This is a genomic window from Sorangium sp. So ce887 (genome assembly GCF_051521455.1).
Taxonomy (GTDB): Bacteria; Myxococcota_A; Polyangia; order Polyangiales; family Polyangiaceae; genus Sorangium.
On sequence record NZ_CP150354.1, the window covers coordinates 692,060 to 749,730 of the forward strand.

General features: G+C 73.6%; 43 protein-coding genes (2 of these 43 running past the window's edge). 27 read left to right on the forward strand and 16 right to left on the reverse strand.

Annotation, left to right across the window (positions count from 1 at the left end):
- The 4 genes from WMF36_RS02710 to WMF36_RS02725 form a co-directional block, all read left to right on the forward strand.
- Positions 1–837 carry the 3' portion of a vWA domain-containing protein gene (locus WMF36_RS02710; protein WP_437578000.1) on the forward strand. It extends 729 nt beyond the left edge of the window, so the window shows 837 of its 1,566 coding nt (coding positions 730–1,566); its start codon lies beyond the left edge, outside the window; its stop codon occupies positions 835–837.
- Between the two features lie 292 nt (positions 838–1,129).
- Positions 1,130–1,954, forward strand: coding sequence for a hypothetical protein (locus WMF36_RS02715; RefSeq protein ID WP_437578001.1), 825 nt, complete (start codon positions 1,130–1,132; stop codon positions 1,952–1,954).
- Between the two features lie 12 nt (positions 1,955–1,966).
- Positions 1,967–2,866 carry a hypothetical protein gene (locus tag WMF36_RS02720; protein WP_437578002.1) on the forward strand — a complete coding sequence of 300 codons (900 nt, stop codon included), beginning with the start codon at positions 1,967–1,969 and terminating at the stop codon, positions 2,864–2,866.
- A 475-nt stretch (positions 2,867–3,341) separates the two neighbouring features.
- A complete protein-coding gene (locus tag WMF36_RS02725) occupies positions 3,342–4,049 on the forward strand; it encodes a YsnF/AvaK domain-containing protein (RefSeq protein WP_437578003.1) in 708 nt (235 codons plus the stop codon).
- 4 nt (positions 4,050–4,053) lie between these two features.
- On the opposite strand, the gene WMF36_RS02730 is transcribed toward WMF36_RS02725, so the two are convergent.
- Positions 4,054–5,523: a WD40/YVTN/BNR-like repeat-containing protein gene (locus tag WMF36_RS02730; protein WP_437578004.1), complete on the reverse strand. Its 1,470-nt coding sequence runs from the start codon at positions 5,521–5,523 to the stop codon at positions 4,054–4,056.
- A gap of 101 nt (positions 5,524–5,624) precedes the next feature.
- Here WMF36_RS02730 and WMF36_RS02735 point away from each other — a divergent pair, with 101 nt between their 5' ends.
- Together WMF36_RS02735 and WMF36_RS02740 are read left to right on the forward strand one after the other, a co-directional pair.
- Positions 5,625–8,315: a hypothetical protein gene (locus WMF36_RS02735; protein WP_437578005.1), complete on the forward strand. Its 2,691-nt coding sequence runs from the start codon at positions 5,625–5,627 to the stop codon at positions 8,313–8,315.
- Positions 8,316–8,362: 47 nt separating this feature from the next.
- Positions 8,363–9,109, forward strand: coding sequence for a hypothetical protein (locus WMF36_RS02740; protein ID WP_437578006.1), 747 nt, complete (start codon positions 8,363–8,365; stop codon positions 9,107–9,109).
- A 73-nt stretch (positions 9,110–9,182) separates the two neighbouring features.
- Here the strand turns inward: WMF36_RS02740 and WMF36_RS02745 are convergent, their stop codons facing one another.
- Positions 9,183–10,133, reverse strand: a complete 951-nt coding sequence (locus WMF36_RS02745; RefSeq protein WP_437578007.1) for a hypothetical protein — start codon at positions 10,131–10,133, stop codon at positions 9,183–9,185.
- Positions 10,134–10,516: 383 nt separating this feature from the next.
- Here WMF36_RS02745 and WMF36_RS02750 point away from each other — a divergent pair, with 383 nt between their 5' ends.
- Entirely contained in the window at positions 10,517–11,905 is a 1,389-nt protein-coding gene (locus tag WMF36_RS02750) for a hypothetical protein (RefSeq protein WP_437578008.1), read from the forward strand.
- Between the two features lie 51 nt (positions 11,906–11,956).
- On the opposite strand, the gene WMF36_RS02755 is transcribed toward WMF36_RS02750, so the two are convergent.
- On the reverse strand, positions 11,957–12,928 hold the full coding sequence (locus WMF36_RS02755; protein ID WP_437578009.1) for a tetratricopeptide repeat protein: 972 nt from the start codon (positions 12,926–12,928) through the stop codon (positions 11,957–11,959).
- 467 nt (positions 12,929–13,395) lie between these two features.
- Here WMF36_RS02755 and WMF36_RS02760 point away from each other — a divergent pair, with 467 nt between their 5' ends.
- Positions 13,396–15,078: a protein kinase domain-containing protein gene (locus WMF36_RS02760; protein ID WP_437578010.1), complete on the forward strand. Its 1,683-nt coding sequence runs from the start codon at positions 13,396–13,398 to the stop codon at positions 15,076–15,078.
- A 98-nt stretch (positions 15,079–15,176) separates the two neighbouring features.
- Positions 15,177–17,366 carry a bifunctional alpha,alpha-trehalose-phosphate synthase (UDP-forming)/trehalose-phosphatase gene (locus tag WMF36_RS02765; RefSeq protein WP_437578011.1) on the forward strand — a complete coding sequence of 730 codons (2,190 nt, stop codon included), beginning with the start codon at positions 15,177–15,179 and terminating at the stop codon, positions 17,364–17,366.
- Between the two features lie 16 nt (positions 17,367–17,382).
- Here the strand turns inward: WMF36_RS02765 and WMF36_RS02770 are convergent, their stop codons facing one another.
- Positions 17,383–19,083, reverse strand: coding sequence for a right-handed parallel beta-helix repeat-containing protein (locus tag WMF36_RS02770; RefSeq protein ID WP_437578012.1), 1,701 nt, complete (start codon positions 19,081–19,083; stop codon positions 17,383–17,385).
- Positions 19,084–19,573: 490 nt separating this feature from the next.
- Between WMF36_RS02770 and WMF36_RS02775 the strand changes: the two genes are divergently transcribed.
- Positions 19,574–20,191, forward strand: a complete 618-nt coding sequence (locus tag WMF36_RS02775) for a Maf family protein (RefSeq protein WP_437578013.1) — start codon at positions 19,574–19,576, stop codon at positions 20,189–20,191.
- Positions 20,192–20,228: 37 nt separating this feature from the next.
- On the opposite strand, the gene WMF36_RS02780 is transcribed toward WMF36_RS02775, so the two are convergent.
- Entirely contained in the window at positions 20,229–21,236 is a 1,008-nt protein-coding gene (locus WMF36_RS02780; protein WP_437578014.1) for a LacI family DNA-binding transcriptional regulator, read from the reverse strand.
- A gap of 370 nt (positions 21,237–21,606) precedes the next feature.
- Here WMF36_RS02780 and mgtE point away from each other — a divergent pair, with 370 nt between their 5' ends.
- Complete coding sequence (gene mgtE / locus WMF36_RS02785; RefSeq protein WP_437578015.1) at positions 21,607–22,941, forward strand: magnesium transporter; 1,335 nt, start codon at positions 21,607–21,609, stop codon at positions 22,939–22,941.
- A gap of 125 nt (positions 22,942–23,066) precedes the next feature.
- Here the strand turns inward: mgtE and WMF36_RS02790 are convergent, their stop codons facing one another.
- Positions 23,067–23,672 (reverse strand): hypothetical protein, encoded by a 606-nt coding sequence (locus WMF36_RS02790; RefSeq protein ID WP_437578016.1) that lies wholly within the window; start codon positions 23,670–23,672, stop codon positions 23,067–23,069.
- 281 nt (positions 23,673–23,953) lie between these two features.
- On the opposite strand from WMF36_RS02790, the gene WMF36_RS02795 reads away from it, so the two are divergent.
- The 3 genes from WMF36_RS02795 (at position 23,954) to purU (ending at position 26,086) form a co-directional block, all read left to right on the forward strand.
- On the forward strand, positions 23,954–24,250 hold the full coding sequence (locus tag WMF36_RS02795; RefSeq protein ID WP_437578017.1) for a hypothetical protein: 297 nt from the start codon (positions 23,954–23,956) through the stop codon (positions 24,248–24,250).
- A 122-nt stretch (positions 24,251–24,372) separates the two neighbouring features.
- The gene (locus tag WMF36_RS02800) at positions 24,373–25,110 is read left to right on the forward strand and encodes a histidine phosphatase family protein (RefSeq protein ID WP_437578018.1); all 738 of its coding nucleotides are present in this window, start codon (positions 24,373–24,375) and stop codon (positions 25,108–25,110) included.
- A gap of 82 nt (positions 25,111–25,192) precedes the next feature.
- Entirely contained in the window at positions 25,193–26,086 is an 894-nt protein-coding gene (purU, locus tag WMF36_RS02805) for a formyltetrahydrofolate deformylase (protein ID WP_437581844.1), read from the forward strand.
- A 376-nt stretch (positions 26,087–26,462) separates the two neighbouring features.
- Here the strand turns inward: purU and WMF36_RS02810 are convergent, their stop codons facing one another.
- From WMF36_RS02810 to WMF36_RS02820, 3 genes are all read right to left on the reverse strand, one after another.
- Positions 26,463–27,035 carry a hypothetical protein gene (locus WMF36_RS02810; protein WP_437578019.1) on the reverse strand — a complete coding sequence of 191 codons (573 nt, stop codon included), beginning with the start codon at positions 27,033–27,035 and terminating at the stop codon, positions 26,463–26,465.
- A gap of 426 nt (positions 27,036–27,461) precedes the next feature.
- A complete protein-coding gene (locus tag WMF36_RS02815; RefSeq protein ID WP_437578020.1) occupies positions 27,462–28,154 on the reverse strand; it encodes a glutathione S-transferase N-terminal domain-containing protein in 693 nt (230 codons plus the stop codon).
- Between the two features lie 159 nt (positions 28,155–28,313).
- A complete protein-coding gene (locus WMF36_RS02820; RefSeq protein WP_437578021.1) occupies positions 28,314–29,171 on the reverse strand; it encodes a homocysteine S-methyltransferase family protein in 858 nt (285 codons plus the stop codon).
- A 410-nt stretch (positions 29,172–29,581) separates the two neighbouring features.
- Between WMF36_RS02820 and WMF36_RS02825 the strand changes: the two genes are divergently transcribed.
- The 9 genes from WMF36_RS02825 (at position 29,582) to WMF36_RS02865 (ending at position 39,458) form a co-directional block, all read left to right on the forward strand.
- Positions 29,582–30,199, forward strand: coding sequence for a hypothetical protein (locus WMF36_RS02825; protein WP_437578022.1), 618 nt, complete (start codon positions 29,582–29,584; stop codon positions 30,197–30,199).
- A 117-nt stretch (positions 30,200–30,316) separates the two neighbouring features.
- The gene (locus WMF36_RS02830) at positions 30,317–31,852 is read left to right on the forward strand and encodes a S53 family peptidase (RefSeq protein ID WP_437578023.1); all 1,536 of its coding nucleotides are present in this window, start codon (positions 30,317–30,319) and stop codon (positions 31,850–31,852) included.
- 79 nt (positions 31,853–31,931) lie between these two features.
- Entirely contained in the window at positions 31,932–32,834 is a 903-nt protein-coding gene (locus WMF36_RS02835; RefSeq protein ID WP_437578024.1) for a hypothetical protein, read from the forward strand.
- Between the two features lie 177 nt (positions 32,835–33,011).
- The gene (locus WMF36_RS02840) at positions 33,012–34,589 is read left to right on the forward strand and encodes a L,D-transpeptidase (protein WP_437578025.1); all 1,578 of its coding nucleotides are present in this window, start codon (positions 33,012–33,014) and stop codon (positions 34,587–34,589) included.
- A 361-nt stretch (positions 34,590–34,950) separates the two neighbouring features.
- The gene (locus WMF36_RS02845; RefSeq protein ID WP_437578026.1) at positions 34,951–35,295 is read left to right on the forward strand and encodes a hypothetical protein; all 345 of its coding nucleotides are present in this window, start codon (positions 34,951–34,953) and stop codon (positions 35,293–35,295) included.
- Positions 35,285–36,760, forward strand: coding sequence for a TolC family protein (locus WMF36_RS02850; protein ID WP_437578028.1), 1,476 nt, complete (start codon positions 35,285–35,287; stop codon positions 36,758–36,760). Before WMF36_RS02845 ends, WMF36_RS02850 begins: the two co-directional genes overlap by 11 nt.
- A gap of 1 nt (position 36,761) precedes the next feature.
- On the forward strand, positions 36,762–38,120 hold the full coding sequence (locus WMF36_RS02855; RefSeq protein WP_437578029.1) for a multicopper oxidase family protein: 1,359 nt from the start codon (positions 36,762–36,764) through the stop codon (positions 38,118–38,120).
- Between the two features lie 170 nt (positions 38,121–38,290).
- Positions 38,291–38,686, forward strand: a complete 396-nt coding sequence (locus WMF36_RS02860) for a VOC family protein (protein ID WP_437578030.1) — start codon at positions 38,291–38,293, stop codon at positions 38,684–38,686.
- 175 nt (positions 38,687–38,861) lie between these two features.
- The gene (locus WMF36_RS02865) at positions 38,862–39,458 is read left to right on the forward strand and encodes a DUF2914 domain-containing protein (protein WP_437486237.1); all 597 of its coding nucleotides are present in this window, start codon (positions 38,862–38,864) and stop codon (positions 39,456–39,458) included.
- 304 nt (positions 39,459–39,762) lie between these two features.
- Here WMF36_RS02865 and WMF36_RS02870 read toward each other — a convergent pair whose 3' ends face one another.
- From WMF36_RS02870 to WMF36_RS02900, 7 genes are all read right to left on the reverse strand, one after another.
- Positions 39,763–41,100, reverse strand: coding sequence for a metallophosphoesterase (locus WMF36_RS02870; protein ID WP_437578031.1), 1,338 nt, complete (start codon positions 41,098–41,100; stop codon positions 39,763–39,765).
- Positions 41,101–41,186: 86 nt separating this feature from the next.
- Positions 41,187–43,286 (reverse strand): alpha/beta hydrolase, encoded by a 2,100-nt coding sequence (locus WMF36_RS02875; RefSeq protein WP_437578032.1) that lies wholly within the window; start codon positions 43,284–43,286, stop codon positions 41,187–41,189.
- Positions 43,287–43,324: 38 nt separating this feature from the next.
- Positions 43,325–44,365 carry a hypothetical protein gene (locus WMF36_RS02880; RefSeq protein ID WP_437578033.1) on the reverse strand — a complete coding sequence of 347 codons (1,041 nt, stop codon included), beginning with the start codon at positions 44,363–44,365 and terminating at the stop codon, positions 43,325–43,327.
- Entirely contained in the window at positions 44,358–45,587 is a 1,230-nt protein-coding gene (gene tyrS, locus WMF36_RS02885; RefSeq protein WP_437578034.1) for a tyrosine--tRNA ligase, read from the reverse strand. Before tyrS ends, WMF36_RS02880 begins: the two co-directional genes overlap by 8 nt.
- Positions 45,588–45,707: 120 nt before the next feature.
- Positions 45,708–46,052, reverse strand: a complete 345-nt coding sequence (locus WMF36_RS02890) for an HU family DNA-binding protein (protein ID WP_437578036.1) — start codon at positions 46,050–46,052, stop codon at positions 45,708–45,710.
- 134 nt (positions 46,053–46,186) lie between these two features.
- Positions 46,187–48,571, reverse strand: coding sequence for a hypothetical protein (locus tag WMF36_RS02895; RefSeq protein ID WP_437578037.1), 2,385 nt, complete (start codon positions 48,569–48,571; stop codon positions 46,187–46,189).
- Between the two features lies 1 nt (position 48,572).
- Positions 48,573–50,897 carry a hypothetical protein gene (locus tag WMF36_RS02900; RefSeq protein ID WP_437578038.1) on the reverse strand — a complete coding sequence of 775 codons (2,325 nt, stop codon included), beginning with the start codon at positions 50,895–50,897 and terminating at the stop codon, positions 48,573–48,575.
- Positions 50,898–51,140: 243 nt separating this feature from the next.
- Between WMF36_RS02900 and WMF36_RS02905 the strand changes: the two genes are divergently transcribed.
- The 4 genes from WMF36_RS02905 to WMF36_RS02920 form a co-directional block, all read left to right on the forward strand.
- Positions 51,141–53,525, forward strand: coding sequence for a thioredoxin domain-containing protein (locus WMF36_RS02905; RefSeq protein WP_437578039.1), 2,385 nt, complete (start codon positions 51,141–51,143; stop codon positions 53,523–53,525).
- A 482-nt stretch (positions 53,526–54,007) separates the two neighbouring features.
- Positions 54,008–55,846, forward strand: coding sequence for a GAF domain-containing protein (locus WMF36_RS02910; RefSeq protein ID WP_437578040.1), 1,839 nt, complete (start codon positions 54,008–54,010; stop codon positions 55,844–55,846).
- Positions 55,847–55,858: 12 nt separating this feature from the next.
- Entirely contained in the window at positions 55,859–57,541 is a 1,683-nt protein-coding gene (locus WMF36_RS02915; protein WP_437578042.1) for a sensor histidine kinase, read from the forward strand.
- On the forward strand, positions 57,538–57,671 hold the start of the coding sequence (locus WMF36_RS02920) for a TIGR02757 family protein (RefSeq protein ID WP_437578043.1). The gene runs 850 nt beyond the window's last position; 134 of the gene's 984 nt are visible here — the first part of the coding sequence; its start codon is at positions 57,538–57,540; its stop codon lies off the right edge, out of view. Before WMF36_RS02915 ends, WMF36_RS02920 begins: the two co-directional genes overlap by 4 nt.

A 57,671-nucleotide genomic window follows, 5' to 3' on the forward strand; every position in this document is an offset into this window, starting at 1 on the left:
TCTCCGGAGCGGCTCGTGTCGCTCGCGCGGGGGTACGCGGAGAAGGGGATCGGCGTCACGGCCGTCGGCGTCGGCGCGGAGTTCGACGTCGGCGCGATGCGCGGGATCAGCGAGGTCGGCGCGGGCAACTTCTACTTCCTCGAGGACCCGAAGGCGGTGGAGGAGGTCTTCACGGAGGAGGTGAAGACGTTCCTCGTGCCCCTGGCGCTCGACGTCGAGCTCGACGTCGCCGTGGGCGACGGCTACGTCGTGCGCGGCGCTTACGGCACGAACGGCTGGCAGGGCAGTGAGCGCGGCGGGGCCGTGCACATCCCGAGCCTCTTCCTCGCCGGCCGGACCAGCGCCTCGGAGCCCGTCGGCTCCGGCCGGCGCGGCGGCGGCGGCGCCATCGTGCTCGAGCTCGTGCCGAAGCCCGATCAGCAAGGCGTCGGCGATCCCCACGCCGTGGGCTCCCTCGCGCTGTCGTGGAAGCACCCGCTGACGGGCGAGACCCACGCGCAGCAGGTGGACATCGAGGCGCCGAGCACGCCCGACGCGCCGCCCGAGGGCGGCTATTTCTCCGGCGATACCGTCGAGAAGGGCTTCGTGATGCTGAACCTCTACGCCGGGTTCAGGCTCGCCGCCCAGCTCGCCGCCGACGCCGATCCCCGCACCGCGCGGCGCACGCTCGAGGCGCTGCGCCCGAACGTCGAGGCGTGGCTCGAGGAGCACCCGGACCCGGACGTCGAGGACGACCTGCGCTACGTCAACCTGTTCATCGAGAACCTCATCATGGCGGAAGCGGACGTGCAGCCCTACACGCCCGCGGAGCCGCCGAACCCCTGGCCCGCCGATTGAATCACGCGGTTCCCGCGAGGCCGCCGCGGCCGTGATCCGCCGCGGCGGCCAGCGCGCGCCGGGCGAGGCTGTCGCCCGGCATTCACATGGACCGTATCAACAGGCGTTCACAGGCGCGATCGGAGCGTGCCCGGAGTGTGATGAAACACTCCCCGCGCGCCGCGAACGGGCACCGCGCAAATAGCGCTTCCCTGGCGGTAATTGCGTTGTGTAGGATCCTGTGTTTGCGGCCGTTCGAGAAGGAGAATTCATCGTGCGAACATCCAGCGTTCTTGGGTTGGCGAGTATCATCGTGTGTCTGACGGCCGCTCTCCCCGCGAGCGCCGGCGTCGAGGAATGCGGCAACATTCGCTTCGACGAGCTGTCGAACTGTGAACTGCGCGTCACGGCCGAGTGCTCGGCGGGCTGCAGCGAGCTCGGGATCTACAAGACGGCGTGCGCCACGAGGCTCGTGCCGGTCTGCAAGACGGAGTGCTCGCTCTCGGCGGAGGCGGAATGCACGGACAGCTGCACCACGCAGTGCAGTGATGGCTGCAAGAGGGGCCTCAACGTCATCTGCTCCCACAACTGCTTCGTCGAGTGCACCGCCACGCGGGACGCCGAGTGCTCCGTCAACGCCGACGTCGACGCCGCGCAGTGCGCCGCGACGTGGGACGCGAACTGCGACAGCGAGTGCGACGCCCAGTGCGTGACGGTGGATGGCGACTGCTATCAGCACTGTATCGAGTGCTGCGGGGGCTCGTGCACGGCCGACGCGAACATGGACTGCCAGACCACCTGCCAGGACAAGGAATTCGAGGACTGCGAGCACGAATTCCGCGCAAATTGCGATGCTTCCTGCAACGGGGACGGCGCGCTCTTCTGTGATGGGAAGTACGTCATCTCCGGATCGCAGGTCCCGGCGTGCGTGAACGCGTTGCTCGCGCAGGGTGTCTCCGTGGAGGCCGAGGCGGAGGTCACCATCGGTACAGACGGCGTGAGCGGCGATCTGTCCGCCGGCATGTGCGCCGCGAGCCCGGGGAGCAAGGCCTCCTTCGCCGCGCCGTTCGCCGCGCTCGCCGCGGCGGCAGGCTGGCTCGCGCGGCGGCGCAAGCGGTCCTCGCACGTGTCGCGCTGATCGCAGGTGATCGTGCGGCCGACCCCCGAGGCGCTGCTCGCGCTGCTCGCCCTCTGCGCCTCAGGCTGCGGGGGCGAGGACGCCGACGCGCTCGTGGTGGTCGGCCTGACGACGGATCTGGCGCTCGGCTTCGACGTCGATCAGATCGAGAGCACCACGAAGGTGGATGGCGTCATCACGCGCGCCGAGCGTCTCTCGTACCGGGGGGGCGATCTGTCGCTCCCTGCGGAGCTCCTGCTCGATCCGGCGCACGACGGCGCAGCGGTCGAGGTGTCCTTCGCGGCGTTCCGCGACGGCGAGGCCTCGCCCCTCGTGACGCGGACGGCCGCGACCCGCGCGGTCGGCGGGCGGAGGCTGCTCCTGCCTGTCTCGCTCGACGAGGCGTGCTCCGCGATCGCGTGCCCGGCCGGCGCGACCTGCGCGGCGGGGGCGTGCGTCGAGCCCTTCATCGCCCCGTCGGCGCTCGACGACCACGATCCGAGGTGGATCGCGTCGGCACCCGATGCGTGCAAGACGCCCTCCTCGGGCGACCCGGAGGTCGTGATCGGGCAGGGGGAGAGCGCGTTCGCCCCCCTCGACGAGGGCGAGGTGGTGCCGATCGAGGCCGGCCCTCAAGGAGGTCACCACGTGTGGCTCGCGCTGCGCGTGACCGGCCTCCGGCAGATGGGCTCGCGCCTGAGGGTAGGGGGCTACTTCCGCGAGCTCGAGTTCGAGCTGCGTCCCTTCACCGCGCAGGTCACGCTGCACAGAGCAGCGGGAGACCTCTGCGAGATCTACGGCATACGCTTCCAGGTGGATCGAGGCCTCATGGTCGATGCCGTCCGGGGCCGAGCGCTCGACGTCGAGATCGCCCTGGAGGACCCGAACGGCGACCTCGCGACCGCTGCGCGGCGGGTCGTCATCGCTCCCTGACACCTCTTCGAGCGACGGAGCCCCGGGACCGAACGTCGGGCCGAGCCTCGTCGAGCTCTCGGTGAAGCACGGCCCGACGGGCAGAGGGCGCACCGCCGTACCGGCCGCGCGCCCGAGCCGGCCGCGCAGGCACGCTGGCTGGAGCAGCGGATCGAGCATCGCGCCGCTGTAACCGCGACGCACGGGGCCGAACGGGCGCGGCGGCGCGCTTTCGGCAAAACGGGCGCGGCGGCGCGCTTTCGGCAAAGTCGGTGTCCGGAGCAACGGCGACGTCAGAAGGACCGACGTTCGGATTGCATGACGATTGCATGGCGGGGAGGGACACCGGAGGGGGCCGCGACCCGAGACGAGGCGAGAGAGAGCTTGCCACGAGATCGGTTGGCCGAGAGAGCGCAGCACAGCGGGGGCCGAGCGGCCCGTGCCGCCGGCGCCCCTCGCGATGCAGGGCCGGAGGATTCCGGGCTGGGGGTAGATCATGGTGAAGCAACAGGAGATCACGCGTGGAATGGTCGTCCGGAGCTCGGACGGCGAGAAGCTGGGCAAGGTGACGCGGCTCGACGTGGACACGTTCGAGATCGAAAAGGGCTTCTTCTTCCCGACGGAGTACGCCGTGCATTACGACGAGGTGGCCGGCATCCGGGACGGGGAGATCCTCCTGACCCACGCCCGCGACCAGCTCGTCGGGGGCCGCGACCCGGGGCGCGGGGCCGAGGGGATCTCGGCGGGCGGCGAGATCCGCGTGCCGCTCGTGGAGGAGGAGATCACGGCCGGGAAGACAGTGGAGGAGGTCGGTCGGGTCCAGGTCACGAAAGAGGTCGTGACCGAGGAGAAGCAGGTCTCCGTGCCCGTGGCGCGCGAGGTCGTGCGCGTCGAGCGCGTCCCCGCGAGCGGAGAGCGTCCGGTCGCGTCCGGCACGACGGTCGAAGAGGGGTCGATCAGCATCCCCGTCCGCGAGGAGCAGGTGGAGATCTCGAAGCGGCCCGTGGTGAAGGAAGAGCTCCGGATCAGCAAGGACGTCGTTCAGGAGGAGGCGCAGGCGCGGGCGACGGTCCGCCGCGAGGAGGCCGAGGTCCGGACCGAAGGGCAGGTGCGGCGCGAGGACACGCTGGACGAGACACCGGCCACCCTGCCCGAGCAGATGCCGCCGGAGCGGGCCACCGGGACGGGCGGCAGGCGGCGCTGAGCGCTCACGCTCTCATCGCGCCGTCGCGCCGCAGCCGCCGCGCCGACGCGGCCGCCGCCATGCACGCGGCGGCGAGGGCGCCGGCCCAGCCCCCGCCCGCGCTGCCGGTGTGGCAGCCGCAGCCTCCGTCGCCCGGCCGCGCCCCGCCGGCGGGCAGCGCCCCGCCGCCCGGCGCATCGGCCGCTCCGCCCGTGCCCCCGGCGCTCGCCGCGCCTCCGCCGCCGCTCGCGGCCGTCGCTCCGCCGACGCCGGTCGCGCCGGTCGCGCCGGCGCTCGTTCCGCTGCCGGCCGCGGGGGAGCCGGCGTCCGGCGTGCAGTCGCGGTGGCCCGTCATCAGCGCGACGCGCGGCCAGTCCGTCGGGCAGAGCGCCCCGACCGCCGTGGTCGCCGCGCAGCCGAGCGGGCCACGGATGCACGCCTGCCGGAGCAGCGGCTCGAACGTCGCGCCGCCGTCGAGCGAGCGGCCGATCGTGAAGTCGTCCAGGAACTCGCTCGCGCACGCGTAGAGGCCCGCCTCCGTCCAGACGAAGCAGCGCGGCGCGACGCTCGAGACGCGCTCGAAGGCGAGCGTCGACGAGGGCGCGCGGAAGACGCCGTCGATGTCGCTGCCCACCGCCACCGTCGCGCCGTCCGGCGAGATCGCGAACGCGCGCACGAAGCCCTGCGTCTCGAACACCGGCTCGAACGCCGCCCCGCCGTCCGTCGAGACGAACAGGCGCCCCGGCGCGCTCGCGACCCGCACGTACAGCACGTCGGCGTCGAGCGGATCGACCCCCGCGATGTAGGGCTCGCGCGACGTCGTGCTCCCCGGCACCACCGCGGTCTCCCACGTCGCTCCGCCGTCGGCCGAGCGCGCGATCACCCCCTGGACCGGGCCGCTTCCGGTCGCGAGGCCGCTCACGTAGACCCGCTGCGGATCCGAGGGCGCGACGTCGACCGTCCGCGCCTGGAAGCCCGCCGGGAGCGGCGTCCCCGCGCTGGCCCAGCTCGCGCCGCCGTCGCGCGACGCCCAGAGGCCGTGCCGGGTCCCCGCGGCCACCGCGACGACGTGCGACGGGTCGCCCTGCCGCACCGAGAGATCGAGCACCGCCTTCCCCGCGAGCTCCGCGGCGCGCGCCCAGGCGCAGCCGCCCTCGGCGCCGATCGCGATCCCGTCGCTCAGCGCGGCGAGCACCCTGCCGCCCTCCGCCGCCGCGATGGGCGGAGCCACGCCGCCCGTGTCGTCGTACCCGACGGCGCCCTCGCAGATCCAGCGCCAGCTCGCGCCCCCGTCCCGCGTGGCCAGCAGGCCGTACGTCATCCGGGCCACGGCGCGCGCCGGGTCTTCCGGGTCGAACACGATCTGGTCCGCCGAGGGAAAGACGCCGTTCGCAGCGGCAGGGGAGGGCGCCGCCGCGAGCGCCGCGGCGACGAGCGCCGCGGCGCGCACCGGGCGAGATCGCGGCCTCACGACACGCAGGGAAGACGATCGCATCCAGGATCCATCGTAACCGCGCGTGCGCGCGCGCACGCCAAGAACCACCCACGCGCATTCGGCGCCCCGCTACACTCGCCGCAATGCCGGAGCGCATCGTCGTGTCCTTTCGAGGTACTGCGGCCCTCTCGCAGCCGGACAGCACGGACGCGGTCGTGCCGTGGCCCGGCCGCCGCGGCGCCACGCGCGCGCCGGGGCCGCCGTCGCGCCACCGGGGCGCGCCGCGCGATCCTCGCCGCGAGGCGCGCGGCGAGGAGAGCTACCTCGCGCGGGCGCTCGCGCTGAAGAAGCGCGCCGAGGCGCTCGGCGCCACCCTGTGCGCCTGGAGCGCGCAGACCTTCTCCTTCGAGTTCACCCCCGAGGACATCGAGGAGTCCGTGCTGCTCGCCGCGCTCGCCGCGGAGGACGCGTCCGTGCACCCCGACGCGCGCTTCGCGGTCGGCATCGCGCAGGGGGAGATGACCTACGTCGGCGAGGCGGGGCGCTTCACCGCGCTCTCGTGGGGGCAGCCGCTGCTCGTCGCCGTCATGCTCGCCCGCATCGCCCTCCCGGGCGACGTGCTCCTCGATCCCGCGCTCCAGGCCGTGCTCTCGGGCGAGCTCATGACCCTCGGCATCCACCGCGGCGTCGACGGCGCGCGCCGGGTGCGCGGCCTGCGCCTCGACGCGCAGCAGCCGCTGCGCCGGCAGGTCGCCGAGAGCGTGGCGCGCCTCTGCAAGCCGCCGCTGAGCGGCCGCGACGGCGAGCTCGCCGCGCTCGCCGTGCCCCCCGGCTCCCTCGCGATCGTCCGCGCCGAGCCCGGCGCCGGCGGCTCGCGGCTGCTCCTGGAGCTGCTCAGGGCCCTCGCCCCGTCGCGGAGCCTCTTCGTCGCGCCGATCGGGGCCTCGCGCGAGCCGTTCGGCGCGCTCCGGCGCGCCCTCGCGCGCGCGGCGCCCCGCACCGAGAAGGGCCGCGCGCCGGCGCTCCCGGATCGCCTGACGCCCGCGCTCGCGCGGCTCATCGCCGGCGAGGGCGTCGAGCCGTGGATCGCCGCCGAGGTGATCGCCGCGTGGCTCGCCCCGGAAGGCGCCCGCTCCGGCCTGATCGCCGTCGACGACGCCGTCGAGGTCGACGCCGCGAGCCTCGAGGCGATCGCGATCGCGCTGGAGATGGGCGGCCTGCGCGCCGTCGTCCGGCTCGGGCGCGCGGAGCCGCTCCCCGCGCCCCTCACCGCGCTCACCCCCGCCGCGACGGTCGCGCTGGGGCCGCTCTCCGCCGTGGGCGCCCAGGACCTCGTCCGCCGCTTCCTCGACGGCTGCATCGACGAGGCGGGCGCGCGCCGGTGGGCGGCGCGCGCGCCGCCCTTCCCGCTGGCCCTGCGCGAGCTGATCTGCGAGGCGCTGGAGAGCGGCGCGCTGCGCTGGATCGGCAGGAGCGTCGCGCCGCGCCGGCGCAGCGCCGGGCGGGGCAGGCCCGCGCGCACCATGACCGGCGCCGAGCTCGCGGCGCCGCCCGCGTCCCGCGCGATCGAGGGCCGCCTGCGCCTGCTCGCGATCGGCCATCGCACGGTCCTCACCGCGCTCGCGACGCTCGGCGGCGACGCGTCCGAGTCGGCGATCGAGGCGCTGTGCGACGGCACCGGCGCCCCGAAGGTCACCGCGGTCCAGGCGGCGCTGCTCGGCGCCGGCTGGGCCTTCCGCCCGGAGCCGGGCTGGCTGAAGCTCTCCTCGCGCACGCTGCGCGACGCCCTGCTCGCGGCCGTCCCGCCGGGCGAGCGCTCCGCGTGGCACCTCGCCGCGGCGCGCGTGGTCGAGGATCACGCCGGCGTGCTCGGCCTCGCCGACGCCGCGTTTCACGCCGCGAAGGCGGGCGACCGGAGCTCCGCGGCCGATCTCGCCGGGCGCGCCGCGCGCGCCGCCGGCGACGCGCTGCTCGAGTCGTCGGCCGCCGAGCTGCTCGCGTTCGCCGACGAGCAGGAGACCGCGAGGGAGCACCGGCTGGACGGGGCTCCGGACAGCACCTCGAGCCAGCCGCCGACCTACCGCACGCCCATCGAGGTGGTCGGCGACGCGCCGGATCCGCAGCGCGCGACGGCCGCCTCGGAGCCCGCCGGCGCCGACGCGCTCCGCGCGGCGGCGGACAGCTCCGCGCGCCGGCGGGGCTCCACGATGCCGGCCGAGAGCGGCGGCGCGCGCGCCGGCGGGCTCCGCGCGTCGCGGCCGGGCGGCGCAGCGCCGGCGTTCCCGGACGAGACGCCCGCGGACTTCCCCGACGTGCCCTCCCTGGACGAGGACTTCCCGCTCGACGACGCCTCGGGGGATCCGCTCGCGAAGACCTCGGAGTCGCCCGTCCTGTCGATGAACGACATCGCGGTCCGCCTCGCCGAGCTGGCCAAGCAGGCGCTGGTCCAGGGCGATGTCCGCACGCTGGAGCGGCTCGTGGGCGAGCTCCGCCGCACCGGCGAGCACCAGGCGCTGGCGGAGCGCATGAGCGGCCTGATCTCGCTCGGGCGCGGCGCCAAGGAGGAGGTGCTCCGGCGCTTCCGGATCGCGGCGGAGGCCGACGCGTCGCCCTCGCATCGGGCGCGGGCGCTGCTCGCCTACGGGGTCGCGCTGGCCGCCACGGGCCGCACGGAGGGCGCCTTGCTCGAGGCGCTGAGCGCCCTCGCGCGCGCTCGCGAGGCCGAGGATCGCCACGGCGAGCAGGCGTGCGCGCAGTTCCTGGCGCGGCTCGCGGCCGCGAGCGGGCACGAGGAGGCGGCCCGCACCTGGGCGCAGGTGGCGCGCCTCGCCGGCGCGGCGCCCCGTTCCTGACAGCGCATCGATTGACAGCGTCGTCGCGGCTGTCCATACCCGCGGCCATGTCGTCCCGAGAGCCCTCCGGCGAGCCCGCTCCCGCGCCGGCAGCGCGCGAGGAGCGCGCCGCGCCGGCAGCGCGCGACGGCCGCTCCGCGCGCTCCGGCGTCAGCGCGCGCTGGATCGCCGCGCTCCTCGCGCTAGCGCTCTCGCTCGGCGCCATCGCCGGCGTCGCGTACCAGCGCCACGCCGCGGTGCACCTGCGCGATCTCCCGAAGGTCCCGCGCTGTGTCCGGGGGGCGCGGGTCGCGCTGCGCAGGCCGGTCGCGGTGTCCGGCACGGAGCCCCGTCAGACGGCGTCGGGCGAGACGGTCTACCTCACGCTCGGGGAAGACCTTGCCGTCGCCTGCGCCCTGCAGTTCGACGAGGCGCTCGCGCGCCACCTCGCCGGAGCGCTGGCCGAGCAGGCGCCGGCGCAGCGCGCCGCCCGGCTGCTCGAGCTCGTGCGCGACCGCGTGCCGGCGGATCCGGCCCACGATCGCTCGGCCTCCGCGGCCTACATGATGGCCTCGGCGGCCCTGCGCGGCCTGCCCGACGACGCGCCCGAGGTCCGCGCCGCCGCGGAGGCGCTCGAGCAGCGCCACGCCTGCCGCTTCGCCACGCGGCGCCGCTGCCCGACGCGCCCCCCGTTGCCGGTGCTCGTGTGGCTCGCCGGCGTCCCCGCGGCGCTGAGCCTGCTCGGGCTGCTCGGGATCGGCCTTACCGCGAGCGCTGCGCGCTACCGGCGCTGGACCGAGCGACGGGGCCGCTGATCGCATCGCGCGCGGTGCCGCCGCGCGCCCGCGCGCCTCAGCATCGCGCGGTGCCGCCGCGCGCCCGCGCGCCTCAGTCGATCGCCTCGACGCGGAAGCTCGACTGCACCAGGCGGTGGGGGCTCGCGCCGATGTCGGAGACGTCGAACCCGAAGCCCGCGCCCTGATGGTGGATCCCGCCCGACGCGGCGCCGCTCGGCATCTTCACCGACGAGCTCACCGTGACGTAGACCTTCGCGCCCTTGGCGAACCCGGCGGTCATCGCGAGCACGCGCCCGGCGAGCTGCGCCGCCGCCTCGCGCGCCACCCGCGCCCAGAGCGCGGCGGCTCCGGCCGTCGACGACAGCGCGCGCACCCCGAGCACCGCGCCGGCGCCGCTCAGCTGCACCTCGAACACCGCGCGCGCCGTCGCGGGCGTCTCGGCTGCGCGCACCGCGTCCGCCACCACGGACGCGACCGTCCCGGCGGCGGGAAGATCCAGCCCCAGCGTCTTGTCCCGATCGCGCATCACGTCGCGCAGCACCTCGCCGGCCCTGTCCATCGAGACCTCGCGCGGCGCGGTCGGCGCGGTCGGCGCCGGCGGCGGAGGCGCGCGGTCGGGCAGCACGCCGGGCAGCTGCCACACCGGCACGCCGCCGAGCCCTGCCACGCCCGGCGGTCCCTCGGCGCTCGGCGGCCCGCCGTACTCGGCCGCCGGCGCCGGGGGCGCGACCGGCCCGTCCCGCGGCTCGACCGGAGCCTCCGGCGGCGCCGGCGCCTCCAGCGCGCGCCGCTCCCGGCGCGCCGTCCGTCCGAGGACCGGCTCCACCTCCTCGCGCGGCCGCGCCCCGTCCGGAGCGCGCGGCTCGTCCCGCTGCGGAACGAGCGGCGCGACGGGCTGCACCTCGATCTCCACCTCGCGGTACGCGCCGCTCGAGCGGGCCATGAGCGCCGGCGCCGTGCTGCCAGCGATCCGCGAGAGCCACGGGATGGCAGCGTGGAGCAGCGTCGCTGCGAGCAGGAAGCGGGCCTCACGGGGGAACAAGCGCGGAGCACCTTGCTGGGTGGGGGAGAGCGGTGCAAGTGCGCGTTGCATCGCCGCCGTGCTCTGTTCAGCGCGCGCACCTCACCCGCGCCGCCGCGAGCACTTCCCTCTCGCCCCCCCGCTTCGCCGCCCGACGGGCTCACCCACGCGTGTTCCAGCAGGACACACAGTATTACCGTCACGTTCAAATATGCGCGTACGGCACGGTTGCCGCTTGAGCTTCGTGCCGTGCTGGTCGATCCTCCCGCTGCCACGGCGCCTTCCGGGCTCATGGCAGGAGCAGAAACGCAGCGCGGCGCCGCATGTGCAACGCGCTCACCGAAACGAAGCAGCGCCTGGCAGCGAAGGCCGAGCGCTGCGTCCCCGTTGAGGAGGCGCATCGAATGAAGGGAAACGTGCGCGCTGACAGGTCGCCTGTGGATCTGTCGCTGACGCCCACGCCGCCGCCCGTCACCGTGGTCCAGGGTTCCCCGGATCGCGGTCTTCCCCTCGACCCGCCGCCCGGTTCGCTGGAGCAAGGGTCTCTCTTCGATCCGCCGCCCCTCGGCGCGGCGCCCGGTCCGCTCGAGCAGGGGCTCGCTCCCGGCCTCGGCGATCCGGCGCTGCAGGGGGCGCCGCTGCACCTGGCCGGGGTCGGGCCGTACGGCTCCCGGTCTGCTCCCTCAGCGGACGAGCGCCGCGCCCGCACGTGGACCGCCCTCGGGGCGTTCGTCCTGGCCGCGGCGACCGTGATCGCCGTCGTCGTCCTGGCCGCCCGCGGGATCGCCGCGCGGATGCCGGTCAACGACGAGGCCTTCCGCGCCATGACGCCCGTCAGCCGCGCGCTGCTCCTCGCGTCGCGCTCCGCGCGCGAGGGAGCCGCGGCGAAGGTGCTCGTCGCGCCCGAGGTGTTCGCGCGCTGGCAAGGGGCGACGCCGCCGCCCGAGATCCGGCACGACGGGTACGCGTCGATCCGCGGCGGCGTGCTCTTCACGCCCGAGACGTTCACGCCCACCGGCTCGAGCTACGATCTCGTTGTCCACTTCCACGGCAGCACCCAGCTCGTCCGCGAGAGCGCCGAGGTCGCCGGGCTCAACGCCGCGGTCGCCGTCATCAACCTGGGCATCGGCTCGGGGGCCTACGAGGACCAGTACGCGCAGCCGGGCATGTACGAGAGCCTGCTCGCGGACATCGACCGGGCGCTCGCGCAGCGCGGGCTGCCGACCCCGCGGCTCCGCCGCGTCGCGCTCTCCTCGTGGAGCGCGGGCTACGGCGCGATCGCGAAGATCCTCGAGCTCCGCCGCGGCATCGAGCGGCTCGACGCGGTCCTCGTCACGGACGGCATCCACTGCGGCTTCGTCCCCGGGCACCCGAGCGGGCTCAACCACCTGCAGCTCGCGTCGTTCGCGCGCGCGGCGCAGCTCGCCGCCTCGGGTCAGATGCTGTTCACGATCACGCACTCGGAGATCGACCCGATCGCGTACGCCAGCTCCAGCGCGACGGCCGACTACCTGCTCGGCGCAGCGGCCGGGCACCCCGTCGAGCGGGCGCCTGCGCTGGGCGCCCCCCCGCACCTGCGGCTGCGCGCGGCCGAGGGCGCTGTCTCGAGGAAGCTCGAGAAGCAGCTGGTCCCGACCACCGAGGCGAGCGTGGGCGAGCTCCGCGTCCGCGGGTTCCGGGGCAACACGCCGGAGCACCACATGGCGCACCTGCTCCAGATGGCCTCGACCGTCCTCCCCGAGCTCGTCGACCGCTGGCGCGAGGGCGGGGATCGCCCGCCGTCCGAGCGCTGAGCGCCCGCCGGGCGGGTGGGGCCCGCCGCCCGCCGCCCGTGGAGCGGCGCGTCAGCTCCGGCTCCGCGCCTCGTCCATCCAGGCTGTGATCGCCGCGGCCACCGGGTGATCCGACCCGAGCTCCGCCGCGGCCAGCGCGAACGCCCGTTCGTAGAGCGGCAGCGCCGCGGAGAGCCGCCCCGCGGCGTGGTGGACCTGCGCGAGCCGGACCAGGGTCGGCCGGAGCGACGGGTGGGTGGCCCCGACGAGCGCCTCCCGCGCGGCGAGCGCGCGCTCGTACAGCCCCGCCGCCTCGGCCGCGTCCCCGAGCGCCTCCCGCGCGACCGCCAGGTTGTGGAGGATCGACGCGAGCAGCGCCCCCTCCACGGACGGGTCCGCCTCGGCGATCGCCAGCGCCCTCCGGAGCATCGCCTCCCGCTCGGCCACCGGGCGGTCCTCCTCGAGAAACGTGGCCGCGTTGTAAAGCGCCTCCGCCACGAGCGGATGGCGGGCGGAGGTCGCCCCCTCGCGCAGCGCGATCGCCCGCTGGAAGAGCGGCGCCGCCTCGGCGCGCGCCCCCCTCCGGCCGAGCAGCAGGCCGAGCCGGTTCAGCAGCGCGGACAGCTCGACCGGATCGGGCTCGCGCATCCGGTCGTAGCCCGCGAGCATCCGGCGGAACAGCGCCTCGACGTCCTCGGCCGCCCCCCGGCGCTCCAGGATCGCGGCGAGCTGCTCGAGCAGCCTCGGCAGCGGGGGGTCCGTGCCCGCCCCCGCCGCCTCGGCGATGGCGATCGCCCTCGCCGAGCTCGCGCGCGCCTCGTCCAGCCGCCCTTGCGCGAGCTGCGCCGAGCTCAGCGCGTACAGGGGCCCCGTCAGCTCGGCGTCCCCGGGGCCGAAGATCTCCTCGGCGACGGCGATCGCCCGCGCGCAGGTCGCCTCCGCCTCGGCGTGGCGGGAGCCGGCCAGCTCGGACGCCGCCTCGTCGAGTAGGCGCCGGTACTCTCTCCCCCTCCACCAGCGCCGCAGGGCGCGATCGGGTCGCATCCTCCTCTACTACCTCGTCCCCGCCCGCCAGGGCGAGAGGGCCGGCGGGGACGTCCGGCGCCCGCGGCGGCGAGGCGAGGCAAGGACGATCGGAAGAGCATCGCGCGGGCGCGGAGCGGTGTAATCTCCTGGCAGGATCTCGTGGTGCGAAGGTCGGATGCGGACGCTCGATGCCAGCAACTGGCGGTTCCCGTCGATCGGGGCTATGGCGCTCGACGCATGGTGCAGCGCCCCCCGCACGGCCTCCGGCAGGGCTCCCGGAAGGGCCTCCGACAGGGGACCATCGGCCTCGCGAACGGGGCGATCGAGGAAAGGTCGCCAAGGACTTTTCTTCCGTTTAGACTGCCCCGACGGCCCCACGCACCGAAGCTCCCCACGATCATGAGGTCAAAGCTCACGCATCGCGAGGCATCGACACCGAGGGGAGGGCTCGCCCGCGCCCGCACGGGGAAGGCGACGGAGTTCATATGAGTGCCAACGAAAACGTCATCGATGAAGTAGCGCGCAGCGAGCCGATCGATCCGTTGCTCGGGAAGGTGCTCAACAGCAAGTTCAAGATCCTGTCCATGCTCGCGACCGGCGGCATGGGCACGATCTATCGCGGCGAGCAGCTCCCGCTCGGGCGCGCGGTGGCGATCAAGGTCCTGATCCCGAACCAGGCCTCGCGGCAGCTCGACCCGAACTTCCACAAGCGCTTCTTCCTCGAAGCGAGCATCCTCGCGCGCCTCCAGCACCCGAACATCGTCACCGTCTTCGACTACGGCCGCATCGAGGCCGACGATCAAGACCGGTTCTTCATGGCGATGGAGTTCCTCGAGGGCGAGACGCTCTTCCGGCGCGTGCGCCGGCAGGGGCGCCTCCCGCCGCCCGAGGCCATGCGCATCGCCCGGCAGATCGCGCGCGGGCTGCGCGAGGCGCACAAGCACGGCGTCGTCCACCGCGACCTCAAGCCGTCGAACGTCATGCTCGTCCACAACGAGGACTCGGAGGAGGCGGTCAAGATCCTCGACTTCGGCCTGGTGAAGCAGCTCGGCGACGACTCGGAGGAGCTCACGCAGCAGGGCGCGTTCCTCGGCTCGCCCCGGTTCATGTCGCCCGAGCAGATCTCGCACGGCAAGGTCGATCTCAGGACCGACATCTACTCGCTGGGCGTGATCCTCTACCAGATGCTCTGCGGGAAGGTCCCGTTCGAGTCCGAGAAGTCGATCCAGATCCTGATGGCGCACCTCCAGCAGCCGGTGCCGCGCATGAAGGATCGGAACCCGGACGTCGACATCCCCGAGCCGCTCGAGGCGCTCGTGATGCGCTGCCTCGCGAAGGATCCGGACGGACGGCCCGCGACGATGGACGCCCTCATCCAGGGCCTCGGCGAGTGCGCCCGCGGCATGGGCGTGACGACCGCCTTCGGCGGCACGCAGATCACGTCGTTCGAGTCGCTGCCCGGCGTGCAGATCTCGTCGCGTTCGTCCACGGTGCAGGCGCTCAAGGAGGCGGTGACGCTCCCGGCGCCGTCGACGGACGACGAGGCGAGCGGCCGCACCTCCGGCGTCGGGACGGGGGTCGCAGCGGCGACCGCGGCGGACGCGTCGAAGGGCGCGGCGGGCGCGCAGGACGCGCGACCCGCCGGGCGCAAGGCGGTGATCCTCGCCGCCATCGGCGCCGTCATCGTGGCGGCGGTCGCGTTCGTGCTGACCCGCAACCCCGCGTCGAGCGAGGCGACGACCGTGCCCCCGCCCGCGGCTGGCCCCGCGCCGACCAGCGCGCCCAGCGACCCGAAGGGCGCGGCCTCGTTCATGCTCATCATCGAGTCGATCCCGCCGGGCGCCGAGATCCTCGAGGACGGGAAGTCGCTCGGGTACACGCCGCTGCAGCTCTCGATCGAGAACGAGCAGGTGCGCGCGGCGCCGCGCCGGCTGACGGTGCAGAAGGAAGGCTTCCAGCCCTACTCCATCATCCAGGGGCCGTCGGAGATGTCCGTGCAGACCGTCGCGAGGCTCGCGCAGGCGGAGGCACCGGCGAAGGAGGATCCGCCTTCCAGCTCGCCCAGCCGGAGGACCTGGGGCCGGCCCGCTCGCGTGGTCCCGCCTCCGCCCGCGACGAAGCCCCCCGCCCCAGAGAACACCGCGCCCCCGATCCGGATCGACCGGTAACGTTCAGGATGCGCCTGACGAGCCGCTCGGCTCGTTCCTGATTTTGCCGCGCCGCGTGGGCGTGGTGCATGCGCCATGCGCTAGCTTCTTCGCCGCGCATGTCCCGCCTGCTCATCGTCTCGAACCGCCTCCCCGTGACCGTCCACGTCGATGAGGGCGACGTCTCCGTCGTCCCGTCGGCGGGCGGGCTGGTCACCGCGCTCCGGGGCCCTCACGAGCGCCACGGCGGCCTCTGGCTGGGCTGGCCGGGCGACGTCTCGCGCCTCGGCGCGGAGCAGCGCCAGGCGCTCGAGGAGCAGCTCGAGCAGCTCGGCGCCGTCCCGGTGCACCTCACCCCGGACGAGGTGAGCCGTTATTACGACGGCTTCTCGAACGGCGTCCTCTGGCCGCTGTTCCACTACCTGACCGAGAAGGTGCACCTCGACGCCCGGCGCGACTGGGAGAGCTACAGCGAGGTGAACGAGCGCTTCACCGAGGCGATCGTCGCCCGGTACAGGCCGGGCGATCGGGTCTGGGTCCACGACTACCAGCTCATGCTCGTGCCGGCGATGCTGCGCCGGCGCATCCCGGACGCGCGGATCGGCTTCTTCCTGCACATCCCGTTTCCGGCGGCCGAGATCTTCCGGAGCCTGCCGTGGCGGGAGCAGGTGCTGCGCGGCATGCTCGGCGCCGACGTCGTCGGGTTTCACACGACGTCCTATCGGTACCACTTCGTCTACTCCGCCGCGCGCGTGCTCGGCCTCGAGCCCGACCTCGAGACGCTCGCGTACGAGGGGCGGAAGGTGCGGCTCGGCGCCTATCCGGTCAGCATCGACGTCGACGAGTTCACGCGGCTCGCCCGGGACGAGGAGGTGCGCGCCGAGGCGCGGCGCATCCGCGAGCGCGCCCAGGGACGGAAGATCGTGCTCGGCATCGACCGGCTCGACTACACGAAGGGGATCCCGCGGCGCCTGCTCGCCATCGAGCGCTTCCTGGAGAGCGAGCCCGAGCTCCGGAGCCGGGTCCGGTTCGTCCAGCTCGCGGTGCCGACGCGCGAGAAGGTGGACGCCTACGCCGACTTCCGGCGCGTCGTGAACGAGCTCGTCGGTCGCATCAACGGCAGCTACGCGACGCTCGACGACGTCCCGATCCACTTCCTGCACCGGTCGATGCCCATGTCCGAGGTCGTCGCGCTCTACCTCGCCGCCGACGTGATGATGGTGACGCCGCTGCGCGACGGGATGAACCTGGTCTGCAAGGAGTACGTGGCCTCGCGGATCGACGACACCGGCGCCCTGGTGCTGAGCGAGTTCGCGGGCGCGGCCGCCGAGCTGATCGAGGCGCTCCCGGTCAACCCGTACGACATCGACTCGGTGGCCGCCACGATCAAGCGGGCGCTCGTCATGCCGCCGTCCGAGCAGCGCGTCCGGATGCAGGCGCTCCGGCGCCGCGTCATCACGCACGACGTGCACCGCTGGTCGCACGGCTTCCTGAACGATCTCGAGCGCGCGCGCAGCGCGGCGCCCGAGGTGGGGGCGGTCCGGCGGCGCGCCGACGCGCCGCAGCTCAACACGATCGCGAGCGCGCGCAGCGCGCCGTCGCTCGTCGTGATGCTCGACTACGACGGCACGCTCGTCCCGCTCGCGGCGATGCCCGAGCTCGCGCCGCCGGACGAGGAGCTCATCGCCGACCTGCGCGCGCTCGCGGCGCGCCCGCGGACGCAGGTGCACGTGGTGAGCGGCCGGCCGCGCGAGGACCTCGAGCGGTGGCTGGGCGAGCTGCCCATCAGCCTGCACGCGGAGCACGGGTTCTTCTCCCGCGCCGGCCCCGGCGAGCCCTGGGTCGCGCTCCGCGAGGCGTCGCTCGACTGGAAGCCGCGGGTCCGCGACATCCTCCAGGGCTTCGTCGACCGCACGGCGGGCAGCTTCATCGAGGAGAAGGTGGTGTCGATCGCGTGGCACTACCGGTCTGCCGACCCGGAGCTCGCCAGCCACATGGCCCGCGAGGTGCCGGCGAAGCTCGACGAGGTGCTGCGCGAGCGCGATCTCGAGCTGATCCCCGGCCGGAAGGTGCTGGAGGTGCGGCTGCGGGGCGTCAACAAGGGGGTGATCGTGCCGCGGGTGCTGGCGACGGTGACGCCCGAAGCGATGGTGGTCGCGCTCGGCGACGACAGGACGGACGAGGATCTGTTCGCGGCGCTCCCCCCCACGGCCCTCACCGTCCACGTGGGCGGCGGGGCGAGCACCGCGGCGTTTCAGCTGCCCGATCCGGCCGCGGCGCGGCGCTTCTTGCGCGCGCTCATCGCGTGAGCGCCCGCGCTGCGGCTCACGCCCTGGAGCGGCGGCCGCGGCGCCGGAGGGCGGCCCCGAGGAGCGCCGTCATCCCCGCGAGGGCCGCGCTCGATCCGGCGAGCGGGCCACCCGCGAGCGCCCCGGCGGCGCTGCACGAGCCGGCGTGGCCGGCGCAGCGGGCATCGGTGCCCTCTGCGGCCTCGTCTCCGGCCGCGGCGCAGTCGGCGGCGTCCGCGCCGGCGGCGGTGTCGCCGTCCGCGCCGGCGGCGGTGTCGCCGTCCGCATCGACGGCGGTGTCGCCGTCCGCGCCGACGGCGGTGTCGCCGTCGCTGGTGGCGGCGTCGCTGTCGCTTCCGGCAGCGGCCCCGTCGCTCCCGGCGGCGTCTTCATCGCTTCCGGCGGCTCTCATGGCGTTCGCGGTGTACGAGAGGCCGGCTCCGAACTCGTAGGCCCCGATGTCGATCGCGCCTGTGGTCGGCCGCTGCGGCGCTCCGCTGGCCGCGCGCACGCTCTTCGCGGGCGTGAACCGCGGTGCGGCGAGCGGGCTCGGGAACGGGTGGCCGGACGGGCTCGGCGTCCACCGGGCGCCGGCGTCGATGAGCGGGCTGCCCGCCGACGGGCGGAGGTCCATCGAGCCGACATCGGCGAACCCGGGATCGGCGCCCTGCAGCGTGCCAGTCCACGCCGCGGGGATGGCCGAAGAGCCGGTTGGAACCCAGTTGTTCGCGCCCGCGAGCAGCGCCGCTCCCGTCACCCAGCTCGCCGACCTGTCGACGTAGACCTCCACGCCGCCGCCGCCGAGCCGGTAGAACACGTTGTTGCTCATCTCGACGCTCTCGATGCCGTCGAACATCCGGATCGCCGGCCTCGACCCGGGGGCGAGCAGGAACGTGTTGTTGACGAACCGGAAGCGGCCGAACGTCTGCCCGGTGCCGTCGCCCCCGACGCGCGCGGCGAAGTGCTGGCCGGTCTGGCGGAAGACATTGCCGACCACGTCGGAGTCCTCGCGCGCGAGCCCCTCGTCCTGGCCGTCCGGCCCGATGAGCTCGATCTCGTGGTACTTCGCGCCCTCGATCCAGTTGTAATAGATCTCGTTCCGCTCCGCGCGGCTCTTCACGTTGTTGCCGCCGTTGCTGTCGTGGACATAGCAATGCCGCATGCGGAACACCGAACCGAGGCGCGTCTCCTCGTCGGTCGCGATGTAGATGGGGTGCCTGGTGTCGCCCGAGCCGCAGGCGTAGACCTCGACGTACTCCAGCGTGAACGAGCCCGACTCGGAGTCGGCGCCCAGGATGCCGTGCCCTGGGCAATCGTGCACCACCGCGTCGCGGATGGTGACGTCATGCGCGCGGTTGAACACGCAGCGGTTCGCGCCCCGGGTGATCTCGAAGCCCTCGAAGGTGTAATGATTGCCACCGAAGACCACCGTGTTCGTCCCTCCGGACAGCACAGGACGGCGGCCGTTCACGCGGACGCCGCGGATGGTGATCTTCTGCGCTTCGGTGCCGGATTTTTTGAAGATCAGATCCCCTGGATAGGTGGCGTCGCCCTGGACCTCGACCACATCTCCGGCAGCCAGGCGAGGGGCGACCTCGGCGAGGCTCGAATACGGCTTGCCTCGGCCCACCTCGTACGTCGCTGCGCTCGCCGGCGAGGCCGCGAGCAGCACGGAGAGCCCGATGCCCGGCGCGACGAGAGAGAGCGTGACGAGGTGCCTTGTGTTGAGTTGCTGCATCGCCCCAATCTCGCGTGCTGAGGAGTCCTGTTGCAAGCTGCTTTTTAATGAAATGCATGATGGGTAATTCAGGCGACACCTGACGGCGTGTAATACGTACCTTTCCTTCGGGGTTCTCCGGGGTTATGCCGATTGCTGACTCTCCGCATCGTCGAGCGGGATCGAGGGAATGAATGTAGGAGCCGAATCCGTGCGAAGGGAATCAGGGAGATTCGAGCGGTGTCCGGTCGCGTCTGGCACAGGAATTGATATGAAATATAAATCCAATAAAATTAAATAAATATGCCAATGCGCCAAGGATGCCAGGAGAACAAGAAGATCTGAGGTGAGGAAATCGATCGATGGGCACAAGAGGGTCCCGATCTCTCCTCTTGGCGTTCTTTGCGTCTTGGCGGTTTTTCTCTCCCTCTCTCTCGTCTGCCGGCGCGCGCGCGCCGGGGGGAGGTGGTCCCCCTCGGCACCGGCGTCGTTCCGTGCCATGGATCCGGCCATGTCCCGGATTGTCCTCGCCTCCACGTCTCCCTTCCGGAGGGCGCTCCTCGACCGCCTCGGGCTCGCGTACGAGGCCGTCACGCCGGCGTTCGACGAGATCGCGCCCGAGGGGCTGTCGCCCGTCGCCTGCGCCCGCCTCTTCGCGGAGGGCAAGGCGCTGAGCCTCGGGCGCGCGCGCGACGACGCCCTGATCATCGGCGCCGATCAGGCGCTCGATCTCGACGGCGAGCTCCTGCGCAAGCCGGCGTCGCTCGACGAGGCGGCGGACCAGCTCGGGCGGCTCGCCGGGCGCGTCCACGCGCTCCACACCGCGGTCGCGGTGCACGCGCCCCCGGGGCTGCCGCTCGCGCCGGGTGAGCCGCGGACGCTGGCCGAGACCGTCACGGTGGAGCTCCGCGTCCGGCCGCTCGCGCGCGCGCAGATCCGGCGCTACGTCGAGCTGGATCGGCCGATCGGCAGCGCGGGAGGGTACCTCTTCGAGAAGCACGGACCGTGGCTGTTCGACGACGTGCGCCACGCCGACGAGACGGCCATCGTGGGGCTGCCGCTCGTCCCGCTCTGCCGCCTCCTGCGCCGCTTCGGGGTCGATCCGCTCGGCGTGCCCGCGCGCGCGTGAGCCCCGTCAGCCCGAGCGGCCGCAGGACCGACGCGCGTCAGCCCGAGCAGCCGCAGGAGCGGCGGACGATGAGCTCGACAGGGAGCCGCGCCTGCGGCTCCGTGGCGACGCCCTGGATCCGCCGCACGAGCTCCAGGACGGCGAGGCGCCCGACGAGCTCCGTCGGCGGGCGGACGGTGGTGAGCGCCGGATCGAGGTGCCGCGCGGGCCCGATGTCGTCGAACCCCACCACCGACACATCGGCGGGGACGCGCCGCCCCTCGCTCCGCAGCGCATCCATCGCGCCGATCGAGGCGGCGTCGCACCAGCCGACGACCGCGTCGAACGCCGCCTGGTCGCGGAGCAGCGCGATCGTCGAGGCGCGCGCCTCCTCCGCGCCGAGCCCGCCGCGGCAGAGGCGCGGATCGAACGGGAGGCCATGGCGCAGGAGCGCGCCCCGGTAAGCCTCCTCGCGCCGCGCCGCGTCCTCGTTCCCCGCGGGGCCCCGCAGGAACGCGATGCGATGCCGGCCGTGCACCTGGACCAGATGAGCGATCGCCTCCCGCACGCCCGCCTCGTTGTCGATGACGATGCTGGGCAAGGAGAGGCCCGGCGGCGACGATCGATAGACGAGGAGCGCCGGGAACCCCTCGGCCGCGATCCGCCTCAGGCTCGCCTCCCCCATCGCGGCGCCGAAGATCAGGACACCATCGGTGTTGTGCCGGCCGAGCATCCGGTGCAGCGAGCTCTCCGATCGCAATGCAATCAAGAGATCATACCCCTCCTCCGTGGCCGCGCTCGCGACGACCTGCAGGAAGCTCGACATGAAATCGGTGCCGACCGTGGGCAGGAGAAAGCCGAGGGACCCAGTCCGGCCCTGCGCGAGGCTCCTCGCGGCAGCGTTCGCCACGTAGCCGAGATCGCGTATCGCAGCGAGCACCCGCTCGCGGGTCTTCGCGCTGCACTTGCCCCTGTCGTTCAGGACCCTGCTGACCGTCGCCGGAGACACCCCGGCGTGCCGGGCCACCTCCTCCATGCGTACCGACGGCCGAACGCCGGAGCTCATTGTGACCGCCTGAGGCGAAGATTTCATGTTGGCAAACAAGGCAAAGGAAAGCGCTTGCATCCTAGGAGGCATGGCGGGTTCCTGTCAAACCGTACTCCGCACACCGGCACAGTTTGACTCTCAAGGAAAAATTCCAAGGCACCAGCGCGCGCTGCGGCTGACCGACCGCCCCAGGCGCAGCGCTGGCGGCCGGCGCAGGCGGGCGGCTCGCGGCGCCGCGGGCGCGCCGGGGCTTCCGGGGAGCGCGGCCGTGGCGCGCCCTTTGCTAACCGTCGGTCGAGGGCCAAGCCTGCCGCTGGGCCCCTCCGACTGAGCACCTTCTGCCGGGCGACGCCGACGGGGCGGGCCAGGCGCTCGACGAGGTGAGGCCATGATGGAACGCCCGCCCTTCAAGGCGGCCGAGACGCTCACGGCCGCCGAGCTGTCCATGTCGTGGCCCGCCCTGGAGAACGAGGAGCGGGTGCAGGCCTATCGCCGCCTGCGGCGCGAGGAGGCGGAGGATTTCTTCCAGGGCCTCTCCACCGCCGACCAGGCCGCGCTCCTCGCCGCCCTCGCGAAGGGCGAGCGCAGGCTGTGGCTCCGCCTGCTCGCGCCCGACGACGTGGCGGACATCCTCCTCGAGGTGTCCCCGGCTGAGCAGGAAGAGCTCCTCTCGCTGCTCGACGAGCCGACACGGCGTGAAGTGAGCGCGCTCCTCGCCTACGCGGAGGACGAGGCCGGCGGGCTCATGAGCCCGTGGTTCGCGCGCGTGCGGCCGGAGGCGACGGTCGACGAGGCGATCAACTACCTCAAGCGACAGGCCAGAGATCACCTGGAGACCGTTTACTACGGTTATGTGCTCGACGCCGAGCAGCGGCTGCGCGGCGTGGTGTCGCTGCGACAGCTCATGATCTCGCCCGGCTACCGGCGCGTCAGCGACATCATGAAGACCGACGTCGTGTCGGTCAACGAGGACGCCGACCAGGAGGCGGTCGCGCGGCGCTTCGCGGAGCACGATCTCGTGGCGATACCCGTCGTCGACGGCGAGGGCCGCATGAAGGGGATCGTCACCGCCGACGACATCGTGGACGTCGTGGAAGAGGAGGCGACCGAGGACATCCAGAAGCTCGGCGGCATGCAGGCGCTCGACGCGCCGTACCTCCGGACGCCGCTCTTCAGGATGCTCGGCAAGCGCGCGGGCTGGCTCTCCGCGCTGTTCGTGGGCGAGCTCCTCACCGCCACCGCGATGGGGCACTACGAGGACGAGATCGCCCGCGCCGTGGTGCTGGCCCTCTTCGTGCCGCTCATCATCTCGAGCGGCGGCAACTCCGGATCTCAGGCGACGACGCTGGTCATCCGGGCGATGGCGCTCGGCGAGATCCGGCTCGGCGATTTCTTCCGCGTCAGCCGCCGGGAGCTCGCTTCGGGCCTCGCGCTCGGCGGGATCCTCGGCACGATCGGCTTCGTGCGCGTCATCGCCTGGGAGCATCTCTTCGGCGCCTACGGCCGGCACCACGTGCTGCTCGGGCTGACCGTCGCGATCAGCCTGGTCGGCGTCGTGACGTGGGGCACCCTGGCGGGCGCGCTCCTGCCGTTCGTGCTCCGGGCGCTCCGCTTCGACCCGGCGAGCGCCTCGGCCCCGTTCGTCGCGACCCTCGTCGACGTCTCCGGCCTCGTGATCTACTTCAGCATGGCCGAGCTCCTGCTCCGCGGGGTCCTCCTGTGAAGCGGGCGAGCGCCCGCCGCGGCGCCGATGCGCGGCGGTGATCGCGGCGCCGCGCCGGCGCGGCCGCTCGCGCCTGGGGGCGCCCGGGGGAGGGGAGGGCGCGAGCTGCGGGGTGCGCTCGCGCGCTACGGGTTGACGCGCGACTCGAGGTAGCGGGCCGCATAGGCGCCGATCGCGCGCGCGTCCTCGCGCCAGCGGCCGCCGATCGACAGCTTGTCCGCGTCGGCAGCGCTCAGGCTCGTGTTCGGGATGGGCGACGCCGTGCGGCTCGAGAGCTGGACCTCATCGAGCACCTTGCCGTCCGGCGTCGTGAGCCGGAGGGTCATCCTGATCTGGCTCGGGGCCGAGGAGACGACCGCGTAGAAGCCGGGGTTCATGTAGCCGACATAGGGCCTGATCACGAACTGCGCCGACGTCGTGCCGGTGGTCGGCGCGACCTCGATGCCCTCCTCCTTGGCGCGTTCGACCAGCGCCTTCGTGAACTCCTCGTTGACCGACTCCTTGTCCGCCATGTGGCGCTGGTAGTCGTCCCCGTCCTTGCTGGCGAGGTACCGGTCCTCGGCCTTGTCGATGATCTGGAGGCCCACGTAGTCGATGGGCATCAGGGCGAAATAGCGCTGGCCCACGAACGGATCGGGGCTCGCCTGGGTCACGACGCGCCAGCTCGGCGCGCACCCGGCGAGGGCCGCGAAGCCGAGCAGCGCGGCCGCGATGAAGCTGCGACGGTGCATAGGGGCCCGCCTTGTAGGCCATGTCCGAGCGCGCTGGCAAGCGCGGCCCCGCTCCCCGCACGCCGGCGGCGCGGCCCGGCCGGTGGCGCGCCGCGGCCGGCGCCTCCTCCGGCCCGGACGGGGCAGCTCCCTCGCTCGGGCGCGCGCGAGGCCCCGGACCGCGCGCCCATGTGCAATGGGCGGACATGATCCGAGCTGGCCTGTTGAATGCATCTTGATGCGACCGATGCAATCGCTACCTCGTACGAGGAGGCATTTCCATCGACGTTGGAGGTGAGCTCATGGTCTCGAATTTCATAGCAGGCCTCTTCGGCCTCTGGCCCATCGTGGTATTCCCGGCGTTCGGCGTCGACCCGCCTGAGGACGCGGGCGACAGCGGCTCGCAGGAGGTCGGCGCGCCCGAGCCGGGGAGCCCCGGCGAGAGCGCTCCGCGGTACGTCTATTCGATCTCCTGCATCGAGGGCAGGACGGGAAAGAAGACCTTCGGCACGGTCGACGATTTCTGCAGCGCCCTGCGCGACGAGCAGGTCTGCTCCGAGAGCGCGGCCCTCTTCGCGCTCCTCCACGGATGTCCCTGAGCGTTCGCGCGTTCGCGGCACAAACGCTTGACATCCGAGGGGGGCCTTGCTCTTCCTAGCGGGCGCGGACCCCCCGCGCGGCCCTCCCCCCCGCCAGGTCGCGCGCCTCGGAGGCTCAGAACGTGACGAACCTCTATCTCATCCGGCACGGAGAAGCGCTCGTCAACGTGAACCATATCGTGGGCGGGATGCGCGGGGACACCGGGCTGACGTCGCTCGGGGTCCTCCAGGCGGAGCGGCTGCGCGATCGCCTGGCCGCGACGCGCGAGATCACCGCCGATGTCGTGATCGCGAGCTCCTATCGCCGGGCGCAGCAGACCGCCGAGATCATCGCCCCCGCCCTGGGGCAGCCCCTCACGCTCGACGACGATGTCCAGGAGCTCCGCCCCGGCGAGGCGGACGGGATGCCGGTCGGAGAGGCGATGGTGCGCTATGCGATCGATTTCGAGCGCGAGCCGTACCGCCCGGCGAGCCCCGGCGGGGAGAGCTGGGCTCAGTTCATGCTGCGGGTCTCTGTCGCCCTCGATCGCATCACCCGCGAGCACGAAGGGCGGACGATCGTCGTCGTCACGCATGGCGGCTTCATCGACGTCGCGTTCCTCCATTTCTTCAAGATGAACGCGCTCGCGTTTCCGGTGGCGCACTTCGCCACCCGCCACACCTCGCTCACCCACTGGCAGCGCCGGCGGCGCTGGGGTCGAGCCGAGGCGTGGCACCTCGTCTATTACAACGACAGCGCTCACCTGCGCGACGTCGAGCGCACCGTGCGCATCCCCTGGGCGGAGCTCTCCACGCTGGCGCCCAGGATGGCGGAGGATCCGTCTGGGCCGCCGTCCTCGGAGAGCGGCGAAGGGCGCTAGCGCTCGCCGCGCGCGCCTCCTCGACCCCTCCGCGCCCCTCGGCTTGCGCCGCTGCCTCGGGGCGAGCTACATGACCCGCATGATGGGTCCTGTCCACGCAACCTTCCTCATCGCCGCTCCCGACCAGCCCGGTCTCGTCGCGCGACTCGCGGGGTTCTTCTACAACATCGGCCTGAACATCATCGACGCGAGCAATCACACGGATGCGTTCATGGACGAGGGACCGCGCTTCTTCATGCGCCTCGTCGTCGATCTGTCCGGCCTCTCCTCGCCGGCGGCGGTCACCGCCCTGGGCGGCTCGGCCACCCGCAGCGCGATCGAGGCCGCCTTTCGCGAGCTCGCCACGGCGCTCTCGGCGCGCTGGTCGGTCGATTACACCGATCACATCCCGAAGATGGCGGTCCTGGTCACCAAGGATCCTGCGTGTCTTTACGATCTCGTGCTCCGGCAGCGCGCGGGCGAGCTCCGCTGCGAGATCCCGCTCGTCATCTCCAATCACCCCACGCTCGAGGCGGTGGCCGAGAGCTTCAGGATCCCTTTCTTCTGCCTCCCGATCACGCAGGAGACCAAGCGCGAGCAGGAGCGCCAGGTGCTCCACCTGCTGAAGAGGCACCATGTCGACCTCGTCGTGCTCGCGCGGTACATGCAAATCCTGTCCGAGCAGATGCTCGATGAGGGGCCGCCCGTCATCAACATCCACCACGGGTTCTTGCCCGCGTTCCAGGGCGCGAAGCCCTATCATCAGGCGTACGCGCGCGGCGTGAAGCTCATCGGCGCGACGGCGCACTACGCCACCCGCGACCTGGACCAGGGGCCGATCATCGAGCAGGACGTCGCGCGCGTGAATCACCAGCTGGGCCCAGAGGAGATGACGCGGGTGGGGCGCGACGTGGAGCGACTCGTCCTCTCTCGCGCCGTCCGGGCGCACCTGGAGCGGCGGGTCATCGTCGAGGGCCGCCGGACCGTCGTTTTCTGACAGCCGAGGCGCGGTGGCTCCGAGGGCGGGATCCATCCTGAATGCGGGCCCCGGTGGGGGGCTCGGACGAGAAGAGGTTGAACCGCCAGGGCTGGAGAATCCCCTCATTTTGTGCCCGTATAGAGCGAGAAATTGAACAGGGAGGCGGGGAGGTGGGGAGTTTCTTTCCGAGATTTTACTCCCCGCCTCCCCGCCTCCCTGTGAATTTTCCGAAAAATTTGAGGGGATCCCTCAGCCGCCAGGGCACAAGGGTCGCCAGAAGAGAGGTTCGTCTCCGGGTTGTGCTGGCGCCCTGGCGGTCTTCTTCTCCGGATCGTCGCACGAGGCGCGGTCGATCATGGCCCTCGTGAGCGGGCGGAGAGCTCGCGCGGGGAGGTCAGGGATTGCGCTGCTGGCCAGACCAGGTCGTCTGGCCCGTGGCGCCGGGCCCGTAGCCCGATTGCTGGCCGACGCCCGACGGGCCATAAGCGCCCGATTGACCGACGGCCGACTGGCCGAGGGCGGCGCTCTGGCCGATGGCCGACTGGCCATAGCCGGCCTGGCCCTGCAGCGCCTGGCCGGATTGATGGCCGCCGTAGCCGAACCCAGCCTTGGACGGGATCTGGCCCTTGCCGGGGATCATCACGCCCTTGCCCGGACCGAAATCACCCTTGCCGGGGAGCACGCCCTGGCCCGGACCGAAATCACCCTTGCCGGGGAACATCACGCCCTGGCTCGGGACGAGTCCAACCTGGCTGGGGCCGAGCTCGGACTTCCCAGGCACGAGCTGGGCCGTGCCCATCCCCACGTATCCGCCCCTCGCCCCCTCGAGCGCCTGATCGGCCGACGCGATCGACGCGTCATCGAGCTCGATCGACTCGATATCGGCCTCGTCCGTGTTCGCCGCGCAACCGGCGGACAGAGCCGCAAAAAGAATTGCAGGCACCAGCATCTTGCTATGCATTGACATGGTCGGTTCCCCCCGATGTCCGCGAGGGCCCAGGAGGCCCAGACATCTCGGCTCACCGCAGAGCAGAGTGTGTGCCTGGCAGACGTGTGCAGACGTTTCCGCTCCCGGCATGCTTGACGTTCGCGCGGCGGCGGATGCAGCGCGCTCGAGCGATGGGCGCCCCGGTCCAGCCAGGGCGCACCGCGGATCCGAGGTACCGGGCGAAGCCTCGCCCGCAGGGCGCGCCGGCAGGGCGACCCCCCTGCGCGGGACACGCCGCGTCGAACCGCGTGTGCATCGCCGGGGCGCCGGAACGGGACGGTTCGTCCGAAGCCGACCCATCCGCCCCGGTCGCAGCCCTGTCAGCGAAGCGCCGCGCGCCCACGACGCACGAGCGCGCCGCCGCGGGGCGCCGAGGCGCGCCTCATGCGCCCCCGGACGGACGGTTCACGCCTGGGGCTTCTTCCCGAACAGCCAGCGCTTCGCCTCGTCGTCGACCGGCTGGCTCTGGTTCCGCAGCTCGCTTCCGGCCGCGAGCCCTCGCTCGACGGCAGCCCGCGCGCGCACCGCGTCGATCCACCGCTTGAAATTCGGGAGCTCGTCGGCCGAGAGCCCGAATCGGTCGAACAGAATCGCCCAGGGGAAGCTCGCGATGTCGGCGATCGAGTACTCGCCCGCCAGGTAGGGCCGGTCCGCGAGCCGCTTATCCATCACGCCGTAGAGCCGGCGAACCTCGTTCGTGTAGCGCTCGATCGCATACGGGATCTTCTCCGGCGCGTACTGGCCGAAGTGCCCCGCCTGGCCGCTCATCGGGCCGAGGCCGCCCATTTGCCACATGAGCCACTGGGCCACCTCGTAACGGCCGCGCAGGTCCGAGGGCATGAGCTGGCCCGTCTTCTCCGCGAGATAGAGCAGGATCGCGCCCGACTCGAACACGGAGATCGGCGCCCCGCCGCCCGGCGGATCGTGATCGACGATCGCGGGCATCCGGTTGTTGGGGCTGATCGCGAGGAACTCCGGCTTGAACTGCTCGCCCCGCCCGATGTTGACCGGGATGAGCTTGTACGGGAGTCCCGTCTCCTCGAGCATTATGCTGATCTTCCAGCCGTTCGGGGTGGGCCAGTAATAGAGATCGATCATCGTGCGCTCCGTCTCCGTGGTGTGTCGCCGATCGCGACGGCGTGCTGTCTCAGGATCTGGATCGTCTGCAGGGCGCCGCGTCGCAGCGCGCCGGCGTCACCCTGCGCCTCGGGCATCGGTGGCACGTCGACCCCGGGGGAGCAACCGGGGATCGGCGCGTCAGCGCGGCGACCCCGCCGGGCGGCGCGTCGCTCCGTCGACGAGCGCGCGCAGCGCCGCGACGTGCGCGGGCCCGGTCCCGCAGCACCCGCCCACGATCGTGGCGCCCGCCTCGGTCCAGCCGCGCGCGAGCTCCGCGTAGCGCGCGGCCGCCGAGCGGCCCTGCCCCTCGCGCCAGCCGAGCCCCTCGGTCGCCGCGCCGGCGTTCGCGTAGGCCCCGAACGGAACGCCGCACGCCGCGAGCCGCTCGACGTGCGCGAGCGTCCGGGTCGCGGGGGTGCAGTTGACCAGCACGGCCCGCGCGCCGCGGGCGGCCGCCTCCCGCGCGGCGACGCCGATGTCCTCGGGCGACAGGAGATCCGCGTCCGGACCCGCCGTGAACGACACCCACGCTTCGATGCCCGTGGCGACCGCCTCCTCGAGCGCCACGAGCGCCTCGCCGACGTGCGGGAACGTCTCGCAGAGGAGGACGTCGACGCCCGCCGCCGCGAGCGCCTCGGCGAGCTCGCGGTGCTCCTGCCGCGCGGCGGCCGGGCTGAGGTCCGGCCGATAGCAGTCCTCGAGCGGCGCGATGCTCCCGGCGACCCGGTGCCGCGGGTCCACCTCGCGCACGGCCTCGCGCGCGAGTGAGACCGCCCGCGCCAGGAGCTCGGCCCACGCGGCGCCCGCCTGCCTCCGCTTCGTGCGGAACGTGTTCGCCGTGTGCACCGTGGCCCCCGCGCGCGCGTAGTCCCGGTGGATCGCGCGCACGACGTCGCAGCCGCGCGCGTCGAGCAGGGCCGCGGCGCTCCAGAGCGGCGCCGGCGTCTCGACCCCCCTCGCGGCGAGCTCGGTCCCGAGCGGGCCGTCAAGCACCACGAGTTCGGCCTCAGCCGTTGCGACGACTGGCCTGAACGGCTCTCCGGACCCGTCCACCATGTAGGCTCCGGTATGTCCGTGACCGGCGCTCAAGGCAACCCCCGATTCCTGCCGTGGACCCGCTGTACTGTTGCAGGTATGCGGGACCCGCACAGCGCACCGTCCCGACCACTATGCCGCAGGAAGAACGATGGAATTCTCTTTCACCCCGGGAATTTACTTGCCAGGTATGGGGGGGCTGCGGCACCGTTTGAAATGAAATCATCTTCCCCTCATTCCACTCAACTCGCGGGAGTCGTGGCGTCCAACAAGCAGCCATCGCTTGAAGGACCGACAGGGGTGGAGCTCCCTCTGGCCAGCCCGAGGCCAGGTGACCTCCGTCAGTGAGCCAAACGAAAGGAATGCCCATCATGATTCGTCAGCCCATCCGTTCTTCCAAGTCGCTCGTTCTCAGTGTTGCGCTCGGCGTCATCACGGCGGCCGGGTTCACCGGATGCATCGCGTCGGACGAGCCGATCGTCGATGACGCGGTAGAGCACGAGCGGATCACGCAGGCCGAGCTGTCCGCCCTCCCGGCGGGGGAGTTCCTGCGCCTCGACATGAACCCGAAGACGGTCTACGCCCTCGACTACTCGGCGTCGCCGATCGACTACGCGCGCATCAAGCTCTCCGCCAGCGATGGCAAGGAGATCCTGCTCGCGGAGCAGATGGCCGCGGTGCAGAACGCCGACTACGGCGATTACCCGCCGCCCGTCCTGACGGAGGCTTCGGATCAGAGGTTCAGCATCTCCTCGGACGCGGCCTCCTTCGGCAAGCTGTCGGACACCGAGCTCGACCAGCTGAAGACCGACGGGTTCTTCTACTCGGAGAAGCCCGTGACGTCCCCGAACGCGGGCCCGCAGAGCACCGACCCCGAGTGCATCCACGCGTATTGCGAGGTCTGTGTCGACAACAACACCGGCGGGTGGCCCGAGACCTGGCTGCCCGGTTCGTACACCTGCTACCTCATCGAGCACGTGTGGTGCTGAACCTCGCCTGACGATCTCCACCCCCTCGCCGGCGAGGCCTCGTTGATGCGTCCGCTCTCGGTTTGGTGCGTTGCGTCGCTCGCCCTCGCGGCCGCGGGGTGCGGAGACGATGGACCGGTGCTCCCGAGCGGCCTCCCGCGGCCGCTCGCGGGGGTCTACCTCGACTTCGGCCCGGCGCCGGAGGAGGAGCGCTTCCGCGCGCTGATCGGGTTCCCGACCCGGGACGTCCCCGGGCTCGAGAGCGCGATCGAGGACATGTACGATCCCGGGAAGCCGGAGACGTTCCGGAAGTACATGTCGGTCGACACCTGGATGGAGCGTTACGCCCCGTCCGAGAGCGATATCGCGGCCGTCGAGGCCTGGCTCACCCAGCACAGGATGGAGATCCGGCGCCGGTCGAAGAACCGGCTCCTGCTCGAGTTCGCGGGCACGGTCGAGCAGTTCAACACCGCCTTCGACACCGAGCTCCGCGACTTCGAGCGCGAGAACCCCTCGAAGGGCGGCAATCCGCTCCGCACGTTCGGCGCGCTGGAGCCGCTCAGGCCGCCGCAGAACATCATCGACCTCACGTCGGGCGTCATCGCGGTCGACGTCCCGGCGGACACCGAGCCGCTCCCCGGCGAGGGGGGCTCGATCGAGACGGAGCTCCCGGAGGAGCTGGCGCAGGGGCTCGCGCCGGCGCAGATCGCGCGCGCCTATGCGGTCGACAGGCTCCACGACGGCGGGCACCGCGGGCAGGGCGTGAAGCTCGGCGTCGTGGTCGGGGCGACGTTCAAGACCAGGGATCTCCAGTCTTTCTGGCGATCGTTCGGCGTGATGCCGCGCGACAACCCGGAGGTCGTGGTCACGGCGGATCCGATCTCGACCCGCTACCTCGAGACGACGCTGGACATTCAGTGGTCGGGCGTGATGGCGCCCGACGCGGAGCTCATCGCGTACGAGGGGCCGGACGCGCGCACCCTCTCCATCCTCTATGCGTGGAACGAGGCGATCGCGGCCGGCGAGGTGTCGGTGCTCTCGACGTCGTTCGCGCACCGCGAGGAGACGGAGGCGCAGCCGATCCGGGAGCAGTACCACGAGGCGTCGCGGATGGGCGCGGCGCTCGGGATGACGATCGTCGTCGCGAGCGGCGACTCGAGCCGGCCGGACGTGCCGTCGTCGAGCCCGTACGTGACGTGCGTCGGCGGGACGATGCTCGAGTTCGGCGACGACGGCGAGGTCGCGCGCGAGGTGGCGTGGAGCGGCTCGGGGTCGGGGCGATCGCGCGCCTTCAAGACCCCGTGGTGGCAGGAGGGCGTCGTCCTGGACGCGCAGGGGCAGCGCGCCGTCTCCGACGTCGCGCTGAACGCCTCGTCGGACTCCACGTACTGGCTCTACTACCTGGGCGAGTGGGAGCGGCGCAGCGGCACGTCGTTCGCAGCCCCTGTGTTCGCCGGCCTGATGGCGTCGGTGAACAGCCAGAGGATCGCGCAGGGCAAGCCCGTCGTGGGCTGGCTGAACCGGGCGCTCTACACCGACGCGAAGGTGCAGGCGGCCTTCCGCGACATCACGGCGGGCAAGACCCCCGAGGGGTTCAGCGCGGGGCCCGGCTGGGACTATCCGACCGGCTGGGGCGCTCCGCTCGCGGACAAGCTCGCCGAGGCGCTGCCGTAGGCCGCGGCATCCCCTCGAGCACGCCCGGCCAGCTCGCAGCCCGTCGTGTCCGGAGCGCCGATGCGTCATCCTGGGCTGGATGACGCTCCCCGCCGCCCTGCTCTCCCGCCCGCTCGCATGCCTCGCGCTCCTCGCGGCGGCGGTCCTCGGCTGCGACCGCGCGGGCCGCGCCGCCGGGCCGGCGCCCGCGCCGCCCAGCGCCGCGCAGGCCCCGGCGCCCGAGGGCGCGGCGGTGGCCGCGGACGGCGGGGCGACGCCGGCGGAGCAGGCCGCGGACACCGCGGCTCCTGCTGCGGGGATCGCGCCGCTGCGCGCGGACGCGCCGTTCGTGGAGCTTTCGGTCGACGGGTTCCCGAGCGCTGTGGTGTCGGTGCCGATCGGCGCCACGGCGCGGCGCCCGGTGCTCATCGCCTCGCACGGCAACTACGACCGGCCCGAGTGGCAGTGCCAGGTGTGGCGCGACATCGCGGGAGGCGACGCCTTCATCCTGTGCCCGCGCGGCGTCGCGCGGTCCGACTCGCCGTCGGCGAGCGACGTCCGCTACACGTACGAGAGCAACGCCCGCCTGGAGCAGGAGATCGACGCGGGGCTCGCGGCGCTGCGGGCGCGCTTTCCCGAGTACGTGGACCCCGGCGCGGTGCTCTACACCGGCTTCTCGCTGGGCGCGATCATGGGCTCCGCGATCGCCGCGCGCCGGCCGACGCTCTTCCCGCGCCTCGTGCTGGTCGAGGGCGGACACGACAAGTGGACCCAGGCGACGGCCCGGGCGTTCGCGGACGGCGGCGGGCAGCGCGTCCTCTTCGTCTGCGCGCAGGCCGGGTGCGGCGCCGCGGCGAAGGCGGCGGCCGCGCGCCTCGAGAAGGCGGGCGTGCTCACGCGCGTGGTGCGCAGCAAGGAGGCCGGCCACCGGTACGACGGGCCGGTCGCCGAGGAGACCCGGCGCGCGCTCGCCTGGGCGCTCGAGGGCGACACGCGCTGGTGAGCGGCGCGCACCCGCTGCGGATACGGGCCCATTTCGGCGTTTTCGGTGCTCGGCGCACTGGAGTGCGCCTGCGCGCCGAAAACGCCGATCTGGACCCGTCTCCTGTGCGGGTGCGCGCCGCTCGGCGGCGGTCGGTCTGGTCGGCGGGCGGGCTCTGGGATAGACGGGGACGCCTTGATGACGGCTTGCTCTTTTCCGGAAGCGCGCGCGTGGCGGCGCGGAGGCCTGGGTCGGTCGCTTCGCGCCGCAGCGCTCGCGGCGTCGGGGCTCGCGGCGGCCTGCGGCCCGGGGGAGGAGCCGCCGGGGAGGTCGGCGGCCGCGCAGCCGGCTGCCATCGAGCAGCCGCCGGCCGGCGCGGGGCCGGGCGAGGTGCGCGCCGCGCTCGACGCGGGCGCCGGCGGCGAGGACGAGCCCGCGGCGACCCGGGAGGCGTTGCGGCCCGGGCGCGGCGACAGGCTCGCGAGCATCGCGATGCGCACGTTCGTGTACGCCGCGCCCGAGCGCCGCGCCGCCAAGCTGGGCTACCTGCGGGCCGGCACGGTCGTCGAGCGCGCCGCGGCGCCGTCGGGCGACGCGGGGTGCCCCGGCGGGTGGTACGCCGTGCACCCCCGCGGCTTCGTGTGCGTCGGCAAAGGCGCCTCGCTCGATCTGGACAACGAGATCGTCGCCGCCACGCCGGCCGGCCCGCGCCGGGGGCAGCCGTATCCCTACCGCTACGTCGTCTCGCGGAAGCCGCCGCCGCACCTCTATGTCCACCTGCCGAGCGAGGCGGAGCAGCGGCGCGCCGAGGGGCGCTCGCGCAGCCAGGGCACGCCGGCGTGGTCCCGCCGCGACGAGGCGCTCCTCGGCGAGCCGGAGCCGCTCACGCCCTTCTTCGCGACCCGCCGCGACCTGCCGAAGCCGTTTGGCGCCGCCGAGAAGGTCCGCTTCCCCGCGCACCGCGGGCGCGCGCGGGCCGACTCGGCCTTCGGCCTGATCTCGACGTTCGACTGGACCGGGCGGCGCTTCGGCCTGACGACCGAGCTCGATCTCATCCCGGTCGACCGCACCTCGGCCGTCGTCCCCACGGCGATGCGCGGCGTGGAGGTGAAGACCGAGGGGACCCCCGCGTTCGTCATGCACCACGGGGTCCGCACGCTGAAGCCGGACGCCTCGGGCGAGCTCAGGCCGGACGGGTGGGCGCCGTACCGCTCGGGCTGGGTGCTCACCGGCAAGACGGCCGCCGGCGGCGCCTACGCCGAGACCGACGCGGGCGCGTGGATCGCCGCGTCCGCGCTGCGGGTCGCGCGGCTGGGCCGCGACTTCTGGGGGCACGCGAAGCGCGGCCGGAGGTGGATCGATATCTCGATCGAGCTCCAGACGCTGGTCGCCTACGAGGGCGAGCGCCCCGTCTTCGCGACCCTCGTCTCGACGGGCAAGGGCGAGCTCGGCGATCCGGCGACCACGAGCGCCACCGTGCAAGGCACGTTCTTCATCCGCGAGAAGCACGTGACCGCGACGATGGACGGCGACGATCTCAGCGAGACGTCCGTCGACCTGCGCGACGTGCCCTATGTCCAGTACTTCCACAACAGCTATGCGCTGCACGGCGCCTACTGGCACGACGCGTTCGGCAAGGTGCGGAGCAGCGGCTGCGTGAACCTCGCGCCCACCGACGCCGCGTGGCTGTTCGAGTGGACCCATCCCCCCGTCCCCGAGGGCTGGCACGCCGCGTTCAACGACAAGGGCGGGACGCTCGTGTACATCCACGCTTGACCAGCCCGCTTGCTCACGGAGACGCGCTCGCCAGCGCACCTCGAGACGGCAGCGCCAGGCGGCGACCGACTCCGCGGTAGCCGGCAAGCCGACCGGCGAGCTGATCCAATCCTTTCGCGGGGCGGCGCGCGAGGTCGTGTAATACCGCCGGACCGCGCGCGTCGGCCATGCGCAACCCGGAACGGAAGGTGTCCGAGGGGCGTCACGCGTCTCTCCGTCGTCTCTGGTCCATTGGCCGCCTCGCTCGTCGCCCCCTCGCTGCTCGCCTCATCGAGCTCGAACGCGGCATGAACCTGCTGCGGGGCGTGATCGTCGTCGAACCCCGCAAGTGATCGCACTCGCCCCTGCTGGAGCGGCTTCCATGAAACCACCTCACCTCGCCGGACCGAACGCCCTGCTGATGCTCGTCGCTGCGCTCGCCGGCTGCGCGCCGCGCAGCCTTCCCGCGAGCTTCCCCGCGTCGTCTGCCGCCTCGCCGCAAGCCGGGGAGGCTCCCTCGCCGCGGATCGGCGTCGCCCTCTCGGAGGACCCACCTCTGCCCGGAGAGCCCACCGCAGGCTGGGTCGGGCTCGATCCGGCGCCGGCGCCCGGCGGCGGCGCCGATCCTCACAAGCATCACCACCATCACCACGGCGCCGCGCCGGCCCAGCCGCCGCCGAGCGGCGACGCACCTCCCAGGCCGAAGGAGCCTGCCCATGCGCACTGAACCCCGTCGATCGCGCGCGCTCGCCGCGCGCCTCACGCCGCTCGCGGCGGGCCTCGCGCTCCTCTCCGCGGCCGGCTGCGCCGCCCCCTCGTCGACCGCCGACATCGCGCGGATCCGCGATCTCTCCGGCGTGGAGCTCCCGACGGGCGCGACATCGGATGCGGTCGACCCGGAGCCGGCCGCCGACGCGCGCGCCCTCGGCCAGGCGCCGCGACGGCCGCTCACCGCGGACGCCGCGGTGCGCCTCGCGCTGGCCAACAACCGCGCGCTGCGCGCCGCGCTCAAGGAGGTCGGCGTCGCCCGGGGCAACCTCGAGCAGGCGGGCGCGCTGCCGAACCCGGAGATCGAGATCGAGGTGACGCCGCGGCAGGAGGGGCTCGACCACACGCGCGTCGAGCTCGCGGTCGAGATCGACGTGACCTCGGCGCTCCTGTCGCCGCTCCGCGCGCGGGCGGCGCGCTCGGACCACGAGGCGGCGCGCTACCGCGCGGCCGGCGCCGTCGTCGAGCTCGGCTACCAGGTGCGCGCCGCGTTCTACGCCGCGCAGGCGGCCGAGCAGCGCCTCGGCATCGCGAACCGCGCGCTCGACGCGTTCGCCGCCGCCCGCGACGCCGCCCGCGCCCTCTTCGCGGCGGGCAACGTCCCGGAGCTCGACGTGGCGACCCAGGAGGCCGGCTACGAGGAGGCGCGCATCACGGCCGCGCAGCTCGAGCTGGAGCTGCTCACGCGGCGCGAGCGGCTCCACCGGCTGCTCGGCCTCTCCGGCGCGGCGACCACCTGGACGATCGCCGGCGCGATCCCGGGGGCGCCCGAGGCGCTCGCGACGCCGCCGCGCGCCGAGACGCAGGCCCTGCGGGCGAGCCTCGAGCTCGCGGAGCTGCGCAGCCGGATCGAGGCGGCGGCCGGCCGGGCCGGCGCCCTGCGCGCCGAGGGCTGGGTGCCGGACATGTCGCTCGGCGTGCACGGCGAGCGGGAATTCGGCGCGCGCGACGAGGCGCACGACCCCCCGTGGGTCCTCGGCGCCGGGCTCCGCCTCTCGCTCCCGCTCCTCGATCGGCGGAGCGGCGCCGCGGCCGCGCAGACGGCGGAGTTCGACAGCCTGCTCGAGCGCTACCACGGGCGCGCCGTCGACGTCCGCTCGGCGGCCCGCGAGGCGCGCAACCGGCTCATGTCCGCGCACGCGCGGGCGCGGCATTACGAGCGCGTCCTCCTGCCCGCGCGCAGGCGGGTCGTGGAGCAGACATTGCTGCAGTACAACGCGATGCAGGTCGGCGTCTTCCAGCTGCTCTCGGCGCGCCGCGCGCAGCTCGACGCCGAGCTCGCGGCGGTCGAGGCGCTGCGCGAGCACTGGACGGCGAAGGCTGCGTTCGATGCGCTCCTGGCGGGGCGCCGCGTCGAGGCGGCGGGGGCGGAGGCGCCCGCCGCGATGCCGGGGGCCACGGGCTCCGGCGAAGGAGGGCACTGACATGGACCGACGTTCTTTCATTCACGCAGGCGGCCTGGCCGCCGGCGCCGCCTTGCTCACGCGGGGGCTCGCGCACGCGCAAGAGCGCCCGGACGCGCCGCCCGGCGCGGGCGCCGCGACGCCGCCCGGCGCGGGCGCCGCGACGCCGCCGCCTCGCCGGGTCGCGGCGCCCGGGGGGCAGCCCGCCGTGGTGACGCCGAACGGCAGCACGCTCCCGCTGCGCGTGGTGGACGGCGTGAAGGTCGGCCACCTCGTCGCGGGTCCCCTCGAGCACGAGTTCGCCCCCGGCCTGAAGAGCGAGGTGTGGGGCTACAACGGCAGCACGCCCGGCCCGACCATCGAGGCGGTCGAGGGCGATCGCCTGCGCATCTACGTGACGAACGCGCTGCCCGAGGCCACCACCGTCCACTGGCACGGGCTCGTGCTACCGAATGGCATGGATGGAGTCGCCGGGCTCAACCAGCGCCCGATCCCGCCCGGCGAGACGTATGTTTACGAGTTCGTCGTGCGGTATCCGGGGACGTACATGTATCACTCGCATTTCGACGAGATGACCCAGATCGCGCTGGGCGCGGTGGGGATGTTCGTCGTGCACCCGAAGAGGCCCCGCGGCCCGCGCGTGGACAGGGATTTCGTGCTGATGGCGCACGAGTGGAAGATCAACGCGGGGGCGCGCCGGCCCGACCCGAACGCGATGAGCGACTTCAACGTCCTCACGTTCAACGGCAAGGCGTTCCCCGCGACGGCGCCGCTCCTCGTCGGCCGCGGCGAGCGCGTGCGCATCCGCCTCGGCAACCTCGGCCCGATGGATCACCACCCGATCCACCTGCACGGCCTGTCGTTCCAGGTCACGGCGACCGACGGCGGGTATGTCCCCGAGTCCGCCCAGTACCCGGAGACCACGGTCCTCGTCGCGGTCGGCAGCACGCGGGTCATCGAGTTCGTCCCCGAGGAGCCGGGCGACTGGGCGGTGCACTGCCACATGACCCATCACACGATGATGCAGATGGGCCACGGCCTGCCGAACATGGTCGGCGCCGACACCCGCGCGCTCGATCGCCGGATGAGCCGCGTGATGCCCGACTACATGACGATGGGGACCACGGGGATGGGCGGCATGGGCGAGATGCCCATGCCGGTGCCCGCGAACAGCCTGCCGATGCGCGGCGGGGCCGGGCCGTTCTCGTACATCGACATGGGCGGGATGTTCACGATCCTCAAGGTCCGCGACGCGCCGGACAGGGCGGACCCTTCCGGCTGGTACGCGCACCCGGCCGGCACCGTGGCGGGGCCGGCGACCGCCGAGCGGATGCGCGCGGACGGGATCGACCCGGCTCCGGGAGGCAAGCCGGGCGGGTGAGTCTCTCGAGGTGGCCGGCGGCACAGGGCCGGTGCTTCCTTCCCGTATCAAATCAAGAGGTTCGAAGATCGGGTTGACGGTGCTTCTGTTTGCCTCATAGCGTGAGCCGGCCAGCGCGGCCCGCGGGGGTCGAGCGCTGGTCGGGCGGCGGCGCGGGGGTGGAGCACAGGATGAGTGGATTCGGCCACATCCGTCACGGTATCGGGGCTGTCAGGCCCTACGTGTTCGGCCATCTCGATCTCACGGATTTCGTCAAGCGGGCCTTCGGCGCCGTGGAGCTCGAGCGGCAGCAGATGGGGCCTGACTCCTTTCATGTCGAGCTCCAGATCGACGACTCGGTCGTGGTGCTGGAGACGGGCGAGCCGCGCCCCGCGAACGCCACCGTGGCCTCGATCTACGTCTACGTCGACGACGTCGACGCCGCGTACGCCCGCGCCCTCCAGTTCGGCGCGGTCTCGATCGCGGCGCCCGAGGACAAGCCGTACGACGAGCGCGCCGCGGGCGTGAAGGACTCGTTCGGCAACATCTGGTGGATCTCCACGTACAAGCGCAGCGGCGGCTCGTAGCGGGTCATCGCGCCGGCGGCGCGGGCCTGGCCGTCGCGCCGGGCACACAGGGCGCGGCCCTGCGACCACAGGCGCGCGAAAAATCCTCAATGATTTCGCTGACTCAGAAGCGGTCCGCGCCTTGCTGACTCCAGCGGTGAGACGGGGACGCCCCGGAACACGGAGGAGTGCTTCGATGACGACGACGATGGCTCGACGGTGGATGTTTCTGGCGCTCTGCGCGGCTTCGCTCGCTGGCTGCGGTGAGCGCCACGACGCGCGGCCTCCGGCGGCGGCCGCCGCCGCGAGCCCCGCGGCGACGCAGTGCCCCGAGCCGGCGGTCGCCGTGGCGGCACCGCCCGCGAGCCCGCCGGCTGCGGCGGTGACGGCGCCGGACGCGAGCGTCGCGGTGGGCAAGGCGGGCAAGGCGGGCAGCGAGAAGGGGAGGGGCGCGGCGGAGCTGAAGGTGAAGCGGCTGGTGCTCGCGGAGGGCGTGAAGGACCGCGAGCCGGTGGCGCCGGGGACGATGTTCCGCGCGCCGGAGACGGAGCGGCTCTATGCGTTCCTGGAGATCGAGAATCCGGGCGACGTGGAGGGCGAGGTGACGGTGGCGTTCGTGCCGCCGGGCGGCGGGGCGCCGGTCGGGAACGTGACGCTCGGGGTCGGGCCGTCGCCGCGGTGGCGGACGTGGGCCTTCACGCGCGGGGCGCGCACGGTGGGGGAGTGGACGGCGATCGTGCGGTCGGAGACGGGCGAGGAGCTCGCGCGCGCGCCGTTCGAGGTGACGCTGTAGCCCGGGGCGGCCCAGGCGTGCTCTTCGCGCGTCTGGGCGCGGCCGGCGGCGCCTCGCCCGTCGCGCCCTGTTCGAAGACGTCCTGGTACACCCGGTCGACGTCGAGCGTGCAGCCGAGCGACGAGAGCTCGGCGCGCTCGCCCGGCCCGTGGATCCGGAGCAGCCAGCTCCCGTCCTCCTGCCGCGTGAACACCTCGATCCGCGGCGCCTTCTGCGATTGGTCCTGCGGCGAGAGACCGGTGCGCACCGCGGCTCGTGCCATGGTCCACAGTTTCGCCCAGGAGACGGAGCGCGTCCACGCGCGTCAGGCGGACACGAGCTCGACGAGCGTGATCTCCGGCGGGCAGTTGATGCGGACCGGCAGCCAGCCGCCGGCGCCGGCGTTGACGTGGAGGCGCCGGCCGCGGTGCTCGTAGAGCCCGTTGTGATAGAGCCCGGCGGGCAGCATCGGCGTGAGGGCGTAATCGCCGATCCGGCCCAGCGAGATCTGCCCGCCGTGCGTGTGGCCGGAGAGCATCAGATCGAAGGGCAGCTCGCGGGCGGCGCGGAAGGTGCCCGGGTGGTGGCTGAGCAGGACGCGCGGCGCGCCGTCGTCCCGCATCTGTCCGAGCGCGCGGGCCAGCCCGTCGGCCGTGGGGCGCCGGGCGGGCTCTCCCGGGCGCGCGCGGCTGGGATAGTCGATGGCGCTCATCCACAGGCGATCGCCGCCGAGGCGGACCTCCCGCGCTTCGTCGACGAGCACCTGGGCGCCCGCTTCCTCGATCCCCTTCACGATCGTCGGGATGCTGGCCGACCGCGCGGCGATGTACTCGTGGTTGCCCATGCAGAAGAAGAGCTGTCCCCGGGCGGGGCGCAGGCCCCGGAGCAGCCGCGCGGACAGCTCGAGCTGGGAGACGTGGTGATCGAGCAGGTCGCCGGTGATCACGTGGATGTCGGCGCGGAGGGCGTTCATGGCGTCGCGGAGCTCGTCGAGGCGTTCCGCGTCCATGAAGCTGCCGACGTGCACATCGCTGAGCTGCGCGAGGGTGACGCCGTGCAGGCTCGTCAGCTCGCGCCGCACGGGCAGCGCGACCCTCACCACGACCGGACGCTGCCGCGAGGCGAGCACGCCGCCCATCGACACAGCGACCGCCGCCGCGGGCAGCGCCCAGGTCGCGCCCACGAGGAGCCGGCGGCGGGGCTCGTCGACGATTTCCGGCTCGGTCTTGACGTCCTCTGGAGCGCTGGCGGGCTGGGAGGCTGAGCCCGCCTGAGCGCCTGCACCCGATCGCGCGTTCGTGTCGACCTCGGCGACCGTGACAGCCCCGGCGCTCGGCGCGGGCCGGCCCCGGCGAAGCGCCCCGAAGGCCACGCGCGCAATCGCGGCGATCCCGAGGAGCAGCCCATAGAGGAGCAGGGCCACCTGAGCGCCCAGGGCGATCAGCGACACCGGCTCGGGCAGGTGGCGCTGGAGCGCTCGCAGCCCCGACCAGCTCGCCACGGCCATGAGCACCGCCGGATGCGCCACCAGCAGCAGCCCCGCGGCGCACAGCCCGTTGATCAGCGCTCCGTGCCGCGGGAACGCCGCGCGGAGCCGCCGCCAGACGATCAGGCCGAGGAGCGCGTTGACGAGCGTGACGACGAGGCCGCCGAGCTGGAACACGCGATCGAAAGTAGCATCGCGCGGCTCGTTCGTCCGGCCGCCGGCGCCGGACGGCCGCGCGCCGCGTCGGCGAGGCGCGGCCAGCCCTAGAGTCCAGCGCCGCCGCCTGGCATCTCCGCGGTCACCGGGATCTCCCTCGCTTCGAGCCCCTCGAGCGACTCCTTGCCCGAGAGCGCGCCGAGGCACCTGCGCGCGTGCCGGAGGTAGCCGTTGAAGAACGCGGCGACGTAGCCCGTCGCGATGGCCTGCTGCTCGCGGCGCGAGAGCTCGGCAGGGCCGTCGACCGGCTCGGCGAGGCCGAGCGACGTCGTGTAGCCGAAGTGGCTCGCGCCGGGCAGGGTCACGAGGTGCTTCGGCGCGCGCGCGCGGTCGTAGAGCGTCGCCGGGACGGAGGCGGCGATCGGGTCCGCGGTGCCGTGAACGAGGAGCACCGGTCGAGGCGCGAGCCCGTCGATGGGCGGGGCTCGATCGAGCTCGCCCGCCGGCGCGAGGAGCGCGAGGGCGCGGACGTGGAACGGGCAAGCGGCGTCGAGCGTCAGAGCGAGGGCGGCCTGCGCGCCGAGCCCGTGGCCGAGGAGGCCGACATGATCGAAGTCGGCCAGGAGCGGGCCCCGCGAGCCGGCCCTGAGATGCGAGAGCGCGTCCCGGAGGACCGCGGCGCGGCGCAGCGGCGCGTCGTCCGGGGTGAGCCACGAGAGATCGGGCGCGATGACGGCGAAGCCCCAGCGCGCGAGGTGCGCCATGACACTGGCGAGCTGGCGGTAATCCTGGTCGGTACCGGCAGGCGACCCCGAGGTGACCGCGCTCGTGGGGAGGCGGCGCTCGTGGGCGATCGCGATGACCGGGAACGGGCCTCCCGGCGAGAGCGGCGCCTCCTCGCCGTCCGCCGACGCGGGGTAGTAGAGCAGCGCGGCGCCCCGCGCGGGACAGCGGTAAATGGCGCCCTGGAACGGCCAGGTGTCGGGGTAGCAGGCGTCCGCCGACAGCGAGAGCTCGTCGATGCGCCGGAACCCAGCCCGGTGCGGTCCTGCGCGGAGCTGCGGCGCAGCGCTTGTCGGGCGCGGCGCGGGCGGCGTCGTGGGCTCGGGCGGCTGCGGCGTCGTGGATGCAGGCGGCATCGTGGATGCAGGCGGCATCGTGGATGCAGGCGGCGTCGTGGATGCAGGCGGCGCCGTGGATGCAGGCGGCGCCGTGGATGCAGGCGGGTGCGGCGTCGCCGGCGAGGGAGCCTCCGCCGGGGAAGGGGACCCGCCGCGGGGCACCTCGCGCTGCGACCAGAGCTCGCCGTCGCGCACCAGGTGGACGATTCGCCCTTCGGCGCGCACGGCGAGCTCGATCCGCCCGAGCGGACGGCTCTCGATGACGGACACCGCCTCACACCGGCCCAGATCGGTGGCGAACACCGCCGGCCCGCGGAAGCGCGCGCCGCGGCCTCCGTCGCCGCGACACCACCGCGCGAGCCCCACGCCCGCGAGCGGCGAGAACAGCTCGATCGTGCCCTCTCCGCCGGACGTGCCCCGGAAGAGCGCCGGCGTCCCCCGGATCCCGGAGACCACCTCCTCCGGGCCCTGCCACGCAGCCCCGGCCCCGGGAGAGCGCCGGAACATCAGCAGCCGATCCCCGATGCGCGCGACCACCTCGATGTCGCCCGGCACCCCGGGCGCGCCGGCTCCGCGCTGGATCATCGCGACCGCATCGAACCGCCCGAGCTCCGCGCCGAAGATCGCCGGGCCGCGCCAGCCGAGCTCCGCGGTGTCGTTGTCGCGGTGGTAGTGCGCGATCCCGCCGCTCGCGTGAGGCACCACGAGCTCGAAGTTGCCCCTGCCCCCGAAGCCGCCCTGGATCAGGGCGGGGTCGCCGGCCGCGCCCTCCGCGAAGAAGCGCGGCTCGCTCCACGAGGGCTCGCTCCACGAGGGCTCGCGCGCGCACCAGAGCGCGGCCAGCCGATCCCCGGCGCGCACCACCGCCTCGAGGTGGCCCGGATCGCCGAAGTTGCTCTGGATGAGCGCCACCGCGCCGACCGGGCCGAGATCTCCGGCGAACGTCGCCGCGTGGCGCCACGGCCCGGCGGCCTCCTCGCGGCGGTGGTGCTCGACGCCGAACGGCGCCCCGGCGGCGGGCAGGACGAGCTCGAGCGTGCCGCGCGAGGCGCATTGCAGGAAGAAGCCGCTGGTCGTGGTGGGCATGGCGCTGATGAGATTTTACCGGCGAGGCGCCGTCGCGCCTACCGCAGCATCTCGTCGACCCGCTCCCCGGTCGCCGCGGCGAGCCCCCGGGCGAGCGCGCGCGGGTTCAGCTCGACCGCGATGGCCACCGCGTCCGGCGCGTGCGTGGCGAGCGGCGGCTCCACCGGCGCGTCGAGCCCGAGCAGGTGGCCGAACGAGCCGTGCGCCAGCTCGTCCCACGCCGCGAGCAGCTCCTCCGAGGCCGCCGCTCCGCTCGTCGAGAAATCGCCCGCCACCGCGATCGCGAGCGCGATCCCCTCGCGCGCGCTCGGCCGCGCGGCCGCGCCCACGGCCGTCGCCGCCGCGAGCAGGCCGCGCGCGCCGCGGGCGAGCTCCCCGTCGAACGGCCCCGGCGCGAACGCGCGCGCGGGCGCCGGGCCGAAGCGGGCCGCGAGCGCGCGCAGCGGCCCGTCCGAGAGCGCCGTCGGCGAGCGCTTCAGGCGGCCGAGCGCGTACAGCGACGCGACCCGCGCCGGCCCGCGCTGCGGGCTGCCGCCCTCCTGCACACAGACCACGTCCTCGCCGAGGAGCGCCAGCGCGTGCGGCGCCGTCCCGATGTCGCCCATCACGCGCACGACGTCCGCCCGATCGAGCGCGCGCCGCTCCTTGCCCGTGAGCCGCCGCCGGAAGCGGCGCTCGATCGTCCGCGGATCTCCGCTGTGACGCGCCACGTAGAACCTGGCCTCGCCCGCCGCCCCCGCGTACGACGCGATCGCGGCCTCGCGCACCTGCCGCAGGTCGACGCCGGTCGCGCGGGCGTGCCGGGCCAGGTTCTCCTCCGGCGCCACGAGCGCGATCGAGGGGATGAGCCACGGCACCGCCGCGATCTCGCGGGGCCGGACGAGGATCAACCACCGGAGCCCCGCCTGCGGCAGGAGGCGCGCGAGGTCCGCCGTACCGAGCGGCGTCAGCGGCGGGCTCGTCCGGGCGGGCGGCCGCGGCGCGCCGCCGCACGACGGCAGCGCGAGGCCGAGGACGCAGCCCAGGACGCCTCCGAGCGCGCCGCGACGGTGGAGCCCCCGCCCGGGCGCGTCAGCCAACGACGAGGTAGGCGAAGCGGCGGTTCTTCGAGCCGACGCGGACCAGGTATCGCTTCCCACGCTCGAGCTTGAGCTGCTCGTCCTTCACCACCTCGCCGTCGAGGTGCACCGCGCCGCCCTTCACGAGGCGCCGCGCCGCGGAGGTCGACTCGGCGAGCCCCGCCAGCGCGAGCGCGTTGCCGATGGGGATCGTGTCGCGGTCGCTCGCCACGTGGAGCTCCTCGATGACCTCGGGCAGGCCGCCGGCCGCGACGCTGCGGCGCCGCTCCAGGGCCGCGCGCGCGTCCTCGGCCGAGTGGAAGCGGGTGACGACCTCCTGCGCGAAGAGCTCCTTCACCTCGATGACGCTCTGCTCGCCGCGCCGCACCGCGTCCCGCAGGCGGGCGACCTCCTCGGGCGGGCGCGACGACAGGAGCTCCATGTACCGCCAGACGACCCCGTCATCGACGAGCATCAGCTTCTGCAGCATGTCGAACGGCGGCTCGGTGATGCCGACGTAGTTGTCGGCGCTCTTCGACATCTTGGCGCCGACGACCTTGCCGTCCTCCACGCGGGCGTTCGTGCCCTCGAGGAGCGGCATCGTCATCACCATCTGGGCGCGCTTGCCGTAGCGGGGCATCAGATCGCGCGCCACGAGCAGGTTGAAGAGCTGATCGGTGCCGCCGAGCTCGATGTCGGCCTCGAGCTCGACCGAGTCGTAGGCCTGGAGGAGCGGGTACATGAACTCGTGCACGTAGATGGGCCGCGCCTCCTCGTAGCGCTTCTTGAAGTCGTCGCGCTCGAGCATGCGGGCCACGGTGTACTTCGCGCAGAGCTCGATCATCTGCGTCGGATCGAGCTTGTTCAGCCACTCGGAGTTGTAGCGGACCTCGGTCTTGTCCCGGTCGAGGACCTTGAACGCCTGCGCCTGGTAGGTCTCGGCCGCGGCGACGACCTCCTCGCGCGAGAGCCGCGGGCGCAGCTCGTTCTTGCCGGTCGGATCGCCGACCATCGCCGTGAAGTCGCCGACCACGAAGATGACCGTGTGCCCGAAGTCCTGGAACTCCCGCATCTTCTGCATGACCACCGTGTGGCCGAGGTGGAGGTCGGGGCGGGTCGGGTCGAAGCCGGCCTTGACGCGCAGCGGCTTGCCCTCGCGGAGCCGCTCTTCGAGCTCGGCGCGGACGTGGAGGTCGACGGCACCCTTGCAGAGGATCTCGAGCTGACGTTCGGCGGGGACCATGGGGCCTCGCTTCTACCGCGCAGCGGAACGGCCCGCCAGGGGGGCGAGCGCGCGCCGGAGCGCGCCGCCTCATTCGTCGTCGACGTCATCGACGTCCTGCGCGCGCCCGGGCGCGTCGCCTCATTCGTCGTCGGCGTCGTCGTCGTCGTCGTCGTCGTCGTCGTCGTCGCCCGAGATGGCGTACGCGCGGCTCGCGTTGACGAGCTCCTTGAGCTCCTTGCCGACCTTGAAGAACGGGAGCCGCTTGGCGGGCACGGGCACCGGCTGGCCGGTGCGCGGGTTCCTGCCGCTGTACGGCTTGTACGGCCTGACCGTGAAGCTACCAAACCCGCGGATCTCGATGCCTTCGTTGCGCTGGAGCGCCTGCGTCATCGCGTCGAAGACGCAGTTCACCACGAGCTCGGCTCGAGCTTTGGTGAGCTCGCCCCGCCCCGCGATCGCGTCGATGAGCTCGCTTTTCGTCATGGTCCACCTCCCCCACCCGAGCGGACCGCCGCCGGCGCGCGGCTTGCCGCTTTCCACTGCAAAGCTCCAGGGGCTGCGCCGGTCCAGGAGCCGCATGACAACAGAATCCTATGAAAAGCTCGCATGTTACGGGACTAGCGGTCAACCGAATTCCCGCCCGCGACCGAGACCGCATCGAGCGCGAAAAGGCCTCCGATCGCGGGGCGGTCCGGGCCCCCCGGAGCGCGCTCGGCGGCGGCGGCGGCGGCGGCGGTGGCCTTCCCGCGCGCGAGGGAGAGCTCGATTCCGACGGCGTCCTCGGGGATCGGGTGGGGCGGGAGCTCGGCGCAGGCGAGCGGCGCGCCGGGGTCGTCCGCTGTCGCGGGCTCGACCTGCCAGACGTGGAGCAGGGCGCCGTCGACGACGAGGCGCACCTCGCCCGCGCTGTCGCCCGAGACCGCCACGCGCGGGCTGATCCGGGCGCCGCGGAGCCACGGGGCGGGCAGGCCGACGTGGACGACGGCCTCGCCGCTCGCCGCCGCGTGCACCGCGAGGAGCCGCCCTCCGGACGCGCACGTGTCGCCGGCGTGCTCGGGCAGCGCCCAGGCGCCGCGCTGGGCGCGCGGCGGCCACAGCGACTCGCCCTCGATGAGGTGCTCGCGGGGCGGCGCGGCGTCGAAGGCGAGCGGCGCGATCGAGACCGACGCGAGGCCGCCGCCGTCCGGGATCGCGAAGCCGTAGCGGTAGGCGGGGGGGCGGCCGCGGGCCTCCCAGGCCATCCGGTCGATCGCGTCGCCGCGGTAGCGCAGCACCGCGACGTCGCCCGGGGCGGGGTCGAAGCCGAGGTTGAAGCCGTGGTCCGTGTCGACGAACACGAGGCCGCGCGCGACGCCCGCGCGCGCGACCGCGGCGGGATCGAACATGGGCAGGCCGCCCTCGCGATCACGGAGCGCGGCGTGGTCGAAGCCCGCCCGGAAGGCGAAGCCGGCGAGGGGGAGCGCCGCAGCGAAGAGCGCCGCCGGGAGGAGCGACCCCGCGAAGAGCGCGGCCGGGAGGAGCGACCCCGCGAAGAGCGCGCGCAGTCGTCGCGCGGGGCCGCCGCGCGCTGCCGGCGACCCCGCGCGCTCCGCGAGCGCGGCGCAGGCCATGGCGGCGAGGACGTGCTCGACCGGCAGCACGTCGGCGAAGAAGCGAGCGCCGCCGCCGGGGTAGTTGCCGTCGAAATAGAAGGGCGCGTAGGCGGCGATCTGGAGGAGCGGGGCGGCCGCCAGGGCGCGCGAGCGCGGCCGCCGGAGGGCGAGCGCGGCGCCGGCGATCACGAGCAGCGCCAGCGGCTCGGCGTTGAGCGCGTCGACGAGGTGGAGCTTCAGGCGGCGCAGCGTCGTGCCGGCGGCGGCAAGAAAACCGTATCCTTCCGATAGGTTATGGCGGACGAAGTCGCCGTGCTCGCCGAGGCAGCCGACGCCGGCGCCGAAGCCGTAGCGGAAGCAGCCGAGCGGGCCGTCGGAGACGGCGTAGTAGGCGCTCTGCGACGAGGCGAAGGCGCCCGTCGCGGCGCGCTGGTGCGCGGCGAGCAGCGCGAGGCCGGGGAGGGCGCCGATCGCGAGCGCGGCGGCGAGCCTCCCGAGCCGCGGCGACGGGCGCGGCGCGGGATCGCCGTCGCGAGGGCCGGCCGCGGCGCTGCCCGGCGCGCTGCCCGGCAGCAACACGAAGAGCAGCGCCGCGGCGAGGGCGAGCGCGCTCGGCGGGCGCGTCGCCGCGAGCCAGCCGGCCGCGAGGCCGGCGAGCGCGGCGGCGCCGACGGCCGGATCGAGCCGCCTCCTCGGGGCCCCCGCCGTGGGGATGGCGCGGGCGTGGTCGAGCGCGCGCCGCGCCGACGCGAGCGCGACCGTGAAGCAGAGGGCCGCGAGCCCGTGCGACATCGTGTCGGCCGTGTGGTAGCGGAGCGCGGCGCAGAGCGCCGAGAAGAGCGCGGCGAGGAGCGGCACCAGGGGGATCCGCGCGGCGCTCCCGGCGGGGGTCGGGGCCTCCGGCGCGAACCGCGCGGCGAGGTCGTACGTGGCGATCGTCAGCGCGGCGGCGAGCAGGGGACCGACCGCGAGCGGCGCGCCCGCGAGGAAGCCCAGCGAGAGGAGGGCGGGGTAGCCCGGCGGGAAGATCACCGCGACCTCGCCCGCGCCTTGCTGAGCCGCCGCGCCGCCGCGGACGAGGAAGCGGCCGAGCACAGAGGCCTCGGGCTCGTCGAGGGGCCACGCGAGGTACCCGGCCGCCATGGCGCGCGCCTCGAGCCAGTAGCTCGTCGCGTCGATGATGCGGGGGCCGCCCCGCAGGTAGACCGCGATGTACGCGGCCGAGATCAGCGCCGCGACGAGCGCGAGGGCTGCGGCGACCGCGACGCCGGGGCGCGGGGACGCCTGGCCGGAGCGCGCGACGGCGGGCGAGCGGCCGCGGCGGAGGAGCCAGGCGCCGGCGAGCAGCGCGGCGACCGAGAGCGCGAGCGCGATCCACTGCGCGGGGTCGCGGGGCAGGCCGGCGCGCACGTCACGGCCCGGCGAGCGAGCGCGACTCGGAGCGCGCGGCGCGCTCGAGGACCCAGATGTGGTGATCGATCCACTCGCCCTCGACCGGCGTGAGCGTGAGCGTGAACGTCTCGGGCAGCCCTTCGGGCAGGTCGAGCGACGCCTCGGTCCAGCCCTCGCTCTCGCGGATGGCGAGCTGGCCGAGCTCCCGGCCGTCCGCGGTCGCGCGGATCACGGCGGGGCGGGGCGCGGCGGTGCGGACCACGAGCCTGCCCGGGCCCACGCGCGGGGCGCGCAGGCGGGCCGTCTCGCTCCTGCCGCCCGGGATGACGCGCCCCGCGTCGAAGCGATCGTGCCCGGATCCGTGCGGATCCGGCAGGACGCTGAAGCCGACGAAGCCGGCCTGCGGCTGCGGGAAGGTGTAGCCGTGCGCGCGCTCGCTCACGAGGTCGGCGACGTCGAGCTCGTCGAGGACCTGCTCGCCCGCGCGCATCGACGCGGGCGGCTCGCCGTGCGCGAGCGGGCTCCAGTCGGCCTGGTAGATGACCTTCTCGGCGCCGCCGCAGATGACGTTCCCGACGACGGGGATCCCGACGATCCGCTTGCCGAAGATGGCCGGGAGCTCGCCCCACCAGGTCGGGTAGATGGCCAGCGCGTCGGGGCGGTCCTCGGCGGGGATGCGCTCGATGAGCTCCAGCGACGCGCCGAGGCCGTGGACGCCCGCGCGCGCGAACGGGAGGTCGTGGTAGCCGCCGAGCCCGATGAGGTCGAGCCCGGGCCGGTCCGACGCGTAGAGGAGCGCGCCCGCGTCGCCGACGAGGACACGGCGCACGTCGAGCTGGGCGAGGACCTTGCCGGCGACGAGGTGCTGATCGCGGATGTTGCGGCTGGCGCGGCCGAAGAACCAGATCTGGTCGCGCATCCTGGGCAGCTGGTGGACCCAGAAGAGCGCGGCGAGGGCGAGGGCGAGCGCGACGCGCGCGCCCCAGAGGCCGCGGGCCGGGCGGGTCATTTCGCCCGTTTCGCCGCTCGGCGCGGTCCACGCGGCCCGCGCGACGAGCAGCGCGAGCCCCATCGCCGCGAGCACAAGCAGCCAGGCGACCGATGGCATGGTGTAGCGCTCGTTCTGCCAGCGCACCTGGCCGTTCAGGGCCACCAGCGCGAGCCAGCCGGCGACCTGGACCCAGAGCAACGCCGCGATCCCGCGCGTCCTGCGCGAGGCGAGGGGGACGAGCGCGAGGGCGGGGACGATCCACCCCCAGGGCAGGGCGTCCGAGAAGTGGTGGTTTGTGTTGCGGCCGATGACGTAGCTGACGAGGGACACGTAGGTGTCCCACTTCTCCTGCGACGTCATGTACGGGTTGTTCAGCGCGAGCTTGGCGATGGCGCCGCTCGCCGCCCACTCGCCGGTGAACACGCGGTTGGCGACCGCCTGGGCGACGCACACGATCGCGCCGGGCACCGACGTCCGGAGCAGGGTCGCGATCGCGGCGCGCGCGCCGTGGGCCCGCCCCACGGCCACGGCCGCGTAAACGCCCAGGGCCGCGACGCAGACGACCGACTCCGGCCGGGTGGCGTAGAGGAGCGCGCCGGCGAGGCCCGCGGCCCAGCCGAGGTGGGCGAGGCGCGCCGGCGGCGCCGCGGCCCGCTCTCCAGCGCGGGCCGGCCCGCGCGGCGCGCCGGCCGCGCGGGCGACCGAGAGCGCGGCGAGGGTGGCGAGGGCCCAGACGCCGAGGTGAAAGGCGTTCTCCATCCCGCTGAACAGCGACCAGTCGAGCGCGCCGATGGAGAGCGCCACGGGCGGCAGCAGGTACTTCGCCCAGCGCCCGATCGGCTCGAGGAGCCGCGCGCCGACGAGCAGGAAGCCGAGGGTCGAGACGCACGCGACGATCGCCGCCCATTGCATGAGCAGGAGGCCGCGGAAGCCGATGAAGTAGCCGAACGCGAGGACGAACGGATAGCTCAGGCTGGTGTTCCCGCTCGAGAAGCCGTTGCCTTCGGACCACTCGAACGGGTACCCGCGCGCCGTGGCGCGGGCGTAGTCGAAGTGGATGAAGACATCGTCGAGCGGCGCCGACCACATGCCGCCCGTCTGCTGGTGCATCGCGCTGTAGAACGCGACGGCGGCGTAGAGCACGCACGCGCCCGCATAGACGGCGAACACGACCGGATCGATGCGCGGCCAGGCGGCGACCACGCGATCGAGCCGGCCGGGGGGCGTTGCCGGGCCGGCGCCCTGCGAGGCCGCGGCCTCCGTTCCGCCGGGGGAGTCGCTGCTCGGCCGGGGCGGAGGCGCAGCTCCTCCGGGCGGCGCGGAGGGCACGGGGTCGGCGCTGGACGGTGACACGCGGCTCTTTTACACGACTTTCGCGCGACCCGAGCCTGCGGAGCCCCGTCCGTAAGGGGAGCCGGCCCCGGCCGCAGCCGTCCAGCATCCCCGACCGTCGAACGGGCGCTCTGTTTTTTTGTGCTGGTTCCTGCCAGCAGGTGCTGAGAGACGCGCCCGCTCGCGGTTGTGGCGCGGACCGGGCGACCTGAGCCTTGGCTGTCCGTGTAGGATCTGTCCGTGGACCGACACCCGAGGGGGCCCATGGCTGCGCCGGCGCCGCGATCCCGTCTATTTCCCCTGCTGTTCGTCTGGATCCTGCTCGCCGCCTGCGGGCCGGGCGCGCCCACGGCGCCGCAGGGGGCCGGGCGCCCGAAGACGGTGGATCTTTCGCTGCCCGCCGCCGCCGCGCCGCTCGACGTCGCGGCGGCGGATCCGGAGCCCGATGCCAGCACCGCCGTCCCCGTCACTCGCGCGGATCCGTGGTGGGGCGAGCCGCTCGCGCCGGTCACCCTGGTGGTGTGGGGCGACTACGAGTGCCCCTTCACCTCCAGGCACATGGCGACGCTGGAGCAGCTGAAGCAGGCCTACGGGCCCGATCGGCTGCGCGTCGTCTGGAAGCACTTCCCGCTGCCGTTCCACAAGAACGCGCGCCCGGCGCACCTCGCGGCCGAGACGGTGTTCCGGCTCGGCGGGCCCGAGGCGTTCTGGAAGTTCCACGCGATCGCCTTCGCCAACCAGCGCGCGCTCGCGCCGGAGTCCTTCGAGGCGTGGGCCGCCGAGGCGGGCGTCGACCGCGCGGCGTTCCGCGCGTCGTTCGAGCAGCAGCGGCACGCGCCGAAGATCGAGCAGGACATCCAGGCGGGCCGGGAGGTGGGCGTCTCGGGGACGCCCGCGACCTTCGTCAACGGGATGTTCGTCAGCGGGGCGCAGCCCATCGACAAGCTCCGGCCCCTCCTCGACGAGCAGCTCCGAGCGGCCGAGGATCTCCGGCGGTCCGGCGTCCCGCGGGAGCGCATCTACGCCGCCCTGTCCGAGCAGAACAAGGAGCGCGCCCCGGCCCCGGGACCGCCCTTGCCCCCGGACGCCGAGGACACGACCGTGTGGAAGGTGCCTGTCGACGGATCGCCGATCCGGGGCAACCCGAACGCGCCGGTCACGCTGGTCATGTTCTTCAACTTCCAGTGTCCGTTCAGCCGCAAGGTCGCCCCGACCCTCGACGGGCTCATGAAGAAGTATGGCGACCAGCTGCGCGTGGTCTTCAAGCACCGGCCGCTCCCCTTCCACCTCCGGGCCGAGCCCGCCGCGGAGCTCGCGCTCGAGGCGAAGGCGCAGCGGGGCGACGCGGCGTTCTGGAAGGCGTACGATCTCTTGCGGGAGGGGCCCCTCGAGGACGCGGACCTCGCGGCGCACGCGAAGTCGCTGGGCCTCGACGTGGCGCGCGCGCAGAAGGCCATCACCGCTCGGCGCCACGCGGCGCGCGTCGAGCGCGATGTGCGCCTCGCCGACGAGCTCGAGGCGAACGGCACGCCCCATTTCTTCATCAACGGCAGGCGGATCGTCGGCGCCCAGCCGGCAGAGAAGTTCGAGTCCCTCATCGAGGTGCAGATCGTGCGCGCGCGGAGGCTCGTCGCCGCGGGCACGCCGCGCGCGAAGGTCTACGACGCGCTGCAGAAGGACGCGAAGGCTGGCAACCCCCCCGAGCGCATCCTCGCCCCTGCGCCCACCCAGGACAACCCCGGCAAGGGGGCGAAGCCTGGCGCGCAGGTGACCCTCCAGATGTTCGCCGACTTCCAGTGCCCGTTCTGCAAGCGCGTCCAGCCGACGATCGACGAGATCATCGCCGCCTATCCGGGCAAGGTCCGCGTCGTCTTCCGGCACCTGCCGCTCCCCTTTCACAAGCTCGCGCCCCTCGCCGCCGAGGCGTCCATCGAGGCGTTCCGTCAGAAGGGCGACGCCGGCTTCTGGGCGCTGGCGCAGCGCCTCTGGGAGGATCAGTCCGAGAGCGGGCTCGGCCGCGCGGCGCTCGAGCGCCACGCGGCCGCGATCGGCCTCGACGTGGCGAAGCTCCGCGCCGCGCTCGACTCGGGAGCGCACCGGGCGGCGGTCGAGGCGGACCGGAAGCTCGCCGAGCGCCTGCACATCACGGGCGCGCCGTCCTTCGCCATCAACGACTACTTCCTGGGCGGCGCGCAGGGGACCGCGCGTTTCCGGCGGCTCGTGGACCTCGCGCTCGGCCCGCACGTGCCCCCCACGATGGAGTCGCTGCACGGCGCCAGCAAGCCCGCGACCCAGCCCGCCGCGGCCCAGCCGTCCGCGGCGCCCGGCCTGATGGGGGCCAAGCACCTCGTCATCATGTATGCGGGCTCACTGCGTGTCCCGAAGCATGTCGTTCGCACGCGGGACGAGGCGCGCGCGCTCGCCGAGGAGGTGCTCGAGAAAGCGCGGCAGGGGGCGAGGTTCGAGGACCTCGTGGCCCAGCACAGCGACGAGCCGGGGGCCGCGGCGCGCGGCGGCGATCTCGGCAAGTTCCGGAAGGGGAGCATGGTGCTCGAGTTCGAGCAGGCGCTGGAGAAGGTCGCTGTCGGCGCGCTGAGCGGGGTGGTGGAGACGCAGTTCGGCTTCCATCTCATCCTGCGGACGCACTAGCGAGCGTGCGCACGCCCTGCGAGGGTGGATCAGCGCGCGAGTGGATATGCAGAGTCGAGCATCACAGAGCGTCCCTGGGCCGGGATGGCCGTCCACCTCGTGATCGGGCCGGCTTACATGTTCAGATGACCCCACCACCCGCGGGCGTGACAGCGGGGATCTCCTGCCTCTACAGGAATACCGGGCGGCCGTTCAGTGCCTGAGCGGGTGCGTCTGCGGCGCCTCGCCGCGCGCGGGGATTTCAGGACAGGCCCGATTCTCCTCGCCGGTCCAGGGTTGAGAAGTTTTCGGGTCCTCCGCCAAAGGCGCCCGTGTGCTCTCCGTGTGGCCAGCGCGTTGACCCATCTCGTGAGCGTCTAGTAGAAAGATCGTCGCGCCACAGCGCGCGACCCGGTCGGCGCCAGCGCGGATGGGAACCGCAAACGATGCGTTGGTTCGTCGAGATCTCGTCACTAGGGCAGAACGCACCGCCGACCAGGAAGGTGTGCGTCGAGGCCCCGCAGTGGCAGCCCGCGCTGCAGAAGGCCCGGGCGTTCCGCGGCGATGGCGGGCCGCTCAACAATTTCTCCGTGGACCTGCTGGAGAGCGGCTACCGAGCGATCGACCCGACGGCGCGCGTGCGGTACGTCGTGCAGCGCGCGCCGGACGACGAGGCGCTGACGGACGGGCTGGACGATCCGGCGGGCGCGCCTCCGGCCGGGGCAGCGTCTCCCACGCCCGCCGATCCGGGGGCGCGTCCGCCGTGGAAGCGTCCGACGGCGGCCACGGTCCCGTACATCTCGATGGGGACCGCGCTCCTCGTGCCGGAGCCGGCGGGCGCGGCGGCGAAAGGCGGAGGGGCCGCGCCGGAGCGGGACGCCGCGCCGGAGCGGGACGCCGCGCCGGAGCCGGCCCCGAGCGCGCTGCCTCCGTTCGAGCTCGTGTCGCAGCGCGAGGAGAACCCGTCCGAGCGCTCACCGCTCACGTACCGAGAGCTCGTCTATGCGGTCCCGACGGGTACTCCGCGCGATCTCGTGAACGCGCTGCTGCTCGACCGGCTCGAGAAGGCACGGCAGCTCATCGACGACGCGCGCCCGGGCAAGTTCATCCATCTCGCCGTGTTCGATCACGCCTTCCGCGGCCGGCCTCAGCGCAGCCCGCTCGCGACGCTCGCCTGGAAGGACTGGCGCTCGGCGGAGCCCGAGATCCAGTTCCGCCCGCGCACCGGCGCCACCACACCGCCGCCGGCCGCCGCGCCGCCGGCCGATGGCTCGCTGCTGGCGGCTGCGCCGCTGGCCGATGGCTCGCTCTCGGTCAACGGTTCGCCTCCGGCGGCGGCGCCACCGGCCGATGCGTCGCCTTCTGCGGTCGCGCCTCCGGTCGCCACGCCGGCGGCGGCGCCACCGGCCGACGCGTCGCCTTCTGCGGTCGCGCCTCCGGTCGCCACGCCGGCGGCGGCGCCACCGGCCGATGCGTCGCCTTCTGCCGTCGCGCCTCCGGCCGCCACGCCGGCGGCGGCGCCACCGGCCGACGCGTCGCCTTCTGCGGTCGCGCCTCCGGCCGCCACGCCGGCGGCGGCGCCACCGGCCGACGCGTCGCCTTCTGCCGTCGCGCCTCCTCCCGCCGCGCCGCCGGTCGCCACGCCTCCGGCCGACCCGTCGCCTTCTGCCGTCGCGCCGTCCGAGGAGCCGAGCGGGCTGCCTCGTCCCGAGGCCGCTCCGGCGTCGGCCGCGATCCCCGTCCCCGCGCCGAGCCAGCCGCCGCGGAGGCGCTCCTCCTTCCCGCCCAGGAGCGGGCGCCTCTCCGGCGACGACCTCATCGCCGAGCTGTTCGAGGCGTGCAGCGACCTGCACTTCCTCCAGGACACGCTCGCGGGCGCCGACTTCATCCTCGCCCTCACGCTCGACAAGATCCCGTGCGCCCTCGGGCTCGTGTCCATGTTCGACATCAACCGGCGCGAGTTCGTCGTCGTCCGGCAGTACGGCGGCAAGAACGCGCTCCTCGCCAGGGTGTCCGAGCGGTCGCCGCTCGCGCTGGCCGCCATGCGGGCCAGGCGCGCCGTCGTGGTGCCCGACGCGTCCAGCGACGAGCGCGTCATGGACGACCGGTGGAAGGCGATCGGCGTCGAGCCCCGGAGCGTCATCTGCGCGCCGGTGGAGATCGCGGGCCGCTACCTCGGCCTCCTCGAGATCGGCAACCCGCTCGACGGCAAGCCGTTCTCCGAGAGCGACGGCAACGCGCTCACCTACATCGGCCAGCAGTTCGCCGAGTTCGTCGGGGCGCGCGGCGTGGTCCTCGACCCCGGCCTCGTGACCGCGGGGGCGAAGAAGGCCGCCCGCTAGCGGAGCTCAGCGATGGACCTCCTCCCCTCGGCCGGGCAGCGCCATCGCGTCCCGTACTTCGCCCTCGTCCCCGCCATCGTCGTCGCCGTGCTCGTCCTCGGCGGGATCGCCCTGCGCACCACGCTGCAGATCGAGAAGGCCCGCCAGCAGACCGTCTTCGACGCGACGCTCACCCTCGCCGACGAGCGCGTCGACCGGCTCGACAAGCTGATCATCGCCCAGGACAACGTCGTCGCCGCGCACGTCGACGTGGCGAACCTCTCGGTCATCGCGCGGAGGTGGCTCCCCACCGCGGCCCGCGAGACGCCGACCGTGCGCGCCATCCTGGTCCTCGACATGGACCACGAGGCCCACGACGTGCTCGCGTTCGCCTCGCGCGGCGCGTCCGGCCGGGAGGACGACGCCTTCCGCAAGCTCCTGCTCGCGCGCCTCGTGCCGCAGATGAACTTCTCCGGCGACGCGACCGAGCTGCGCCACCTCCACCACGTCATCAACCAGCAGAGCTTGCTCGTGAGCTACTGGCAGCGCGAGCACCTCGGGCGCCGGTACCTCGTGGTCGCCTGGCACGAGGTGCCGCGCCTGGTCCACGAGGTGATGCCCCGGCTCTTCCGCGACCTCGATCGAGAGAAGAGCCGGATGAACGTCATCGACGAGGAGGGCCGCATCGTGTTCGGCCCGCCCATCATCGGCGGCGAGTTCACGGTCGGGCGCCCGTTCCCCACCACGCTCTACAACTGGCGCCTCCAGATGGCGCTCACCACGGCCGAGGAGCTCGGCGAGAAGGTGGAGCGGCAGCGCCTGATCGAGATCCTGATGGTCGGCTTCTCCGCCTTGGTCGCCCTGGCCGGGCTCGCGATCGTGGTGCTCGCCTCCGTGAACGAGCGGCGGCTCGCGGCGCTGAAGAGCGACTTCGTCGCGAACGTGTCCCACGAGCTCAAGACGCCGCTCTCGCTGGTCCGCATGTTCGGCGAGCTCCTCCTCGGCGACCGCGTCCCCAACGACGAGAAGCGCCGCCAGTACCTGCAGATCATCGTGAGCGAGAGCGAGCGGCTCACCGCGCTCATCGAGAACGTCCTCGATTTCGCGCGGGTCGAGCGGGGCAAGGCCGCCTACGAGTTCGCGCGCGGGAGCGTCGCCGAGGTGGCGGCGCGCGTCGTCGACATGTACCGCTACCGCGCCGAGCGCGAGGAGATGACCGTGGAGCTGACGATCGCCGAAGGGCTGCCCGAGGCGCTCATCGACGCGCGCGCGCTCGAGCTCGCCGTCGTGAACCTGCTCGACAACGCGCTCAAGTACGCGAAGGACGGCGGCCGCGTCGCCGTCGCGGTCGAGGTCGAGGGCGGGGGGGGCGGGCGCCTCGCCGCGCTGACGCGCCAGGCGAGGCGCGTCGCCATCCGGGTGAGCGACCGGGGGCCCGGCATCGATCCGGACGAGCAGAAGCACATCTTCGAGCGCTTCGCGCGCGGGCGGCGGGCGAGCGAGCGGCAGGTGCGCGGCAGCGGGATCGGGCTCGCGCTCGTGAAGCACATCGCCGAGAGCCACGGCGGCGCCGTGCGGGTCGAGAGCCCGCTCACGGAGGACGGACGCGGCAGCGCCTTCGTGGTGTCGCTCCCCGCGCTGGAGCACGACCGCGAGGCGCCGGAGCGGGCCGAGCCGCTCGCGGCCGACGCCGCGCCGGGCGCGGGGGCGACGTGAGGGCGCGCGGGCGTGGCGGGAGCGGCGAGGCGGCCCCCCGGCGGAGCGAGGCGGCTCCCCCGCGGAGCGAGGCGGCTCCCCGGCGGAGCGAGGCGGCCCCCCGGCGGAGCGAGGCGGCCCCCCGGCGGGA

Bases quoted from the DNA above. Each gene is read 5' to 3' on its own strand.
- WMF36_RS02725 (WP_437578003.1), top strand. From the start codon at position 3,342: ATGGTGAAGCAACAGGAGATCACGCGTGGAATGGTCGTCCGGAGCTCG.
- WMF36_RS02730 (WP_437578004.1), bottom strand. From the start codon at position 5,523: ATGCGATCGTCTTCCCTGCGTGTCGTGAGGCCGCGATCTCGCCCGGTG.
- WMF36_RS02740 (WP_437578006.1), top strand. From the start codon at position 8,363: ATGTCGTCCCGAGAGCCCTCCGGCGAGCCCGCTCCCGCGCCGGCAGCG.
- WMF36_RS02750 (WP_437578008.1), top strand. From the start codon at position 10,517: ATGAAGGGAAACGTGCGCGCTGACAGGTCGCCTGTGGATCTGTCGCTG.
- WMF36_RS02755 (WP_437578009.1), bottom strand. From the start codon at position 12,928: ATGCGACCCGATCGCGCCCTGCGGCGCTGGTGGAGGGGGAGAGAGTAC.
- WMF36_RS02760 (WP_437578010.1), top strand. From the start codon at position 13,396: ATGAGTGCCAACGAAAACGTCATCGATGAAGTAGCGCGCAGCGAGCCG.
- WMF36_RS02765 (WP_437578011.1), top strand. From the start codon at position 15,177: ATGTCCCGCCTGCTCATCGTCTCGAACCGCCTCCCCGTGACCGTCCAC.
- WMF36_RS02770 (WP_437578012.1), bottom strand. From the start codon at position 19,083: ATGCAGCAACTCAACACAAGGCACCTCGTCACGCTCTCTCTCGTCGCG.
- WMF36_RS02775 (WP_437578013.1), top strand. From the start codon at position 19,574: ATGTCCCGGATTGTCCTCGCCTCCACGTCTCCCTTCCGGAGGGCGCTC.
- WMF36_RS02780 (WP_437578014.1), bottom strand. From the start codon at position 21,236: ATGAGCTCCGGCGTTCGGCCGTCGGTACGCATGGAGGAGGTGGCCCGG.
- mgtE (WP_437578015.1), top strand. From the start codon at position 21,607: ATGATGGAACGCCCGCCCTTCAAGGCGGCCGAGACGCTCACGGCCGCC.
- WMF36_RS02790 (WP_437578016.1), bottom strand. From the start codon at position 23,672: ATGCACCGTCGCAGCTTCATCGCGGCCGCGCTGCTCGGCTTCGCGGCC.
- WMF36_RS02795 (WP_437578017.1), top strand. From the start codon at position 23,954: ATGGTCTCGAATTTCATAGCAGGCCTCTTCGGCCTCTGGCCCATCGTG.
- purU (WP_437581844.1), top strand. From the start codon at position 25,193: ATGGGTCCTGTCCACGCAACCTTCCTCATCGCCGCTCCCGACCAGCCC.
- WMF36_RS02810 (WP_437578019.1), bottom strand. From the start codon at position 27,035: ATGTCAATGCATAGCAAGATGCTGGTGCCTGCAATTCTTTTTGCGGCT.
- WMF36_RS02815 (WP_437578020.1), bottom strand. From the start codon at position 28,154: ATGATCGATCTCTATTACTGGCCCACCCCGAACGGCTGGAAGATCAGC.
- WMF36_RS02825 (WP_437578022.1), top strand. From the start codon at position 29,582: ATGATTCGTCAGCCCATCCGTTCTTCCAAGTCGCTCGTTCTCAGTGTT.
- WMF36_RS02835 (WP_437578024.1), top strand. From the start codon at position 31,932: ATGACGCTCCCCGCCGCCCTGCTCTCCCGCCCGCTCGCATGCCTCGCG.
- WMF36_RS02840 (WP_437578025.1), top strand. From the start codon at position 33,012: ATGACGGCTTGCTCTTTTCCGGAAGCGCGCGCGTGGCGGCGCGGAGGC.
- WMF36_RS02845 (WP_437578026.1), top strand. From the start codon at position 34,951: ATGAAACCACCTCACCTCGCCGGACCGAACGCCCTGCTGATGCTCGTC.
- WMF36_RS02850 (WP_437578028.1), top strand. From the start codon at position 35,285: ATGCGCACTGAACCCCGTCGATCGCGCGCGCTCGCCGCGCGCCTCACG.
- WMF36_RS02855 (WP_437578029.1), top strand. From the start codon at position 36,762: ATGGACCGACGTTCTTTCATTCACGCAGGCGGCCTGGCCGCCGGCGCC.
- WMF36_RS02860 (WP_437578030.1), top strand. From the start codon at position 38,291: ATGAGTGGATTCGGCCACATCCGTCACGGTATCGGGGCTGTCAGGCCC.
- WMF36_RS02865 (WP_437486237.1), top strand. From the start codon at position 38,862: ATGACGACGACGATGGCTCGACGGTGGATGTTTCTGGCGCTCTGCGCG.
- WMF36_RS02875 (WP_437578032.1), bottom strand. From the start codon at position 43,286: ATGCCCACCACGACCAGCGGCTTCTTCCTGCAATGCGCCTCGCGCGGC.
- tyrS (WP_437578034.1), bottom strand. From the start codon at position 45,587: ATGGTCCCCGCCGAACGTCAGCTCGAGATCCTCTGCAAGGGTGCCGTC.
- WMF36_RS02890 (WP_437578036.1), bottom strand. From the start codon at position 46,052: ATGACGAAAAGCGAGCTCATCGACGCGATCGCGGGGCGGGGCGAGCTC.
- WMF36_RS02905 (WP_437578039.1), top strand. From the start codon at position 51,141: ATGGCTGCGCCGGCGCCGCGATCCCGTCTATTTCCCCTGCTGTTCGTC.
- WMF36_RS02915 (WP_437578042.1), top strand. From the start codon at position 55,859: ATGGACCTCCTCCCCTCGGCCGGGCAGCGCCATCGCGTCCCGTACTTC.